The organism is Pelotomaculum propionicicum (assembly GCF_048984525.1).
GTDB lineage: Bacteria > Bacillota > Desulfotomaculia > Desulfotomaculales > Pelotomaculaceae > Syntrophopropionicum > Syntrophopropionicum propionicicum_A.
Map to the genome: position 1 here is coordinate 115,343 of NZ_JBMGJC010000006.1, position 57,671 is coordinate 173,013.

The window sequence follows — 57,671 nt, forward strand, 5'->3', positions numbered from 1 at the left end:
GTGGTCGCAATCGGGTTCGGGCAGGTCTGTCCCAAACCGCACAGGGCGCTGCTCTTGATGACACGGCACAGGCGCTCTAAGGTGTCGATGTCTTCCATCTCGCCTTTGCCGTCGCAGATCTTCTGCAGTATTTCAAGCATCCGCTTGGTGCCTTCACGGCACGGTGTACACTTGCCGCAGGACTCAAGCTGGGTGAAGTTTAAGAAGAACTTGGCCACGTCGACCATACAGGTGGTCTCGTCCATAACGACCAGGCCGCCGGAACCCATGATCGCGCCGAGCGCTCCCAGTGAGTCATAGTCGATCGGGGTGTCCAGGTGCGCCGTCGGGATGCAGCCGCCGGACGGGCCGCCGCTCTGTACGGCTTTGAATGGCCTGTTGTCCTGGATGCCGCCGCCGATGGAGAAGATGATCTCCCGCAGGGTGATGCCCATCGGCACTTCCATCAGGCCGGTGTTGTTCACTTTGCCGGTCAGGCAGAAAACTTTGCTGCCTTTGCTCTTCTCGGTGCCCATGGCCGCGTACCAGTCGCCGCCGTTGCGGATGATGAACGGCACGTTGGCATAGGTCTCAACGTTGTTCAGTACGGTGGGCTTGCCAAACAGTCCCTTGTGGGCCGGGAACGGAGGCCGTACCCTGGGCATGCCGCGCAGTCCTTCAATCGAGTTCAACAACGCTGTTTCTTCGCCGCAGACGAACGCGCCCGCGCCGGCTTTAATTTTAATCCGGAAGTTGAAACCGGAGTCTAAAATGTTGTCTCCTAAAAGGCCGTGCTCTTCAGCCTGGGCAATCGCCATGTTCAACCGTTTGATTGCCAGCGGATATTCCGCCCGGCAGTAAATGTACCCTTCGTCGGCTCCGATGGCGTAGCCGCCGATCATCATGCCTTCAAGCACTGAGTGCGGGTCGCCCTCTAATACCGACCTGTCCATAAACGCGCCCGGGTCGCCTTCGTCGGCGTTGCAGACCGCGTATTTCTTGTCGCCCTGCGCGCCATAAACAAACGACCACTTGGTGCCGGTGGGGAAGCCGCCGCCGCCACGCCCTCTAAGGCCTGACTTCTTGACTTCTTCTATTACCCCCAGACGGTCCATGCCGAGGGCTTTCTCAATGCCTTCGTATCCGCCGGTGGCGATGTAGTCAACTATGCTCTCGGGGTTTGTCCGGCCAAGCCTTGAGGTTACTGAACGCACCTGCTTCTCGTAGTATGAAGATTTGTCCATTATATCGATACCCTCGTACGGAGTGGCGCTGCCGGGAATCTGGAATGCCGCCCACTCGTATACCGGGGTCTTGTTTACTATATGGCTTTCTAAAAGCTTTTCCACTTTGTCGGCAAATATGTCGCCATACAAGACGCTGGGCGCACCGGCCAGGGCTATCTCCACCATCGGCTCGCGGTAGCACATGCCGATACAGCTCGAAAAGTCGATGTCCACGTCCAGTCCGCGTGCCGCTACTTGCTCTTTTATGGCTTGCATTACTTTGTCGCCGCCAGCCGCGATCCCGCAGGTGCCGAGTCCGACGACTATACGGGGCCTGGCGATTTTCTCCTGGTACTGCTGCTGGTATTTCGCACGTATTTCATTAAGGTTTTTCATGTTCTTTTACACCTCCCCTACTCGTAAGTTTCGAATATGCCGGCTACTTGTTTCGGCTGCAGACGGCCGTGCGTGTCGTCGTTGATCATCATGCACGGCGACAGGCCGCAGGCGCCGATGCAGGCGACTGTCTCAAGGGTAAACTTAAGGTCCTCGGTGGTTCCGCCCTGCCCTACTCCCAGGGCTTCCTGGGCAGCTTCGAATATCTTGGAGCCGCCACGTACGTGACAGGCTGTGCCAAGACAGACACGGATGATATTCCGGCCGCGGGGCTTCAGGTGAAACTGTGCGTAAAAGGTGCATACCCCAAATACTTTGCTGTAAGGCATGCGAAGTTCTTTGGCGATCTGCTGAAGTACGTCTTTGGGCAGGTAGCCGTAAATGTTCTGGGCTTCCTGCAGTACCGGGATTAATCCTCCTTTGTAATCACGGTACTGGTCAAAAAGCTTTTGCATTGCAGCTTCCTTGGTTTGGTCAGCTTGTTCGCCACATGTACAGGATGCCAATTGCTATTCCCCCTCTCTATTTTTCCAATGATAAGCATAAAGAAAAACTGCCTGTCGCACCCCCTCTTTATTAATGTTTCTGATGCTGTGTAATACATTGAACTAAAAAATAAAGCCGACAGGATAGCGATGTTAATCCGCTAATCTGCCGGCACCACCTTTTTGCGTAGCCGGTTTCTCATATAATTTAATCCTGCCGGGAATTATTCGATCCTTTCCCTTTCATACCGATCGACGAAAACAACCTTCCCGCCCTGTACCTTTATTACAACTTCACCATACTTTAGTCCTTCTAAAGCCTTGGTAATCTTATCAAGCACCTGGTCAGGATCTTTTTTAGTTTGATTGTTGCGAACTATATCGCCAGCCATATCCTTACCTCTGCTTAAAAGCTAAACTTTTAATGCCTATATTTTAGCCATCTTGATTCCCCAGATGTTCTGCTTCTTGGTCGGTCCCACCCGCAGGGAACCAGCGGCCTCTACCTTGTCTCCAGGGTTGATATCCTCACGGGGCGCCCAAAACATGAATACGCCAATCTCACCGGTGCCGTCGCTGATCCGGAAATTGGGCCTGTTCAGCCACTTCATAGACGCTGACTTGATGGTGCCGCGTATGCGCACGGGCTCCCCCGCCCTTATCGATGGCAGGTCCTTGATCTTGAAGTACTTGTAGTCACCGAGGTCAACCTGGTCCGTGTGCCGCCTGTTCATAAAGCTTAAAGCCAGGGGCACGCCTAAAAGTACCAGGAGCATCGGCAGGGTCTTTAGTAAAAATTGTGTGTCCCGCCCCAGCGCGTATGTGAATGCTACGAAAAATACGCCTAATCCTAAACAGATGTATGCAGGTATGGACATCCGCACCGCGAGGATACCTCCTTAGAGTTTTGCAGTTTTAATGTTATTTTCTGTGCTCCTCGGGAAACTCGTTCCGGTAGCAGAAGTAATATACCACGCCGATAAAGATCATGCCGCCGATGATGTTGCCTATGGTCACCGGGATCAGGTTCCAGATCCAGATGTCTCCCCAGGTCAGACCGGCGTTCTTGGTCAGCGCCGCGTTCCAGGGCTTGCCGTCCACTACCTTGGTTACCAGGGCCGGGAAGCTCTGGGTTACAAACATACCTGCGGGCAGGAAGTACATGTTAGCCACGCAGTGCTCAAATCCGGTCGATACGAAAGCCATGATCGGGAACCAGATGCCGAAGAACTTGCCGATGAAGTCTTTGGATGTGATCGCCAGAAGGATAGCTACGTTAACCAGGAAGTTACAACCGATGCCGTTTGCCAGCGCCGCCCACCAGCCTACAGCGCCTACTGCCTTGTACGGCAGTGTCTTAGCCACCGCTATGCCTACCGCGTTCAACGCAAAGGCGTTCGGGTCGGGACCTGCAAAGTTGCCCTGTGAAAATGGTCCGATCAGCATCAGGTAAGCCCATGCTATGGAACCTATAAAGTTGCCAATGTATACAAAAGTCCAGTTCCTGAATACGCTGCCCCAGCCGGTCTTGCCCATCATTGCCGCCAGGGGCCCTAACATCGCGTCACCGGTGAACAGTTCCATACCTGTCAGCACGGTCGCAATCAGGCCTACCGGGAACACGGCGCCTGTGAAAAACTTGCCCAGGCCGGCGCCGAGGAATTTAGCTACTTCTGTGCCGCAGACTGTCGCCAGCGCTGCGCCTACCGCAATGTATACTCCAGACATGAAACCACGCAGTAAAAGTTGTCCAATCGGCAAACCCATTTTGTATTTGCCGGCGTTTCCGGCTAAACACACTGTCATTACTGGAGGATTAGCCATATTTTTTAAACCCCCTCTAACTTGTACATAATTAATATTGCTCTAAAATATTTTTTAAAACCTGGTATTAGCCCATCAAACCACCTGGGAAAAGTCTGGAATTTATCACCTCCCCACAAATACCCCCCAAAATATTTCAGGCCCTCAGTACCACCTCCTAACCAGGACAGGAAATCAACCAATATTTAGCCATCTATCAAGACTAAAATATTTTTTATTTTCACTTATGCAGAACAATACGCTGCAAGCAGCTCTGTTATTTTAGTCCTGCTGGTACGGCGCCCGTGTTGACTCTAAACGGTAAATCTCTAATATCCGGGGCATTTGTGCGGCAAATGCATCAGGATGTGTGAAGAAACATAACCCATACTGCGTGAAGAATTTAGATAGCCAAAACAGAACACCGTAATAGCAGGCACAATGAAATCAAATTAAAAACGGGCATCTTTTGCGAAAAACAAAGAGCCCGTTAGAAAAAACCAGCGCCAACTCTCCTTTTCGCAATGGAAGGCGCTGCGGTTTCCCGCGGCACCCTGACGTCCGTGCAACCATACATTTAAGTTTAGGTTTACATGGCTCGGAGAAGATATATTTTTTTATCCATCACCAATAACAAAATGAAAAGGGCAGCAAGTCGCAACGACTTTGCCCACCCCAGCAAGTCAAACTCCTTGCGGCCTGGCAATCATATCCGTGGTTAGCCGGCTTTAGACCCATGGCTTTGCGTCACCGGCTTTCGCACAGTTTTGCCTAACACGATGTCCCAATATTAAGCTTTATAAATAGTAACGTTCCAAAAAAACAAATCCGGGCAGGCTGTGAAATAAAGCCGGCCCGGTATTATTAACCGGATCCAACTCCCCTTTTCACAATGGAAGGCGATCCAGTTTCCCGGCACACCCTATGGCCAGACACCATGGCTTTACAGCTTTAGGTATACTGGCTCGGAAAGTATTATGACAAAATTTATTATATTTTGTAATCCTATTAATATCTCATTTCTCTTAATGCCAAAGAACTCCTGCAATGATTTAATTTAATTATTTTATATATACCATAAGTTTAATTTTCTTAATAACCATCTAACTAATGAACTAAAGACTAACATATTGCATGTTATATTTATTTATGTTTATTCACATTACCAATCTATGAGTTTTTTTTGAAATAAAATTTATAAATGTTATGTTATATAATGTTTTGTACTGACAGCCTTCAAAAGTTGAAATACTTGATTCTATAAAAAATATATTTAAAAATTATAAAATATTTTTTCCTAGCAGGAATTTTACCTCTTCAGTGGAATTAAGCAATCCATATATGTTTGTCATATTTCTCCGATCCGTTGAGCCTAAAGCTGTCAGCCATGGTTAACGGGCATTGGGTGTTCCGGGAAACTGGTGCGCCTTCCATTGCGAAAAGGAGAGTTGAGTCCGCATGTACTGCCGGCCAGCTTTGCTTTGCGCAATGTCTGCCCGGCTTTTTGTTTTGCAATATTAAAGCCGAATGTTGAATGCAGGGCTGGACCTTGCCGCGTTGCCGAGTACCGAGCGGTACAGTCAAAAGCTGTGTCCTGCTACTGAAGAGATGAAAACCTTAAATATTTATCTCCGATCCGTTGAGCCTAAAGCTGTCAGCCATGGTTAACGGGCATTGGGTGTCCCGGGAAACTGGTGCGCCTTCCATTGCGAAAAGGAGAGTTGGGTCCGCGTATACTGCCGGCCAGCTTTGCTTTGCGCAATGTCTGTCCGGCTTTTGTTTTGCGAAATTAAAGCCGGATGGTGATGCAGGGCTGGACGTTGCCGCTTCCGGATACCAGAGCGGTACAGTAAAAAAGCTCTGTCCTGCTACTGAAGAGATGGAAACCTTAAATATTTATCTCCGATCCGTTAAGCCTAAAGCTGCAGCCATGGTTAACGGGCATTGGGTGTCCCGGGAAACTGGTGCGCCTTCCATTGCGAAAAGGAGAGTTGGGTCCGCGTATACTGCCGGCCAGCTTTGCTTTGCGCAATGTCTGCCCGGCGTTTTTAATTATGTTTTTGGTCTATATAATTAAACGATTCAAAAGCCAGGCAGCATTTATGTCCTGAAAGGAGAGGAGGTACGCCTGGGAATATAGATACGTTTTAAATCTCATAGAAAGTGAGCGTTTAGGATGACAAACAATACTGTTCAGCAAATGCTTATTGATTTCAACAAGGAGTTTACAAAGATTGTTCTTCCGGGTGATGCAGTTACTGTTGTCAGGCCGCAGGCTGGGTTATTTAAGTCGTTAAGGGAAAATGATGTGCCTATAATAAAGGTCTGCCCACCGCAGGCAAATGCTGATATGTTTTTTGATGTTTTAAAAGACGTTGCAGGCATCGTTGTAAAGCATAGACCGGATTTGGAGGGTGATATCAACAAAATTTTAAGCGCTTTACCGGCTGCCGCTGAGGCAAGAGAACTTTTTGTTATGCAGGCCTTCACACCTGGTACAAACCTGCTGGAATCTTTCCATGAGGAATTATCCCCTGAATGCTTAGGCTTTATCTTAAACCATGTGGTCAAACCGTTTATGAAGCAGTACGCGCGTAAGGTCTCTGCTTTTTTTGACCCTGAACAATGGCTAAAAGGCATCTGCCCGGTTTGCGGCGGCAAACCCACCCTGGCACTGCATGAAAAGGAAGGAGGGAAAAGATATCTGTACTGCGGTATGTGTGAGGTAAGATGGAGAATCCAACGCCTGGGCTGCCCTTACTGCTCCAGTAAAGAATCACGGTTCTTCAAAGTGGAAGGAATGGAGCAATACCGCGTTTATTATTGCGACAACTGTCACGGCTATATAAAAACTCTCAATGAGGCCATGTTATTTGACAGCAGCAATTTGAATTTATTCTGGGAAGACATCAATACTGTCCACCTGGACCTATTGGCTATTCAGGAAGGCTATGTTAATCAAACGTAATGATCCCAGAATCAAAAATTTTTATTTATAAGGTGAATTAAAGCCTAGAAATAACACCTTAAATCCAAACAGAAACCGGAGGTGTAACGATGTCAAAGAGTGTCCTGGTGGACATTACCAGGTGTATCGGCTGCCGCAGCTGCATGGTTTCGTGCAAGTCATGGAACAACCTGCCGGCCAAGCCGAGCGTGTTCTCCAACAACTGGGACAGCCCGGGGAAGTTAAGCGCCGATACATGGACCAACGTAAGCTCCTATGTGCTCGAAGAAGGCGACCAGCTCAAGTGGAGCTTCGTGAAAAGACAATGCATGCACTGCAATGAGCCAGCCTGTGAATCAGCTTGCTTTACCCACTCATTTGTCAAGACAAAAGAGGGGGCAGTTATTTACAAGCCTACCGATTTGAATAAGGATTACTGCGTCGGCTGCCGCTACTGCATGATTGCCTGCCCGTTTGGCGTACCCGGCTTCCAGTGGGATAAGGCTTTTCCGTACGTGCAAAAGTGCCGTTTTTGTTACGACCGCATGAAGGAAGAGGGGCTTGAGCCGGCTTGTGTAACGGCATGCCTCACAGGAGCTTTAACATACGGGGAAAGGGATAAAATGCTCGCACTGGCACAGGACAGGATGAGCAAAGACCCCAGGTACATTAAACATGTCTACGGAGAAAAAGAATACGGCGGTACTTCCTGGCTGTATATCTCTAACGTCCCATTCGATAAAATCGGCTTCAGGACCGAAGCTTTCGGCAAACCTGTCACCCAGAGATCGATACCTTCCCTGACCTGGGACGTGCTCAAATGGACTCCCTACCTGTTCTTCGGCTGGGGCGCCATCCTGACTATAATGCGCGCCTATACCAAGCGCCGCGCCGAACATCATGACGAGTCGGAAATGTTTGAGCCCGTTGACAACAAATAATTATTTTGATAACTGGAGGTGAGATATAAATGCAATTTGGACGCTTTACTTTCAGATTGACTGGTTTTAGAAAGCTGCTGATACTGTTCGTGCTGATCGCGGTTGGAGCCGCCCTCTGGCGCTTTGCATTCGGCCTGGGATCGGTGACGAACCTGAGCGACGAGTGGCCCTGGGGGCTGTGGATCGGTTTTGACCTGCTCTGCGGCATCGCCCTGGCCGGCGGCGGCTTCAGCACGGCGCTGATCGTGCACGTGCTGCATAAGGACAAATACCTGCCGATCGCCCGCGCTGCTTTGTTAACTTCGTTAATCGGTTATATCATATCAATGGTCAGCCTTTTCCTGGATATCGGCCGTTGGTTTAACTTCTGGCGTCCCTTCTTCTTCTGGGGTTTCCACTCCGTGCTGTTTGAAGTATTCTGGTGCATTTCACTGTACACGACAGTACAGGTACTGGAGTTCGGTGAGATCTTCTTTGAAAAAATCAACTTCCCGGGGCTGCAGAAAATTATTAAAGCCATGCTGCCATTCCTGCTGATCCTGGGCATAGTACTGCCCTCGCTGCACCAGTCCTCCCTCGGCTCCCTGTACATTGTTGCCGTTGACAGGCTGTACCCGCTGTGGTGGTCACAGATCATCCCGTTCTTCTTTGTCTGGTCAGCCTTCTTCCTCGGGCCGGCCATGGTCACCGTCGAAGGGACCCTGGCAGCCAGGGCTTACGGGCGGGAACCGGAACGTCCGGTATTTGCAAGCATGACCAAGATTACTCTGGTTATGTTAATCATCTACCTTATTGTAAAGATAGCAGACCTGGTATACAGAGGCGTGCTTTCAATGGCCTTTAACGGTTCCTTTGAAAGTAACATGTTCCTGATCGAGATGATCGTGTTTATTATCCTGCCGATCATCATGTACGCCATGCCGTCTGTCCGCAACAAGCTGGGCGGTGTTCTGACCGCTTCAATCCTGGTGGTTGTAGGTGTAATATTCAACCGGATGAACGTGGTGTTTACCGGGATGGCCAAGGCCACGGGCGGCAGCTACTTCCCCAGCATCTGGGAGTGGGCTCTCACCATCGGCATGTGGAGCGGTCTGGTATTAGTATACTGCTTCGTTGTCGAGAACTTCCCGATCCTGCCCAAGGAAGAGCACGCGCACGGCAGCGGTCACTCTGTCGGAGCGGGAGCTGGCTTCCACGCATAATAACAAACGATGCATTAAATTAATTGAGTAATATTCATTCGGCAGTTTCGGTCGAGACGAAATAAAATAATAGATTCAGGAACTTTGCAGAAAAGAGCTGGAATGCCTGAAAACTACTTGTTGGTTTATCTAAGGTAAAGGAGGTTACTATTATGAAAAAAGGTATTAGCCGCCGTGATTTCATAAAGTATTTAGGATTAGGCACAGCCGGAACGGCTTTGCTTGAAGGAGCCAGCGCAACACCTGCTTTAGCTAAGGAAAATTTGCCTAGTTTTGAGTTGGGTTCTTTCAAGTTAAATAAAACCAAAGAAACTGCTTCCGGCTGTCCTTATTGTGGATGTGGCTGCAGTACTATTGTTTATTCAGATGAAAACGGTAAGGTGGTTTTTATTGAAGGGGATCCTGACAGTCCTATTAATGAAGGGACTTTATGTCCTAAAGGGACAGCTCTCCCGGATGTCTATAACATTGTAGATAAAAATCGCAAGCGTGTGCCCAACCCGGGGCGGTTAACGAAGGTCCTTTACCGTGCCCCCGGCGGCGCCAAGTGGGAAGAAAAAACCTGGGACTGGGCTATACCTGAAATCGCCAAGCGGGTAAAAAAGACCCGGGACGAACACTTTGAAGCAAAAGACGCTAATGGCGTTACGGTTAACCGCTGTTTGGCCATTTGCCAGATGGGCAGCGCTAATATTAATAACGAAGAAGACTATTTAGTTAATAAGCTTATGCGGGGATCCCTGGGTGTGGTTGATCTTGACCATTGCGCCCGTCTCTGACACGCCCCAACCGTAGCCGGTCTGGCTAATACTTTTGGTCGGGGAGTAATGACTAATAGTTTTACTGATTATAAGAATTCGGACATATTTTTAATTATCGGCGCCAACCCGGCCGAAGCTCACCCCATGGCCATGCGCCACATCGGCAAGGCCATGGCAAATGGAGCCAAAATGATTGTCGTTGACCCGAGGTTTACTAAAACAGCGGCCAAGGCAGATATTTACGTTCCCTTGCGTCCGGGGACAGATATTGCTTTTCTTTACGGTCTGATAAATTACGCCATTGAAAATGATCTTTACCAACATGAGTATGTGCATAACTATACCAACGCTTCTTACTTAATCAGTCCAGATTATAATTTTGCGGATGGTGTTTTTTCCGGTTTAGAGGAAAAAGACGGCAAACTATCCTATAACACTGCCAGCTGGGCTTACCAAAAAGACGGAGATAATATTAAAAAGGACCCCACTCTGCAGGATCCCCAGTGCGTCTGGCAAATCATGAAAAAGCATGTTTCCCGGTACGACATAAAAGCGGTCAGTAATGTCACGGGAACCCCGGCAGATACTTTACAGAAAGCTTACGCTTTGTATTGCGAGTCGGGAAAACCTGATAAAGCAGGTAATTTAATTTACGTACTGGGAATCACCCAGCACAGTTACGGAACTCAAAACACACGGGCAACCGCCATGGTGCAGCTCTTGCTGGGCAATGTGGGCATGCCCGGCGGCGGCGTTAATCCCCAACGGGGGCAATCAAATGTCCAGGGCGCCTGTGACATGGGCATGCTGTGGAACAATATTACGGGCTATCTTGGTGTCCCCGTGGCGTCAAAACATACCACGTACAAGGACTACCTGGCGGTGGAAACGCCCAAGGCGGGATACTGGTCCAACAAACCCAATTTCCTGGCCAGCCTGCTCAAGGCCTGGTACGGGGAAAAAGCCACCGCAGCAAATGACTTTTGCTATGACTGGCTGCCTAAATCAGACGGAAAAGACCACTCCCACATGGCTTCCTACGCCGCCCTGGCGGAAGGACATATTAAAGGCGTCTTTTGCTGGGCTGAAAATCCTTCCGTAGCCGGGCCGGATGCTTCCCACGAGGTCAAGGCCCTGGAAAACGCGGACTGGATGGTCTGTGTTGATGTATTTGAAAACGAAACAGCCGCTTTCTGGAAACGCCCGGGAGTAAACCCGGCGGATATAAAAACGGAGGTTTTCCTGCTGCCGGCTGCTCACAGATACGAAGCAGAAGGCACGAGAACAAACAGTTCACGCCATATTCAATGGGGCTGGAAGGCTGTTGAGCCGCCCGGAGGGGCAAAAAGCAGCCTCTGGATTGCCGACCGGATCTTTAAAGCTGTCCGCCAGGAATACCAGAGCGGCGGCAAATTCACCGATCCTGTTTTAAACATGGTTTGGAATTATGATCAGCCGGGACAGGACGAGCCGGATATAGAAAAAGTAGCGGTTGAAATTAACGGTTATAATGTGGCGGACGGCCGGGTTTTAGGTACTTTTGGCGACCTTAAAGATGATGGTTCTACTGCCTGCGGTGTATGGGTCTACGCTGGTTATTATTACGTTGACCCCAATGAGCAGAACCCGTCGTTAAAGGTGCCCGCTGCCAAAAGGCACGGCACGGAGGATAAAAGCGGGCTTGCCGTATATCCGAAATGGACCTTTGCCTGGCCTTTGAACCGGCGCATTGTTTATAACCGTTGTTCGTCTGACCCGGCCGGCCGGCCCTGGAATCCCCAAAAAGCCTATATATACTGGGACGGAACAAAGTGGATTACCAACGATGTTCCAGATTTCGGCGTTACGGACGCGGCCACAAAAGCGCCGAACCCACCGGAAAAGACAGCCAATGCTCCTTTTATTATGAATCCTGAAGGGCAGGCGCGCTTTTTCAATCCTTCCGGCTTGAAAGAAGGTCCTATGCCGGAACACTATGAACCGGTGGAAAGCCCGGTAAAAAATTTAATAAGTAAGCAGCAAAATAACCCTATGGCTATGAGATGGAAAGGCGAGTTTTCCATATTGGCCGAAACCGGCAGCAAAGATTTCCCTTACGTGGCTACTACCGTCCATTACGTTGAACATTATCAAACCGGGGTAAGGACCAGAAACTGCCCCATGCTGGTAGAATTGATGCCGGAACAATTTGCCACCATATCGCCGACTTTAGCCGGTAAGTTGGGAATCAAACCTGGAGATGAGATAATTGTAAGCAGTGCCCGGGCGGAAATAAAAATGAAAGCCAATGTTTTACCGATTGTTAAACCCTTAATTGTAAACGGCAGTCCCCTGGAAATTGTCTCCTTGCCGTGGAGCTGGGGCTTCATGGGATTATCCAAGGGAGACATTGGGAACGATTTAACACCTTTTATCGGTGATGCTAACGTCGCTGTTCCGGAATACAAAGCTTTTTTAGTTAACATCAGAAAAGCATAACTATCAGCTTAAGACTAACGGGCTTAAAAGGTGTCCTGGTCTATTTTTCCTAAATAAACCTTAGTAATTAATCATGTTTTATGTATCCTTGTAGTAACAACCTGACATTTGCAGGGAAGGGAAAAGAAAAACAGCGTAACCACTTGAAACATATTGGTTGGCGCTGTTTTTTGTTTGTCATATTTTCATTGTGGAAATCTGTTACGGTTGAACGGAAAGGAAATATTGTCTTATGCCCATCCTGAAAACTAAAACTATACTTTATTTCAGGAACTTACTGACTGCATCGTTTAGTCTTGCGATTATTTCAGTATCGTCCTCCTCATACGCGTGGATAAGACAATGGTTGATATGATCATTAAGAATAATCTTTCCCGTGTTGTTTAAAGCAGAGCGGACAGCGGAAAGCTGGATCAGGATCTCACTGCAGTCTACATCATCTTCAACCATCGTTTTGATACCGTTGAGATGTCCTATTATTCTAGCCAGCCGGTTGATGACTTTTTTTTTGTTAGGGTGATCATGAGAATGAGAATGATCCATATGGGTCTGTCCTCCTTTAAATACTTTTCAGATCGTTCCGCGATATATTGCTGCACACGGGACAGTTCTGAAGGCCCAGCGGAGCTTCCAGTCCGCTTTGTTCCATCAACGGCAAATCGGTGAGAATATCTGCGGTAGGCCCGTCGGATAATACCCTGCCGTCTTTCATTATTATGGTCCTCTCACAAAGCTCGAACACCAGGTCTAAATCGTGTGTCGCGATAATTTTTGTATGCGAAAACCCCTTAAGAAGATTAATCAGCCTTCGTCTGGACTTGGGATCCAGCGCTGTGGAAGGCTCATCCATCACCAAAATGTCTGGAGCCATGGAAAGGACAGTCGCTATTGCAGCGGCGCGCTTTTCGCCGCCAGAAAGCTTGTACGGCGCACGGTCCCTCAAATGTTCAATGCCGACTGTCTCCATCGCCTTTACCACACTCCGCTCCACCTCGCGCTCGTCCAGCTTGTAGTTGCGCGGGCCGAAAGCCACATCGTCATAAACAGTAGACATAAACAGCTGGTCATCAGAATTCTGGAAAAGCATACCCATTTTCTGCCTGATTAGCGGCAGGGTTTTCTTAACCACCGGCACCTCTCCCACAATTACTTCACCTTTACACGGAAAAATGGCGCCCACAAGAAGCATCAGCAGTGTCGTCTTACCCGCGCCGTTGGCACCCACGATCCCCACAGACTCCCCGTGATGGATACGGAAAGAGACGTCCTTTAATGCTTCACGCCCGTCTGGATAAATGTATTGTAAGTTCCTTACTTCCGTTATATGATGGCTCATTTCCCCACTCCTGTCACCAGAGATCCGAATAATACCGGGATATTGTAAAAACGAGCGGCTAAAAAAAATGACACCCACCCGCATAGGTACAGCATATCTTTAACTGCCATTCCTTTATCATGGCCGGTGTTGTACTCTCCCTGAAAACCTCTTAGTACCATTGCCTGATACACGTTCTGGGCCCTTTCAAAGGTCCTGATCAGCAAATTGCCGGCAAGCGACCCCCACACCCGGGGCTGTACACCATTATGGAGAGGAGCGCGCAGACTATAGGCCCGCATGATCCTGGCAACCTCCTCCAACAGTACTGAAATATAACGGTAAGTCAGCAGGAGCTGCAGCACAAATATACGGGGCACGTGGAGCATCCGCAGCGCGGCCGCAATCCTGTCCATGCCCGTTGTAGCGATAAGAGTGAGCGCGGCCAGGACTGCCAGGACGAATTTGATTATAATTGTAAAAAATGATATCCAGCCCCCAGAGAGCCGGAAATCGTTTAAAATAAAAACGGTGCTGTGGTCAAACAAGGGGTTGAAAGCCCCGATACACACCGCAAGCGGCGCCACCAGCAGCATTCTCTTTAGTATGGGTAAAAGAGGTATCTCAGCGAGCGCTATTACCACTACCGGATAAAAGATTACCGGAAGCAGCCCGGCAGCGTCATATTTCCCGAAAGAAACCACCACAATCAAGTATATCATTGTGGTGAGGAGCTTAGCCAGAGGATGGATACTGTGTATCATTGTCTTTAGCTCCGCGAGCTCATCGAGTAAGCGGATGCTGTATAGTGACTGCATCATGTTAGCCATATAATTTTATAACCACAGGCCTCACTTTATAATAATTAGACAGCGCCTGCTTTTCCCCTTCTTTTTATGATGCTGATGCCCATGCCAGTTATTGCCGCCAGGACCAGCGTCAGCAAGCCGCCAACTACGCCTGACACACTTGTTCCTGTGTTGACAGCGAGCCCGGCCTCTTCCCCGTCACCCTGCAGGGCGCCTGGTTCTTCCTCGCCTTCAGCAGCCTTAAAACCGTAATCCGGCAAAAATGCTATCCTCTCCTGCACATCAGCTAGAGTTTCATGAATCACGCCGGTGGCTTCCAGTTCCTCTACCCCGGCAGTTTTAAACATGGACCATTCCAGCCCGTCGGGCTGAGATGACGCGAACCAGGATAATACACCACCGGTAAACAATGCGGCAACTATAAGGCCTGATAAAACTTTTTTCATCGAAACAGTGCCTAAAGCCTCGTCCAGGGAGGCTTTCTCCAGAATTTCAGGACGCGCCCTCCATACAAATCCGGCGACAGCGGCAGTAACGAGACCTTCCACCACACCTATGGCCAGGTGAATAGGCTGCACCAGCAATACAAATGTACGGAAAGGCAATTCGGTTACCCCGGAAAACAACGTTTCAAGAACTACAGCAAAAGCTCCCATCTGCAGTCCTATAACTGCGGCCAGCAAAGCCGCGATAAACATGCGGGCGGGAGTAAAAACTTTGTTTACTATCGGTTTGTATATAAGAGGGTATGCTATAAAGCATGTAAAAAATCCAAGGTTGAATATATTGCATCCCAGGGCCAGCAGGCCGCCGTCGGCAAAAAAGAGAGCCTGTATCGTCAGAATGGACGCCATCGTGAGGAATCCCGCGTATGGCCCTAAAATAATAGCCAGCAGCAACCCTCCTCCCAAATGGCCGCTGGAACCGGTAGCCGGAATGGCAAAGTTAATCATTTGGGCGGCAAAAACAAACGCTCCCATGACCCCCATTAAGGGTATTTTCCTGTCGTCCATATCATTCTTAATTTTTTTAATTGAGTAAGCCGCGACCCCGGCAGTTGCAACCCACATGGTCCCTCCCACAACGGGAGATATAAGTGCGTCCGCCATATGCAAAAAAATCAACCCCCCATAACAAATATTTTTAGAATAATAAAAGTTCCTGTCATAATTAAGTATAAATTTCAAACAAACCTTGTACAATCCGCCATGGGGGGATATAAATTAAGATAAATTAAGTGAATTTATTCCTGGAGAAAAAAAGCTTTGCCCTGTTACGGGCAAAGCCACATTTATATATCTCCACAAGGGAGGCACAGCATATTAATTTAAACCTCTTATACTGATTTCTAACTTACCTTCTCTACCTTAACCGCGCAGACCTTGTATTCGGGTATCTTGGAAATAGGGTCGCGCGCCGCGTTGGTTACCTTGTTGATCGGAACATCCGGATACTGGAAGGAGGTAAATACCAGGCCCGGGGTTACCCTTTCGGATATCTGGGCCGCTACTTCCACATTACCTCTCCGTGAGGTTACCCTTACTTTATCACCATCGCTGATACCAAGTTTTTTAGCGTCTTCGGAGTTGATCTCCAGGTACTCTGTCGGATAGAACACATCCAGGGCACCCGTGCGCTGAGTCATGGTTCCAGTATGATAGTGATATCTCCTGCGGCCTGTGCTCAGGACCATCGGATATTCGGCATCGGGCAGCTCATTAGGCGGAATATGCTCGACCGGGTTGAACTTGCCGAGGCCGCGTACGAACTTATTAGCATGCAGGAACTTGGTGCCCGGGTGATCCGGTGTGGGGCACGGCCACTGCAGGCTGCAGACATCCAACCTGTCAAAGGAGATGCCGCCATAAGACGGTGTAACCCTGGCGATTTCGTTCATGATGTTTTCAGGTGAATCATAGCTCATCGGGTAGCCCATGGCTGTAGCAATGAGACAGATGATTTCCCAGTCAGGCTTGCTGTTGCCGATCGGCTCAATAGCCTTACGTACCCGCTGGACCCGGCGCTCGGTATTGCTGAAAGTGCCGTCTTTCTCGGCAAAACTTCCAGCAGGCAGCACCACGTCAGCCAGCTCGGCTGTTTCGGTCAGGAAGATGTCCTGTACAACCAGGAAGTCCAGGCTCTCCAGCTCATGTATAACCTGGTTGGCATCGGGGTCAGACAGTACCGGGTTCTCACCAAGGATATACATGGCCTTGACAGACTTGCCGGCTGCTTCTACCATCTCACCCACGGTCAGTCCAGGCTTGTCAGGCATTTTATCCACATTCCAGAACTTGGCAAACTTTTCACGGTTTGCTTCAACCGCTACAGGCTGGTAAGCGGGGAAGACTACAGGCAGCGCACCCATATCGCAGGCGCCCTGAACGTTGTTCTGGCCGCGCAGCGGGTTGACGCCGCTGGACTCTTTACCGATATGCCCGGTGAGCATAGCCAGGTTGGTTGTGGAAAAGACGTTATGTGTTCCACAGGTGTGCTGGGTGATGCCCATGGTATACAGGATCGTTGAGTTTTTAGCCTTGGCGTAGCCGCGAGCAACTTCGCGGATAACGTCCGCAGGCACTCCAGTAATTTCAGAAACATAATCAGGCGTATACTTGACCACAGTCTGCTTGAACGCGTCAAAATCTTCAGTGCGAGCCTCCACAAACTCTTTGTTGTAGAGTCCCTCTGAGATAATAACATTGGCCAGACCGTTAAACAGGGCAATATCAGTGCCCGGTTTTAACTGCAGGTGATACTGGGCCAGCTTGGCTGAATCAGTAAGACGCGGGTCTGCCACTGCCAGAGTGGCTCCCTTGGCGACAGCCTGCTTGATCTTGATGCCAATAATCGGGTGCGCGTCAAACGTGTTGGTACCAGCTGCCAGAATGAAATCCGCTTCAGCGATTTCCCCAATAGAGTTGGTCATCGCTCCGCTCCCAAACGCTGCCCCCAGACCGGCGACAGTAGGAGCGTGTCAGAGACGGGCGCAGTGGTCGATGTTATTGGTACCGATCACCGCGCGGGCCAGTTTGTTCATCAGGTAGTTTTCTTCGTTGGTAACACGGGCGGAAGAAAGCAGTGCTAATGCATCCGGCCCGTACGCATCTTTCGTTGCACCTAACTTCTCTGCCACCAGAGCGATGGCTTCATCCCAGGTGGCCTCTACAAATTTCCCGTCCTTTTTGATCAGCGGGTTAGTCAGGCGGTCGGGATGGTGAATAAAGCCGTAGCCAAAGCGTCCCTTCACGCACAGGGCGCGTCCGTTCACATCTCCATCAGTGGAAGTTACACCGATAACCTTGCCGTCCTTTACGTTTAGGTCAAAGGCGCATCCCACACCGCAGTATGGACAGGTGGTTGTAACCTTTTCAACTTCCCAGCGGCGACCTTTGCCAATCATAGCCTTTTCACTGAGAGCGCCCACTGGACACACCGACACGCAGTTGCCGCAGAATACGCAGTTCGATATATCCGTATCAGCGTAATGGGCGCCCATGGCCGGCGTAACAATAGAGTTGAAACCTCTGTAAGCAAAGTTTATTACGTTGTTGCCCTGGATCTCTTCACACATCCTGATGCATTTGCCGCACAAAATGCATTTGTTCATATCCCTTTGGATGAACGGGTTGTCATCTTCGATGGGATAATTGTGTTTTTCGCCTTTAAAGGCGTCCTGTTTAACACCGTAATAATAAGCGTAGTCCTGCAGGCGGCATTCGCCGTTCTTATTGCAGGTCAGGCAATCTTCCGGGTGGTTGGCCAGCAGAAGCTCTAGGTTTGTTTTCCGCGCTTCAATTACAGCCGGTGAGGCAGTGTTTACAACCATGCCTTCTGTAGCTTCTGTGACACATGATGCCGGGAGATTGCGAGCTCCGGGGATTTCCACCACACATATACGGCAGGCCCCTGGTTTGCTCAGCTCAGGGTCGTGGCAGAAGGTGGGAATAAAGATACCCGCCTGTTCAGCAGCTTCCAGCACCGTAGTCCCCTTGGGCACGGTAATCTGGTTGCCGTCTATGGTAAGCGTAACATTTGCCACCATTATAACCTCCCTTCAAAGAACTAAGCTCCTTTCCTGGTGGGAGGCATAGTCGTTTCTGACTATACCCTGTCGGCCAGCTATCATACCGGGCAGGTTTAGATAGGTTGGCTCGGAGCATTTTGTTTATAAATTGTCTACTTTTTCAGCTCATCCAACTTCTTCAGCACATCATCCATACCCAGGGCCTCCGGCCAGGAAACCTCGACGAACTGCTCGTCCTTCTTGAGCATTGGCTTAACCGGGTCATCAGAGTACAGAAGTTCAAGGCCCAGCCTGCCTTTCAGGCAAAGCGGCCTTCCCGTGCCCGGCTCTTTAGCTGTCACGCCAAGCACCTTATCACCCTTATAGTTCAAGTCAAACTGGCATCCTGCCTCACAGAAGGTGCAGGTAACCTGCTCTTTCCTGAGTTCATAGGTGCGGGCTTTGCCGGCCAGGTTCTGGTATGTCAGTGCCCCGACAGGACAAACCACAACACAACGCGCGCAGGAAACACAGGCTGATTCGGCCAGGTTGGTATCCATTGCCGGCGCTACCTTGGTGTTGAAACCGCGGTAAGCAAAGTTAATCACCTGGCGGTCCTCCACCTGCTCGCAGGTGCGGACACATCTCCCGCAAAGGACGCATTTGTTAAGGTCTCTTCTTATATAGGGGTTGGAATCATCAATGGGATAATTATGTTTTTCACCCTTAAAGCTGGATGTGCGTACTTCATAGCGATACGCGTAGTCCTGCAGGCGGCAGTCACCGTTTTTGTCACAGGTCAGACAGTCAGTCGGGTGGTTGGCAAGAATTAAATCAATGATAGTTTTCCTTGCTTCCACCACGTCAGGTGATTCAGTTTCGACAACCATGCCGTTGGCAGCCTCGGCAACACAGGATGCTACCAGAGCGCGGGCCCCCTTTATGTTAACCACGCAAATCCGGCAGCCGCCGTAACCCGGGTTGTTGGGATCATGGCAGAGAGTGGGGACAAAAAAGCCAGCTCCCCTGGCGGCATCAAGAACAGATGTGCCCGCCGGGACAGTTACCTCTTTACCATTGATGGTAAGAGTTACATTAGCCAAAACTTATCCCCTCCTTTACGCCTTGACGATGGCGTCGAATTTACATTTTTGGATACAGCCGCCGCACTTGATGCAGAGTTCAGTATCAATCTTATGCGGTTCTTTCTTCTCGCCGGAAATCGCTCCCGCCGGGCAGGCCCTGAGGCAGGCGCCGCAGCCGGTGCACTTGTCGGCAAGGATCGTGTATTGCAGCAGCGCGTTGCAGACTCCCGCCGGACAGCGCTTGTCTTTAATGTGCGCAATGTACTCGTCCTTGAAGTAGCGCAGGGTGGTCGCGATCGGGTTCGGGCAGGTCTGTCCTAAACCGCACAGGGCGCTGCTCTTGATTACCCGGCACAGGCGGTCCAGGGTGTCGATGTCTTCCATCTCGCCCTTACCGTCGCAGATCTTCTGCAGTATTTCAAGCATCCGCTTGGTGCCTTCACGGCACGGTGTGCACTTGCCGCAGGACTCAAGCTGGGTGAAGTTTAAGAAGAACTTGGCCACGTCGACCATGCAGGTGGTATCGTCCATAACGACCAGGCCGCCGGATCCCATGATGGCGCCGAGCTTTCCGAGTGAGTCATAGTCGATCGGGGTGTCCAGGTGCGCCGTCGGTATGCAGCCGCCGGACGGGCCGCCGCTCTGCACGGCCTTGAATGGCCGGCCATCCTGGATGCCGCCGCCGATGGAGAAGATGATGTCCCGCAGGGTGATGCCCATCGGCACTTCCATCAGGCCTGTGTTGTTCACTTTGCCGGTCAGGCAGAAAACTTTGCTGCCTTTGCTGTTATCGGTGCCCATGTTTGCGTACCAGTCGCTGCCGTAGCGGATGATGAACGGCACGTTGGCATAGGTCTCAACGTTGTTTAATACGGTGGGCTTACCAAAAAGGCCTTTGATGGCCGGGAACGGAGGCCGTACCCTGGGCATGCCGCGCAGTCCTTCGATGGAGTTCAACAGCGCTGTTTCTTCGCCGCAGACGAACGCGCCCGCGCCGGCTTTAATCTTAATCCGGAAGTTGAATCCAGAGTCTAAAATGTTGTCGCCTAGTAGTCCGTGCTCTTCGGCCTGGGCTATAGCCAGGTTCAGGCGCTTGATTGCCAGCGGGTATTCCGCCCGGCAGTAAATGTACCCTTCGTCGGCTCCGATGGCGTAGCCGCCTATCATCATGCCTTCTAAAACTCCATGGGGGTCGCCTTCTAATACTGACCTGTCCATGAATGCGCCCGGGTCGCCTTCGTCAGCGTTGCAGACCGCGTATTTCTTTTCGCCGGGGGCTACGAAGGACCACTTCACGCCGGTGGGGAAGCCGCCGCCGCCACGCCCTCTAAGGCCTGACTTCTTGACTTCTTCTATGACTGCCTTGCTGTCGACTTTAAGGGCTTTTTCAATGCCTTCGTATCCGCCGGTGGCGATGTAGTCAACTATGCTCTCGGGGTTTGTCCGCCCGAGCCTTGAGGTTACTGAACGCACCTGCTTTTCATAGTATGAAGCCTTGTCCATTATATCGATACCCTCGTACGGTGTGGCGCTGCCGGGAATCTGGAATGCCGCCCACTCGTATACCGGGGTCTTGTTTACTATGTGGCTCTCTAAAAGCTTTTCCACTTTGTCTGCAAAGATGTCGCCGTATAAGACGCTGGGCGCGCCGGCCAGGGCTATCTCCACCATCGGCTCGCGATAGCACATGCCGATACAGCTGGTGAAATCGATGTCGACGTCTAAGCCGCGTGCCGCTACCTGCTCTTTCAATGCAGCCATTACTTTGTCACCGCCGGCCGCGATGCCGCAGGTGCCGAGTCCAACTACGATACGGGTCTTGCTAATTTTCTCTTGGTACTGCTGCTTATATTTTGCGCGTATTTGATCAAGGTTTTTCATATCTGTCCACCTCCTCTACTTGTAATTTTCGAATATGCCCGCTACTTGTTTCGGTACCAGACGGCCGTGCGTGTCGTCGTTGATCATCATACACGGCGACAGGCCGCAGGCGCCGATGCAGGCGACTGTCTCAAGGGTAAACTTAAGGTCCTCGGTGGTTCCGCCTTGCCCTACTCCCAGGGCTTCCTGGGCAGCTTCGAATATCTTGGAGCCGCCACGTACGTGACAGGCTGTGCCAAGACAGACACGGATGATGTTCCGGCCGCGGGGCTTCAGGTGAAACTGTGCGTAAAAGGTGCATACCCCAAATACTTTGCTGAACGGTATGCGCAGTTCTTTGGAAATCTGCTGAAGTACATCTTTCGGCAGGTAGCCGTAAATGTTCTGGGCTTCCTGCAGTACCGGGATTAATCCTCCTTTGTAATCACGGTACTGGTCAAAAAGCTTTTGCATTGCAGCTTCCTTACTCAGTTCGGCCAATTACTGTTCCCCCTCTCTTTGTTCCTCTGCTCGTTTTACTTGCTATCAGGCATTTTAGCCATCTTGATTCCCCAGATGTTCTGCTTCTTGGTCGGTCCCACCCGCAGGGAACCAGCGGCCTCTACCTTGTCTCCAGGGTTGATATCCTCACGGGGCGCCCAAAACATGAATACGCCAATCTCACCGGTGCCGTCGCTGATCCGGAAATTGGGCCTGTTCAGCCACTTCATAGACGCTGACTTGATGGTGCCGCGTATGCGCACGGGCTCCCCCGCCCTTATCGATGGCAGGTCCTTGATCTTGAAGTACTTGTAGTCACCGAGGTCAACCTGGTCCGTGTGCCGCCTGTTCATAAAGCTTAAAGCCAGGGGCACGCCTAAAAGTACCAGGAGCATCGGCAGGGTCTTTAGTAAAAATTGTGTGTCCCGCCCCAGCGCGTATGTGAATGCTACGAAAAATACGCCTAATCCTAAACAGATGTATGCAGGTATGGACATCCGCACCGCGAGGATACCTCCTTAGAGTTTTGCAGTTTTAATGTTATTTTCTGTGCTCCTCGGGAAACTCGTTCCGGTAGCAGAAGTAATATACCACGCCGATAAAGATCATGCCGCCGATGATGTTGCCTATGGTCACCGGGATCAGGTTCCAGATCCAGATGTCTCCCCAGGTCAGACCGGCGTTCTTGGTCAGCGCCGCGTTCCAGGGCTTGCCGTCCACTACCTTGGTTACCAGGGCCGGGAAGCTCTGGGTTACAAACATACCTGCGGGCAGGAAGTACATGTTAGCCACGCAGTGCTCAAATCCGGTCGATACGAAAGCCATGATCGGGAACCAGATGCCGAAGAACTTGCCGATGAAGTCTTTGGATGTGATCGCCAGAAGGATAGCTACGTTAACCAGGAAGTTACAACCGATGCCGTTTGCCAGCGCCGCCCACCAGCCTACAGCGCCTACTGCCTTGTACGGCAGTGTCTTAGCCACCGCTATGCCTACCGCGTTCAACGCAAAGGCGTTCGGGTCGGGACCTGCAAAGTTGCCCTGTGAAAATGGTCCGATCAGCATCAGGTAAGCCCATGCTATGGAACCTATAAAGTTGCCAATGTATACAAAAGTCCAGTTCCTGAATACGCTGCCCCAGCCGGTCTTGCCCATCATTGCCGCCAGGGGCCCTAACATCGCGTCACCGGTGAACAGTTCCATACCTGTCAGCACGGTCGCAATCAGGCCTACCGGGAACACGGCGCCTGTGAAAAACTTGCCCAGGCCGGCGCCGAGGAATTTAGCTACTTCTGTGCCGCAGACTGTCGCCAGCGCTGCGCCTACCGCAATGTATACTCCAGACATGAAACCACGCAGTAAAAGTTGTCCAATCGGCAAACCCATTTTGTATTTGCCGGCGTTTCCGGCTAAACACACTGTCATTACTGGAGGATTAGCCATATTTTTTAAACCCCCTCTAACTTGTACATAATTTTAAAATTGCCTTAAGTCTCTAATCAGCTAACCTAAACCAACTACCATCTTACCTTGGACAACCCACCTCCTTATTATCGCAAATCTCAAAAATGGCTTTAACCACCCCCTGATTTAAGTCATGTATATTACCTGTATACAGGTTAATATATGCCAAATCTCCCTAAGTCCCCAGGGTAGGGGTCGCATAAATGTAAATTTATGGAATACTGATTTATTATCATAAGTAATTAATCAATTTACCAAAAATAATCATTTAAACAGAACAAAAAAAGGACAAAGTCAACTCCTTTGGAGCTACTCTGCCCTCCTTTTCGCAATGGAAGGCGCTGCGGTTTCCCGCGGCACCCTGACGTCCGTGCAACCATACATTTAAGTTTAGGTTTACATGGCTCGGAGAACTTAAGCCTTTATTTTTTTTTCAAACAGTGACCAAATCGAAAACTACAAAAGTGAGAAAGCCGCATTGACTTACCCGCTCTGGAAAGCCAATGTCCTTGCGGCCTGTCTCGCGGTTTATTTAGAATAGTAATTATATTCTAACATTCGATAGCAACTGAATATATCCTTCAAAAAAGAAAAAATATTTTACGAAAAGAAATAAGACTTATTAATAATTATAATAAATGAGAAATGGATAAATATATCATATTTCCCTACGCTATCAGCTTAAAAAACAACTAATCCAATAAATATTAAATTAGTTTGATAATATGTTTAAACCTAATTTTTTAAACATCCTATTTAATAAGTTCTTTCTTTAGTTTCAGATAATTTTCTGTAAAGTGCACTGAATTCTGCGCCTCCCGGTGGTCAAATCCATAAGCCCTTCTGCTCACTGCCAGGACCGGCGGCGCCTGTATCCGTTTAGCGACGCCCATGCCGAGATAGAGCTTCCACCATCTTTCCAGGTCCTCAGTAAATTCAACGGGCCCCGGAAAGAGCTGTTTCACCAGGCCTGCCCGGCAGCCGATTTTTCCTTCCAAACAGCCCTCGGAGTACCAGGTGAGTATTTCTTCGGGAGTTGACCGGTTCCATTGCTCCATAAACGCCCGGAAAAGATAATCGTGGTAGGGATAGACCAGCGGATCTCCCTTCCCCTGGTCGACATCCTGGTCGGAGGAAAGCTCGGCGCTGGGGACAAGGTCTATAATTTCCCGGGGAATTACCTCCCGGCAGTATATATGTTCATTTAAATATTCAGCCAGCTCATAAACCTGGTGTTTCCAAAGATCTGCCAGCGCCGCCAGGAAACCGGCCAGATCGCCGTACAGCGTTGCATAACCGACTGTCATTTCGCTCTTGTTGCCGTTGCAGGTAAACCCGCCGCCGAAGGCCGCCGCCGTACCGGCGAGGATCCTGGCTGAGCGGTCCCGGGCCTGGATATTCTCCTTTGCAAATGAAGAAACGGGCAGATTGAACTGGCTGCCGTCCCTGAGGTTTTGAACCGGAGTTTCGCTGATCTGCCTGACAGTATACTCAAACACTTCTTGTATAGGCATAATCGTATAGAGGCATCCCAGGTTATGGGCCAGCCTGGTCGACAGGTCCTTTGTAGTTTGGGAGTTATAAACACTGGGCATGTTTACCAGCAGGACCCGTTCCGGGTCAAGGATTTTATTGTACAGGCAGGCGCTTACCGCCGAATCAATCCCCCCAGAAACACCTATGACAACTTTATTAATGCCGGTCGCGTTCAGGAATTTATCGATCCCGTAATGAAGGGCTTTATATATGCTGTCAATATCGCTGTCGTCCGGCACCTTAACTGGCGGCTGGTCCATACTGCCGCCGCACAGGTCCATATCGACGATCTTCATTTCGTCACAAAACGGCACGCTGTAGTGAATAATGTTACCTGACCGGTTATAAACTGTGCTGCAGCCGTCAAAGGTATAGACTGTTTTACCGTTATTCTGGATGCCGACATTGTTGACATAGATCAGGGGTACCCCCGTTTCCGAAGACTGCCTGGAGAAAACCCTGTTCCGCTTGTTATTCTTGCCCCTTGTATATGGCGAGGTGGAAATATTTACGAACAGGTCGACCGGGCCTTTCCTGTTAATCAAGGAAATCGGCTTAACCGCGTACTCCTCGCTCCAGCCGTCCTCGCACAGGATGCAGCCTAATTTCAACCTTTCCCCTGCTATCTCTATATTAACCGGGCTCAGCAGTTCCTCCACCCCGATCCCCATTTCGCCCGCCAATTTACGCAGGCTGTAAAAATGGCGCGTGTCTTCAAATTCACGGTAATTCGGGTTCAGTGTCTTAATCCTGAAAGGGTACGGGAAGTTATCTCCCCCGCACAGCCTGCCGTTTTGAGCTATAAAGAAAGCATTGAATTTGCGCACCCTGCCGTCATCGCCGGTTTTATCCCAGTCCACTCCGACATTGCCGAAAAGCACACATATTCCTTCAGAAGCTTCCACTATCCTGCGGCCGAGGTTCTCGCAATCCCTCAGAAAAGCCCGCTGCTCCCATATATCTCCAAGCAAATAACCCGGGACCGCCATTTCCGGGAATATTACCATCTGTGCGTTTTTTGAGCGCGCTTCACCGATCATGTCCAGCATCTTCCTGCTGTTTAAATCGGGCCTGCCGGGTATGACCTCCATTTGGCCAATAGCTATTCTATGCAAAGGACGCCTCACCTCGATTGTATGATACTCTATTAAACATTAAAATTATACACCATCAATACTTTTTATGGTAGTTCATTCACCTGATTACCACACGGTAACGGCGCAGCCATACATCAACCTGGATCAGGAAGGCGAGAAACTGGGGCCCCTTCATCAGCTGGCCGAACCAGGGGCGGTCAAATGCCGCTCCGCCTGATTCCGCCAGGGCGCGGACAGCGCCGGTATTTATCAGCGGGAGCAGGGGCGAACCGGGGTCGGCGAGTATACTCAGGACCCGGTCGCATACAGCCGTCAGGTATTCCGGGTTGTGCGTCTTGGGGTAGGGGCTTTTTTTTCTGTTCAGAACATCTGCGGGAAGCAGCCCGGCCAGGGCCCGGCGCAGAATGCCCTTGGCCATATTATCGCAGCTTTTCAGCTCCCAAGGAATATTCCAGACATATTCCACGAGGCGGTGATCACAGAAAGGCACGCGCACTTCAAGTCCGACCGCCATACTCATCCGGTCTTTACGGTCCAGCAGTGTCTGCATAAAGCGGGTGATATTCAGATAAAACAACTCTCGCATCCTTGCTTCTGCCGTTCCTTCACCTTCCAAACGAGGTACTTCCGCAAGCGCCTCGGAGTACCGTTTTGTTATATATTCTTCAGGCTTTAACAGTTCAACCAGATCAGGTGAAAAAAACCGCATCCTTTGGCGCAAGAGCCTGATCCAGGGATAAGTATGCAAACCGCGCGCTTCTTTGCTGTGAAACCAGGGGTAACCCCCAAATATCTCGTCCGCTGATTCGCCTGACAGAGCTACTGTATGGTTTTTCTTAACCTCCCGGCAGAAGAGATAAAGGGAGGAGTCCACGTCGGCCATACCGGGCAGATCATTTGCCAGAGTTGCCTGTTCCAGTGCTTGCGCCATTTCAACGTTGTCGATTTCGATGACATGGTGAAGCGTTCCGAGGAAATCAGAAACACGTCCCGCCCACTGCGCGTCAGAGCTGGGCTGGAAATAATCCGGCTTGAAGTGGCGCTCATTTCCGGCATAATCTACCGAGTATGTATGAATAACACCCGGCCCTTTACCCTGGAAGGCCCTGGCGGCGATAGCCGTGATGGCGCTGGAATCAAGTCCGCCGGACAGAAAAGCGCACACAGGGACATCCGAAACAAGCTGGCGCTCCACAGTATCCGTGAGCAGTTCCCTAACCCTGGCGGCGGTCTCATCCAAACCGTGCGTATGAGGACGGTTTGCCAGGGCCCAGTACCGGCGCAGGCCGGCGCCGTTTCGATCATATAACAGACAGCAGCCCGGCCTCAGCTCGCAAACGTCACGGTAAACACCATGGCCGGGCGTGCGTGACGGGCCCATAACGAAAATTTCCGCCAGCCCTTCTGCGCCAACTTCCGGCATTACCGCCGGGTGGGCTAAAATTGCTTTTAGTTCAGAGCCAAATATAAGTGAGCTGCCCCGCTGCAAGTAAAAAAGAGGCTTTACGCCCAGCCGGTCGCGGGCTAGAAAAAGGCTCTGGGCAGCCTCACTCCATACTGCGAAGGCAAAAATCCCGTTTAAACGCTCAACACATGCGGGGCCCCACTCCATGTAAGCCATCAGCAGGACTTCGGTATCAGAATTGCCGGTGAGGAAAATGCAGCCGCGCGCTTCCAGTTCCCGTCTGAGTTCCAGCGTATTGTACAATTCACCGTTGTAAGTTATGGTGTACACCCTTTCTCCCCGGCGGCGGGTCATGGGCTGGCCGCCTCCCTCGGGGTCGACCACGACCAGGCGGCGGTGCCCGATGGCGGCGTGCTGCGACAGCCAGGTGCCCGAAGCGTCAGGGCCGCGGCGTGACAGTGTCTTCACCATGAGCTCCAGGGTATGGCCCCGGCGGGCCAGGTCATCTTTCCAGTCTACCCAGCCTGTTATTCCGCACATAAATATCAACCTCCTAAAATTTAATTTGGTTAAATAAAAAAAATATCCCGAAAGAAGCTTGCACTTCCTTCGGGACCTCGTCGTCCCTCAAATATATTCACCATATATTTTTATGCTTAAATTCAAAAAAGAGGGCATGGACACCCTCAAAAAGGAGATTCAGCGTTTCAAAAAAATTTTTTACTGCTGCAGCGTGCTGCCGGCAGGACTTGTACCAGGCTGGATTCCCGTTATTGAATACGCTGTTTCATCTCCCAAGCCGGCTTTATCCCCCGTATAAAGCGGTATGCTGTACGCTTTGCGCAGGATATCCTCCAGCTCGGTGATCAAAGGCAGCCGCGGGTTAGTCGTAGTGGTTTGATCTTCAAACGCCTTTTCCGCCAGCTCCGGGACCTTTGACATAAATTTTTTCCGGTCAATACCCAGTTCGGCAAACGTGGACGGTATCCCAAGGGACCGGCTCAATTCAGACACCGCTTCGATCAGGCTGAGCACACCCTCTTCCTTCGATGCGGCGGGCAGGCCCAGGTGGGCGGCAATCTGCCGGTATTTTTCCGGCGCGATGTAGTGTTCATACTTTGGGAAAGAAACAAACTTGCTGGGCAATCCGGCGTTGTACCCAATCACGTAAGGCAGCAGCACAGCATTGGCCCGCCCGTGAGTAATGCCGAACTCTCCCCCCACCTTGTGAGCCAGAGCGTGGTTGATACCCAGAAAGGCGTTGGTAAAGGCCATCCCGGCTATGGTGGAAGCATTGTGCATCTTCTCCCGCGCCATTATGTCCTTTTCACGCCAGGAAAGGGGCAGATATTTAAAGACCATTTCAATTGCCTTTAAACAAAGGGCGTCTGTGTAGTCAGAGGCCATCACCGATACATAGGCCTCTATGCCGTGCGCCAGCACGTCCATGCCTGTATCAGCCACCAGACCGCGGGGGAGTGTCTCAACAAAATCCGGGTCGATAATGGCCACGTCCGGCGTCAGTTCGTAGTCCGCCAGTGGATACTTAATATCCTTCCCCCTGTCGGTTATTACCGTGAAGGCTGTTACCTCGGAACCGCTCCCGCTGGTGGTGGGCACGGCCACCAGCCTGGCCCGGCGACCCAATTTGGGAAATTTATAAGTGCGCTTGCGAATATCGAGAAACTTAAGCCTCAAAAACTCAAATTCCACCTCGGGGTGTTCATAAAAAAGCCACATCCCCTTGGCCGCGTCTATGACCGAACCGCCGCCCAGGGCAATAATGGTATCAGGCTGAAAAGAGTTCATTAATTTGAGCCCTTTTGTGACCAGGGCAAGTGACGGGTCGGGTTCAATTTCACCGAACACTTCTATTGCCGGCCTGTTCTCCCTCCTGGCCAGGTGGTATTTGATCTTGTCCAGGTACCCCAGTTCAACCATTGATTTGTCAGTTACAACCAGGACCTTCCCTATTCCCGGCATCTTGGCAAGGTACTGGATGGAACCCCGTTCAAAGTAGATCCTTTCCGGCACCCTGAACCACTGCATATTAACCTGCCTTCTGGCAACCCTTTTGATATTAAGCAGGTTAATGGCGCTGACATTAGCTGTGGTGGAGTTTCTCCCGTATGAACCGCAGCCCAGGGTGAGGGAAGGTGTGTTGGTATTGTAAATATCACCGATGGCGCCATGGGTGGAAGGGGCGTTTACAATAATCCGCCCGGCCATGACCCTGCGGGCAAACTCGTCTACCAGCTTCTCATCAGCCGTATGGATCACCGCCGAGTGGCCCATCCCCCCGTACTCCACCATTTGTTCGCAAAGTTTGATCCCTTCCCGGGAGTTGTCTGCCAGATAATAGGCTAAAATCGGGCTCAGCTTTTCCCTCGAAAGAGGGTAGTCCGGACCCACTCCGTCCTGCCGGGCTATAAGTATTTTGGTGCCGTCCGGTACCAAAAAGCCGGCCATTTGGGCGATCACACCGGCCGGTTTGCCCACCACCTCCGGGTTCAGGGAACAGGTCTTCCCACAGGATGCGAACCGCTCCAACATTTCCGCTTCAATTTTATTCAGGAAATAGCAGCCGTTTTCAACCAAAAGGGATTCTATGTCTCCGGCCACATCCCTGTCCACAATTAAGCCCTGCTCTGAGGCACAGATCATACCGTTGTCGAAGGTCTTGCTGAGGATCAGGTCCGTAACCGCCCTTTGCAGGTTTGCTGACTTCTCAATGTAACAGGGGACGTTGCCCGGCCCCACGCCCAGGGCGGGTTTCCCGCTGCTGTAGGCTGACTGGACCATGCCCGCTCCTCCCGTGGCCAGGATTAGAGAGACTCCCGGGTGGGACATCAACATTTTTGTAGCTTCTATTGAAGTGTGTTCAATCCAGCTAATGCAGCTTTCCGGCGCCCCCGCCGCTACCGCCGCGTGCAGCATCGTTTTCGCCGCTGCCGCGCTGCACCGCTGAGCCCCCGGGTGAAAACTAAAGATAATAGGGTTTCTCGTTTTTATTGAGATCAGGGACTTGAACATGGTGGTTGAAGTGGGGTTGGTCACCGGCGCAATCCCTGCTATTACCCCGACTGGTTCCGCCACTTCTTCGTATTCAGCTTCCTCGTCAACTTTTATAATCCCTACGGTCTTGCTGTACTTGATACTGTGGTAGACATACTCCGTAGCAAAAATATTCTTCACAATTTTATCTTCGTAAACTCCCCGGCCTGTTTCTTCTACAGCCATCCTGGCCAGTTCCATATGCCGGTCGAGCCCGGCCAGGGCCATAGCCTTGACGATCCTGTCCACATCTTCCTGACCAAGTTCCATAAATGCATGCAGCGCGTCCTGAGCCTTTGCCGCCAGATCATCGATTATCTTCCTGCTGTCATTCCGGGAGTCCTTCCCCATATCTTGTTCCGGCAATACCTCATCTCCTTTAAAAAGTCTACTTGTCTAGGAAGTATCTCCGTCAAAACTGTTAATATTCCACTGTCAAATTGCCTGTCCGGCAAATCCATCCCTGAGGTCTCCTAAACGACAAAAAACCAGGTCGGCGACCTGGTTTTAGACTACTTCAAAGAAGTTGATATTTTTATTAGTTCTTCTGCCGGCAGATCTCCGGACACTGAAAATGCCCAATCACCCTGACGCCACCTCAGTGTTGTGACATCTCCGGAAACATTGCCGCCCGGTTCCGGCCTGTTTTCCTGTATGAATCCCGGCATTCCGTTAATATCAACGGCGGAACCCTGCGATATCGCATCTTCATATTCAAAGTCAGCGGCGTCGAACCGGCTCTGGCTGACAGTAAAGTAATATTTGCCGGCCCGGTAGTTCTGAGATACCTCACCCTTAAACCAGGATACATCTGAAAGTACAGCTCCCTGGGGAAGGTAGGCCGGTTTAACCGGGATAAAGCCCACATCCCTGACCGCCTCTTCCATGGTCCCGCTGTTTGAAACAGCCATACTCTCACCCATGCCCGGAGGGGCACTTGTAACCAAAGCTCTTCTTTGAACACCCGCAGGATAGGATTTACTCAGTGCTTCAGGGGCAGTGGCAGCAGCGGGCGCCGGCGGTTGGCCGCTCAAAATCCCCGCCATACTGTCAGGCTGATTCTCCACCGGAACCTTTACCGCATTTCCCGCATCCCGGTCCAATTGTTCATCTGTATTACTCATCAGGTCCGATTCAGCCTGCAAAACCTGTACACCTTTTAAAGGGTCCGCCTGTCCGCCCACAGCCGCGCCGTTATTATCCTCCGCCCGCACCCCGGCACTTTCCGTGTTCTCGGTCATGGCTACCTTTTGTTGATCGGCCAGGTTAAAGAAATTATTATAGGTTAGGAACCCGGCCGCCAGTACCACAAAAAGCAGGGCTGCGGCAGCCGCCGGGGTTTTCAGCATCACTGACAGGCGTGACAGGAGTGTGTTCTTCCTGTTAGCGGCAGACAAGTTCATTTCTATCCGATCGCTGAGACCATTGGGGACTACAATATCGGCTACCATTTCACAAATAACCTGCCTCAGGGTGTGATCAGCCTTCTCCAGGTTCTGGTACTCGCTCCGGCAGGATTTACATTCCTCCAGGTGCCTCTTTACTATCTGCTCTTCACTTTTGGATAATGTTTTATCCAGGTAATCATTCATCATTTGTAATGTTTTAATGCAGCTCATACTCCCCGGCCTTTCCATTCGATCTGCTCATAGCTTTTCTCCTAAAGAGGGTTTGCCGTCAGGTTCTTTCTAATCATGTTACGAGCAGAGTTTAACCTTGATTTGACTGTACCGACAGGCACACCCAGCATATCCGCCACTTTCTGCACCCCAAAATCCATTCCGTAATACAGGGTAAGGACCAGGCGGTGCTCCGGCCTCAGACCCTGAATAACTTCTCTTAAATCAAGCCTGCTTTCTATACCATTGATATCGTCACTGACATTCCTTAAGTTTAAGGACATCTTGTTCAAAGCGTCGATCTCCCGGTTGCGTTTTCGCAGCCTGTCATAACACCTGTTGACAACGATCCTGTATAGCCAGGTCTTAAACGATGACTCCATCCTGAATGATTTTATCTTTCGGTAACAGGTTAAAAAAGACTCCTGAACCACGTCTTCCACCTCATTGCGGTCGCGCAGAACCATGAACGCGGTACGGTACGCGTCCGGCGAATATTTTCGGACCAGTTGGGCAAATGCTTCATTGTCGCCCGATTGGGACAACAATACAAGGTTTTGATCAGACAAAATTACTCACCCGGTGTTTCAATATCTTAAAGAAGGCCTTCATTGACTTAGACGGCAGTTATCCCCCGGCGGTTCAAGTGTATCAACTTAGCTATTGACACGGCGATCGCCAAAATGACATAATGAAATTGGCAATATATTCCTGGGGGGAGTGTCGGGAACACAGCGCGGTCCGGAACCCGCTACACGGTTCGATTCCGTGTCTTCCCAAAATAAAGGAAGCCCTGGCTTAAGGCTGGGGCTCTCCGTATTTTTCAGCAGGTAAAGGACCTGGTTCTGAAAATGCCTTCAATATTATTTAATTATATCTTAAAAAGCTCCAATAAAAAACATAATCCGCAGCGGGATATCCCGGGCGGATTTTTTATGTAAACATTTACAAGGGAACGCAAAAAACCCTTCAGTGTCAAAGCAGGCCGAAAGCCCATATTTTGTATTATATGCAACTTGTAAGGTAAAAAAAATAAATCCAAATATAACCTCTTCTATTTGGGAAAAGGGGGTATGGCCAATCCGTCTGATCGGCTTTAAAGGTCTTTGAATGGGACTTCCCCGTTCAATCACAGTGAAAAGGGGGAGTTTTTTTGAAATGGCGGCTGTTTTTTTCAGCTCTGGGAATGGTTTTTTTATCTGAAATGGGCGACAAAACCCAGATCACAACCATGCTTTTGGCCGGCACAAAGCCGCTTTATGTTTTGTATGTCGCCCTTGGCTCGGCCATGGCTTTAGTAACAACATCATTCATTGAAGTAATGATCGGATCACACATCCTGGCTAAATATGTCAAGCCCACTGTGATTAAAGTTATTTCCGGGGTAGCGTTTTCTCTCATGGGCATTCTTCTGATTACAGGCATAATTGGCAGCGACTTTTGATAATCTAAAGGAGATCTATCAATGTTTGGTATGGAATGGCTTACATGGATTACCACCTTCACTCTGATCATTTTATGTGAACTGGGGGACAAAACCCAGGTGGCGGTGCTGCTGCTGGCCAGCAACAACCCCGCCAGGCGCTGGCTGATCATGGCTGCAAGCGCCATAGCGCTAACGGCTTGCGTCCTGCTGGAGGTTACCGTCGGCGCCTTAATAGCCAGGCATATCAGTCCCGGTATGATCAACAAGGGAACAGGCGTAGTCTTCCTGTTGATCGGAGTGATAACCCTGGCCGGTCAGGCGGGCCAGGTCCGGAAGGAGCGCGTAAAGAAACTTGGCTCCCAGCAGCAGGACTTATCTGTTTTCAAATCCTGCGAAGAGAAGGTCTAAAAGCCTTCTTTTTTTTGCCTGATTAATCAAAAAAACCCCTACTCCAATAATATGAAGTAAAGGTCTCGCTTCCGGGCCGCGCCCGTTATAAGACCGGGCGACGAATCGCCAGCATGTCGATCTTATTGCTTAAGGGATTAAGCAAGCTACTCCCCTTTAGTATTTTTTTTGTTAACTCCATGTTATTCCGGTATCTATTCTCATGTGCATATGATTTTTACCTCCTTAAAATATTTTTTCGTAAATGTATACAATATATCTGAATAATCTAACAATTCTATATTGTCACGCAACAGCGCTCTCTGGTATTATATATATAAAGGTGTTTATATTTTACCTCTTGGAAGGGGGTAAAAATATGTATCCAATGAAAGCAGATGAATATGAATTTTTATACGGGAACAGGCTGGCGACTGTTTTCAGGTTAAACGGGAGCATAAAAATCATCGGTTTCATTAACGGCAATACCTTTGAGTTAAGGGTCATGACTATCGGCAATTATCCCCGCAGAAAAGGCTGGGGAAAAAGGGCCCTTCAATTTTTGAGGCCGAAATTTAGAAAAATATCAGTTACTGAAATTTGTGAAGAGGCACTGCCATTCTGGTTAAAAATGAAAGAATGCGGACTTGTAGATAACCTGTGGACTATAAAAGACGGCAGGACTTTATACTTAATCAAGCGCACCACAAAGCTGGGCAGGGCCGGGTAGCGCGTAAATGCGATGAAAGAAGGACCCTCTCTCAACAATACAAATGCCTGTTCCTTTTGAGGAACAGGCATTTGAGTTGTTGGACATGACTATGCAATATTATTTTGGTCGACACTCTGTGTGCGACTGAAGTCGCACTGCATTCTTTAAATCAGATTGCTGTCTCGCCAGTCTCTCCCGTCCTGATCCGCACGGCGTTATCAATTTTGCTGGTAAAAATTTTACCGTCGCCCACCTCGCCGGTCCTGGCGTTATCTACAACGATTTTAATTATGTCGTCAACTATTTCATCCGGCACAACCATTTCCAGTTTTATTTTAGGAAGCAGGTTGATGCTGTATTCAGTGCCCCGGTAGACTTCCGTTCGTCCTCTTTGCAGCCCGCAGCCTATAACCTGCGTCACCGTCATGCCGTGGATTCCGTACTGATTGACAGCTTCTTTAACATTTTCAAGTTTACCCGGGCGCAGGATACACTCTATCTTAGTCAAGTTATCCACCTCCATTATTAAAATTTCTTTTTACTTACAGATGACAGGACCCTGCCGTCGAACCGCACTTGCTCGTAAATTATAAAGCTGGTTTTACTTCGTTGGTGGTTTTCAGCACATGGGCCTCGATAGCGCCAAACGGTGACGCCATGGCAAAATCGGTATACGCATCCTCCCCGTGCTGGGTAAAATCCAGGCCAGTGTCCTGTTCTTCATCGGTAGCACGCAGCTTTGTGAATACACTTATAACTTTTAAGATAACAAAGGTGCCTATTATGGCCATGGCCCAGCTCGCCCCGATGGCAATAAACTGCTTCCCAAGCAGCGCCGAGCTGCCGTAAAATAGTCCGTCCGCGCCAAGCTCGTTAACTGATGTGGTAGCGAAGAGGCCGGTGGCAATGGCGCCCCAGGTACCGCCGATACCGTGCACGCCAAAGGCGTCAAGCGCGTCGTCGTAGCGGAGCTTAGCCTTAATCACAGCGACCGCGGCGTAGCATACCGCTCCGGCAACCAGGCCTATAACAATGGCTGGCATGGGCTCAACAAAGCCGGAAGCCGGGGTAATGGACACCAGGCCGGCCACCGCGCCGGAGGCTGCGCCAAGGGTGGTGGGCTTCCCATGGTGGATCCACTCTGTTACTACCCAGGATAAAGCCGCCCCGGCTGTTGCCAGGTGGGTTACCATAAAGGCGCTGGCGGCAAGCCCGTTGGCGCCGAGAGCGCTGCCGGCGTTGAACCCGAACCAGCCGAACCACAGCAGGGCCGCACCCAGCACTGTGAACGGAAGGTTGTGAGGGATCATCGGTTCGCTGCCAAGTCCCTTGCGCCTGCCCAGCACCAGGCAGGCCACCAGGCCGGAAACACCGGACAGTATATGCACCACGGTGCCCCCGGCGAAGTCGAGTGCGCCCAGGTTGCGCAGCCACCCGTTTACACCCCACACCCAGTGGGCAACCGGGTCGTAAATGAAAGTAGCCCAGAGGATAATAAACGCGATAAAGGCCGGGAAGCGCATCCTTTCCGCAAAAGCCCCGGAAATCAGAGCTGGTGTGATTACCGCAAACATCATTTGAAAGATCATAAACGCCTGATGGGGAATGGTGGCCGCGTAGTCGGGATTCGGGTCAAAGCCCACCCCTTTTAATCCCAGCCAGTCCAGGCTGCCGGTTATATGGCTGATATCAGGCCCGAAAGAAAGGCTGTAGCCCCACATAGACCACTGGAGACTGATTAATACCATGGCAAAAAAGCTGTACATAATAGTGCTAAGGACGTTCTTTTTGCGGGCCAGACCGCCGTAAAAGAGGGCCAGGCCCGGGATGGTCATGAGCATTACCAGTGCCGCCGAGGCCAGGACCCACGCTGTATCGCCTGTGTCAACCGTCGCCGCGGTTTCCGCAACCGCCCCGGCTGCTTCTTCCGCCCAGGCCAGTGCCGGCACTGTCATCACAAACGCGGCAGCCATTAATAAAGTCCGCATAAGCCGGTTTTTCATTTTCTTCACTCTCCCATTGAATTTTTTGTCTTCACCCGGGAACCTTTAAACGGTTCTTTTTGAAAATGGCGCCTCATTTCGTAAAGACTCGTTTATATGTCTGGTTCCCTTTATAACAGAAAACGCCCTCGCGACAGACATTTGATCTGTCTTGAGAGCGTCACTGCTCATCATTTTATTACCCCGCTGTGCCTTAAAGCAAGAAAACGCTTTTCACGAGAAGAATTCGCGAAAAGCGCCATCGCTTTGTTGATACATTCGTCGTATCGATAAATTTATGCTATATATTTTATCATATCTGATAACATTTGTCAATATAATTTAATATATTTTTACTTCCTTATATTTACCACCGGGTTTGAAGCCTGAAATGCGGGCGCCTGCATACCTGGCACAGCCGCTGTGTGAGCCGCGCTCTCCTCCACGTCGTAAAGAGGTGAGGCAACAAGTCCGGTGTAAGCGGGAATGCCGTGCTCAGTAATATCCAAACCTTCGAATTCTTCCTCGGCGGAAACCCTGATCCCGACAGTCTTTTTCATGGCGCTGAAAATTAAATATGTCGAGGCAAAAGCCAATACGGAGACTGAAAGCACACCTAAAGCCTGTACCGCCAGAAGACTGGCCCCGCCGCCGTATAAGATCCCGCCGTCCTGGGCAAATATCCCGACTGCGATAGTACCCCAGGTCCCGTTTACTCCGTGCACGGCGATAGCGCCAACCGGGTCGTCAGCCTTGATCCGGTCGAAAGCGCCTACCGCCAGAACGCAAAACACTCCTGCCGCCCCCCCGATGCACACGGCGCTGACAGGATGTACGAACGCGCAGCCCGCGGTTATAGCGGCCAACCCGGCCAGCGCCCCGTTCATGGCCATGCTGGGATCAGCCTTGCCGTACCTGAACATGGTAAAAAGTATGCCCGCCGTGCCGCCCGCAGCCGCGGCCAGGTTTGTATTAACAGCGATCCTGGCAATATTCATGTCCAGGCCGGAAAGCGAGCTGCCCGGATTAAACCCAAACCAGCCAAACCACAAAATGAACGTCCCGAGAAATGCCAGGTGCATATTATGGGCCGGGAGAACATTCATTGTCCCGTCCTCATTGTATTTGCCCGATCTTGGCCCGAGGACCATCACAGCGGCCAGTGCGCTCCAGCCGCCTACCGCGTGCACCACCGCGGAACCGGCAAAGTCAAGCATACCCAGTTTGCCGAGCCAGCCGTCCACACCCCAGACCCAGTGGCCGGCAAGGGGGTAAATCAATCCAGCGGCAAGGGCTGTATAAATTATGTAAGGGCGGAATTTCATCCGTTCAGCCACGGCTCCTGAAACAATAGAAGCCATTGCCATGGCGAACGCAGCCTGGAAAATCCAGTAGGCATAGATGGGAATCCTTAACTTGATATGTTCCAGGTTACCCTCGACGAAAAATCCGGTAGTGCCCAAAATTCCTCCCCTGTCAAGCCCGTACATGACAGCAAAGCCGACCGCCCAGTAGCTGAGCATGCCCACCGTGCTGTCAGTGAATACTTTCATGACGATGTTCAAGGAGTTTTTGGCCCTGATAAAACCAGCTTCAAGGAAGGCGAAACCACCTTCCATAAGGAAGACCAGGGCTGCGCAAAGCAGCACCCATACCGTATCGATACCTGACGCCAGATTGCCAATGCCTACTTCCATGCTCCGTTCCTCCTTATCAAAATTTATAAAAAATAAAAAAAGCGCAAACCTGGCACGAGTTCACTAAAAACAACCCGTGCGCAAGAGCGCCCTTGCCCTGCAGGAACCGTTTCCTGCCAGTTTTCAAATTTATTAATATTTCCTATATGGCATCATTGCCGGACTCCCCGGTCCTTATCCGCACCGCGTCTTCTACCGGAAAAACAAAAATTTTGCCGTCCCCTACCTCCCCGGTCCTGGCATTTTGACTGATAATTTCAGCGACAACTTCAACCTGGTGGTCCAGGAGCACTATTTCAATCTTTAATTTGGGCAAAAGGTTTATACTATATTCGTGTCCCCGGTAAACCCCGACCCTGCCCTTTTGCAGTCCGCACCCGACAACCTGTGTAACAGTCATCCCTTTTATCCCGTATTTACCCAGAGCATCCTTAACTTCCTCCAGTTTCTCAGGACGTATTATAGCCTCAACTTTTTTCACCCGCCAAAACAACCCCCTTGTTGTTTTAAAAAATAATACAATTAAGAATATAAAAACCCTGAATATCACTTCACGGGTGACATCAGGGCATCATTGACCTTCGACACATCCTCGTATCTAAACACATTATAACCTCAAAATTCCAACCTGACAAGAAAAACATATCTAAAATCATGAGGCCAGGTTTTATAATTTTCATTTAAAAAATTTCAATCTACATTCTTAGACATTTATCCCGAAGGTAATGGCTCAGACACAATCGAATTAAGCAAACATTATGAAATATGTGCATATAATGGCAAAATATATTTGCTCACGCCATTTGTGGAACTTTATATTTGAATGTCTCTTTTATTTGTGCCTGGTTATGTTCTTTTTTATTTTGGCTTTTTGCAGAATTTGATCTGTTTTAAGAATTTAGCCCAAGGAATATACGGGGGACGCGGTGGCTCACCATGCAGACAATTTCGTAATTTATGGTGCCCAGCATAGCGGCGACTTCGTCGGCCGTAATTTCCTGCTCTCCCTGGCGGCCGATGAGAACAGCCTCATCACCCACCTTGACACCGGGGATTTGGCCTACATCAACCATAAGCTGGTCCATACAGACCCTGCCCACTACAGGCGCCCGCTGTCCGTGCAGCAACGCGTACCCTTTTGATGAAAGCAGCCTGGAATAACCGTCGGCGTAACCCAGGGGCAGAGTGGCGATAACGGTGCTTTTTTCAGTCGTATAGGTGCACCCGTAGCTTACTTTAAAACCGGCGGGGACTTCCTTTACGTATGCTACTTTTGCCTTGAGGCTCATCACCGGGCGCAGTTTTATCACACTGTGATCCACCTCATCTGAAGGATACAGCCCGTATACTATAATGCCCGCCCTGACCAGGTCCAGGTGCGTATCGGGCATTTCCATCAGGGCGGCGCTGTTTGCGGCATGCTTTACAGGGATTTCAAGCCCGTTCCGGCGCAGTTCTTCAATCAGGGCAGTAAATTTAAAGAGCTGTTCCTGTGTGTATCCCTTATCGGCAGAATCGGAGGCGGCAAAGTGGGTAAATATTCCTTCCGCTTCCAGGTGCCGGTTACCGGCCAGTTCAAGAATATCCCTGACCGCGTCCGGCCCCGCAACCCAACCGATCCGCCCCATCCCCGTATCGATTTTGAAATGTATCCTGGCCCGCGTCCCTTCTGCAGCGGCCGCCCCTGCCAGGGCCAGGGCCATATCACGGGTATAGACAGCCTGTGACAGGCGTCCCCTGACAACATCACCTGACTGTTCAGGCGGCAGGTATCCCAGGATTAATATCGGAGCCTCGATTCCGGCCTCCCTCAGTGACAAACCTTCATCCACCCTGGCTACTCCAAGCCAGTCAGCTCCGCCGGCTAAAACAGCCCGGCTCGCTTCCGCTGCCCCATGACCGTAAGCATTGGCTTTTACCACTGCCATTACTTTAGCCGGGGCACTGGTTATCCTCCTGATTTCACTTATATTACTGGCCAGAGCATTTAAATCTATTTCCGCCCATACCGGAATAACAGACAAAAAAACGACACCTTCTTTTTAACAAATAACTTCATTAATAATATTCACATCTATAATAGTATTTCATCAATAAAAAACAAAACCCTGTTAAAAACAGGGTTGGGATAGCTAAAATTTAAGACAATGTCCGTTGCAAATATTATCTGTGCTGCGGGTCATGGCGGCTGTCCCAAAGCAAAAAGCAGTATACACTTAAATAGGCGGCCATCGTAACCAGAGAGAATATGAAGTATTTCACTGGTGACCCTCCTTTCGTTTTTGCCCGAATTTCTTAATCGGTGCTGATATACTAAAAATTTCGTCCAGCGAGATTGTCTGCCACGTTATTAAAATTATTCCTTTAATTATATTGTATACAATATTTCATAATACGCAATACTTTATACTGAATTCATTAATAATTTTTTTTAATAAAATTTTAAAATATCTTTATGGGGCAGTTCCCTGCTAATAAAATCGGTATTTTAATTTATAAATTTAGGAAATAATTGACAATCTATCCTTTAAATCGTTAAAAACAAAAGGAACCCTTAAATGAGAGTTCCTCAGAGTGTCGACAAATTAATACTGCAATATTGTTACAAGAGCCCGATTGTATTTGAAACGCCTCTAAATTGTACGTTAAGAACTGAGAGACATTCTTAGCTTAAAACCCCGTCCAGATCGCAGCATTCCATGTTCAGCGATTCACCCACCGCGCGGCAGGTAATATTCCCTTTAAAAACATTAACTCCCCGGGCAAGGGCGCGGTTGCCGAGGATTCCCTTCAAATATCCTTTGTTGGCGAGTTCCAGAGCGTACGGCAGGGTAGCGTTGGTCAGGGTAAAAGTTGATGTGCGGGCTACAGCACCGGGCATATTTGCCACCGCGTAATGAATAACGCCGTATTTCTCGTAAACAGGGTTGCTGTGAGTGGTGATCCGGTCTACAGTCTCTATCGAGCCGCCCTGATCAATCGCCACGTCAATAATTACAGAACCTCGCTTCATCTTTTTGACAAAATCCTCCGTTACCAGCTTTGGCGCCTTCGCGCCCACGATTAATACCGCTCCGATTAAAAGGTCCGCGTAACGGACGGAATGCTCAATATTGTACTGGTTTGAGATCAGGGTTTTAATCCTGTTCCCGTAAATGTCATCCAGATAACTAAGCCTTTCTGTGTTCCGGTCTATTATAGTAACCTGCGCTCCCATGCCCACGGCGATTTTAGCCGCGTTTGCACCCACCGTGCCGGCGCCGATAATAACCACATCCGCAGCGGGAACACCCGGCACACCGCCGAGCAGGATACCCCGGCTGCCGCACGGCTTCTCGAGAAAGTGCGCTCCGATCTGCACAGCCATCCTGCCGGCTATCTCGCTCATCGGCATCAGCAATGGCAGTGTGCCGTTGTCGAGCTGGATAGTCTCATAGGCAATTGCAATAACTTTCTTATCAACTAGTACACGTGTGAGTTCCGGCTCCCCCGCCAGGTGCAGGTATGTGAACAGGACCTGCCCCTCGCGCAGCAGTGAATATTCCTGGGGAAGGGGCTCCTTCACCTTCAATATCATCTCTGCCCCTTCAAATACTTCAGAGTGGGTCGCCAGCATTTCAGCGCCCGCTGTCATAAAGGCATCGTCGCTGATACCGCTGCCCAGCCCGGCGCCGGTTTCGATCATTACCCTGTGACCAGCCCCGGTCAAGGCCTGGACCCCCGCCGGTGTGATAGCGACACGGTCTTCATTTGACTTTACCTCTTTGGGTACCCCAACAATCAATGTTGACCCCTCCTGCTGATAAATTTGTTTATAAAATTTTTCATGATTAAATTTCTATAGTAACCGAGGGGTATATAAATTTTTTTCATGAAAAACTGTTTATAACCATATTTGTGCTTTGGCTACGGCATGGACCCGCCAGTTCCTTCGCTGCAGCCGGCAGGGCGGATATTATATCGCCGGCGATCAACCCCATCATGCCTTTTTCCCGCGCGGCAAGGTCGCCGGCCAGGCCATGGAAATACGCCCCGGCCGCGGCGGCGCGGACTGGTTTGAGCCCCTGCGCGATTAGTGAAGCAATAATTCCCGTCAGTACATCGCCGCTGCCGCCGGTGGCCATCCCCGGGTTTCCGGTAGGATTGATGTAAACAGCGCCGTCGGGCGCCGCCACCACTGTCCGGGAGCCTTTCAGCAGCGTTACCACGTTCCAGGTGGCCGCTGCTTTTACCGCGTTTCCGATCCTGTCTTCCTGAATATCCTTTGTCGGCGACCCCATCAGCCTGGCCATTTCGCCGGGATGCGGCGTTATTACAGCCGGAGCCTGTAATTTCCCAAGTATTCCGGCTTCCCCGGCCAGGGCGTTGAGCGCGTCGGCGTCCAGTACGAGAGGTATCTTTATGGAAGGCGCCAGTTCCCTTACCAATTTTACAACCTCGGGCGCCTGGGAAAGGCCCGGCCCTATGGCCAGCACATCCATGTTTTCAAGAAGCGGCATAATGCGCTGCCGGGCTTCCCTGCTCAGGCTGCCGCTTCCGTTGTCAGGCAGCGGGACAGTCATTACCTCGGTAAGTTTTGCCTCCATGATATCATGAATGGTTTCAGGAACCGCGACTGTGACCAGGCCGGCCCCTGACCTTAAGGCAGCTTCACCGGCCAGGCTGGCTGCCCCGGTCATCCCCCTTGACCCTGCTATTATCAGCACTCTCCCGAAATTACCTTTATGTGCGGGAGAGGGGCGTGGCGGCAGCCACTTTTTTACACATTCAGCTGTAATCAGATATCTTTGGGGAGCTTCCTTCTCCACTAAGACACCGGGCAGAGATATATCCGCTACCGTTATCTCGCCCGCGTGTTCAGCGCCCGGTTCAAGAAACAACCCTAACTTGGGCAGTCCAAATGTCACAGTATGATGCGCCCTGATACAAGGCCCGCTAACCCTGCCCGTAGCGGCCTCGAGCCCTGACGGGATGTCAACAGACACAATCGGCTTGCCGCTGTTGTTCAGCACATCGATGACACGGCCCACCTTCTCCCACATTTTGCCGTGAAAACCTGTCCCATAAATAGCGTCAACGATGAGGTCCGTGTTCATTAAGGCCAGCTTGACAATGTTTATCCCGTCACCCTGGTGGACAGAATAAACCTTCTGGTCCATTTTCCGCCATATATCATAGTTAACGGCCGCATCACCGCTGATTTCACCCGCATTCACGATAGAAAGCACTTTAACCTCGGCGCCCATGTTCAAAAGGTGACGTGCTATAACCAGGCCGTCCCCTCCGTTATTGCCTTTGCCAATAAAAATGGTAATTACCCTGCCCCGGACCCCGTCCAATACCCTCCGGATTAATTCGACTGCCTGGCGGCCCGCGTTTTCCATTAAAACCAGGCCTGATATGCCATAGTCCTCTATAGCCGCCCGGTCCAGCGCCTTCATTTCATCCCCAGTGACAATCCGCAAACTCAGAACACCTCCTCACCCGTCGCAATGGCGAAAGCCACAGCGTTTTCACGACTATGGGACATGCTGATCAGTATCGAGGCGATCCCTTTTTCTTTCGCTATCTCAGCCGCCGCCCCGTGCAGTGTGACCTCCGGGCGTCCGCCGTCCGGCCTCCTCACTTCCACATCTGTAAAGCTGCAGCCGGCCAGGCCTGTGCCCAGTGCTTTCAATACCGCTTCTTTGGCTGCAAAACGAGCTGCATAGCAGGAAAACCGGTCTCTTCTCTCATCGCAAAAACTTCTCTCGCCAGGAGTAAAAACCTTCTCTAAAAACCGGTCACCGATGCGCTCATAAGCTTGCTTTATCCTCGCAATCTCAATAATGTCAGTACCGGCGCCGATTATTCCGTGTTGCGGCATGTTACGCGATATCGCCAACACCCCATTTATTTAAAGATACCTGAAGATGTTCATGGCTCCACTTTTAGGATATTTTGATACTATTATTTTCTCCGGTAAATATAAAAAACCTGCCTGTTAAATGCAAATGTACAGCAGAAATGGAGTTTTCGCCCGCTGCTTAACTGATTTGCATTTAAATTCAGGCAGGACCTGAAAATCCCTGGCTGTTTTTAAAAACCTAATATCCTCCTCAGTTTTTTGGCCTGAGCCCGGCTAACCGGGACTTCGCTTCGTTCTTTATCTTCAACTATCAAGTTATAGGTGCCGTTGAAAAACGGGACAATTTCTTTTACTTTATGAAGGTTTACCAGGTAGCAGCGGTGCGTCCTGAAGAATATCTGCGGGTTCAGCCTTGCTTCCAGCTCTTTCAGGGTGAAACGGGTAAAAAGCTTATCAGACGCGGTTTTTATATAAACATTGTCCTGTTCAGTAAACGCATAGAAAATATCTGAACCGCTGACAAGTATGGTTTTCCCCTGTTTTTCAGCGGGCACACGGTCAATCTTCAGCAAGTTCTCGGTATGCACGGGCCCGTTTTCATTTACCCGCGGTGTGCGGTCTTCCCGGCTCAGTCCGGCAGGCACAGCGTCTCCCGCCACTTCGCGGGTGAGCTTTAACACCTTGTCAATGGCTTTTTTCAGGCGTTTAGGCTCCACCGGTTTTAAAATGTAATCTACAGCGTTAACGTCAAATGCAGATACCGCGAACTCATCAAAGGCTGTGACAAAAATGATATAAGGGCGGTTCGGCAAATCCTGAATGGCCGCGCCCAATTCAAGCCCGCTCATGCCCGGCATGGAAATATCCAAAAAGAGGACCTGGTAGTCAAGAGCTTTGATCAGAGTTAACGCTTCCTGGGCATTAGCTGCCTCGCCGACTATCTCAATATTTTCAAATTCACTTAAAGCATACCTTAGTTCCTGCCTGGCGGGGTATTCATCATCAATAATTAATGCTTTCAATTTCACTGGCGAATCCCCCTTTCTCGTGGCTTTCCTCGTTCAGGGGAATCCTGACGTAAACCTCGGTGCCCTTGTCGGTTTCACTTTCGATCTTCAGCCCGTATTCTTCTCCGTAAAGGCTTTTAAGCCGCTCGTTGACATTGCTTAACCCGACCCCGTTACCAGAGCCGAACCCAGGCAGCAGGACTTTGGGCAGCCTTTCATTGTCTATTCCCACGCCGTTATCCTTGATTACAAAAAGCATTTCCCCGTTAACAAGTTTGGCTGAGATCTGTACCGCCCCAGGGCCCATTTTGGGCTGGATACCGTGTTTCACCGCGTTTTCGACCAGCGGCTGCAGTGTAAGTACCGGCACCTTGTAGTCAAGCAGATCGGGGTCGATATTCCTCTGTATCTTAAGCTTCTCCCGGAAGCGGGCTTTCTCGAGAATAAGGTAAGTATTGACGTATTCTATTTCTTCCCTTAACGTGTTAAAATGCCCGTGCCTCTTTAATGTCTGGCGGAAAAAAGCAGCCAGGCGGATCAAGAGCTTTCTTGAAGTGTCCGGGTCAGTCCGGGTGTAGGTTATAATTGTATTTAAAGTATTAAACAAGAAGTGCGGGTTGATCTGGGCATGCAGGGCATCCAGTTCCGCTTTCGTCACCAACTGGGCCTGCCGGTCCAGTTCCGCCAGTTCCATTTGCAAGCCCAGCAGCTGTGCCACGGCTAAGGCCAGCTTCACCACCGAAGGCTGGAGATCCCCCTGGCAGGTCTGATAAAGCTTGACTGTACCGGCTACCTCGCCCTGGCAGATCAGCGGCGCTATGACAGCAGACTGCAGTGTGCAGTTTTTTTCAGGGCACTGTAGCCCTTTCTTGTCTTTGATTATAATTAATTCTCCTGTTTCCACAGCCTGTTTTGTGGCATAAGTAATAATAGGGCCGCCGGCTTTATGGTGATCGGAACACTCACCTATATATGCCAGCACCTTTTCGCGGTCAGTGATGGCCACTGCCGACACGTCGCTGAGCTTCAGGATGATTTCAGCGGTCTTGTATGCTGTTTCTTCATTTAGGCCGCGTCTGAGGTAGGGAAGTGTTTCGTTGGCAATCTGCAGGGTGGGATCGATAGGGTGATCATCCAGTTTTATTTTTATAACCCTGTGTTTCTGAATATATTCCACGACCAGGTAAGTGGCCAGGGCACTCGCCAGCAGCATCATGAGTACAACCAGCCATATGGCAGGTTTAAACAGCGCGACCAGCACCACCAGAAACAGTTGAATAAGGCCCCAGCGCATAATAATACCGCCGTTGATGCTTGTAAAATCTTTACTCATAACTCTACTCCCCTGTTAAAAACACTTACACAGCAAATAACAATTTCATATTTAATAATACTATTTTAATCTGCAGATCACAATCAGGCGCTGTTGGTAATACCCATGACTTTCTCCAGATAATGGTTTATGCCCTCCGCGTTAAGCCTTATATCAAGTCCCAGGAACTTTATAGCGGGATGTTCCCTGTCATTAAACCCGTATTCCGCAACCTGGCCCATCACCATTTCCCAGAGGGCTTTTTCAATTTCCCTGGCGCCGCCGCCGTCAGCAAGCACCCGCCTGCCAATCGTTTCAAAAATTATTACCTGTTCCTTGAGCCTGGTGAGAATAGAGCTTACGCCCCCCGCCCTGCCGAAATGAGTGAAGTAGATATATTCAAGGTCCAGCCTGCCGGCTCTATCCAGTGTCTCCATCGCCGCGGCCGGGTCAAATTCTGACGGCGGGGTGGAAAGCAGAGTAAAATCAGAGCCTGCCAGTTTGCTCAATGACTGAAAGCGCACGCCCAGGGCGTCGCCGCTGAAGACCCCCCGGCTGGCAGGGTCATGGACGACAAAATGATGTCGGGCGTGCCCCGGAGTATGATAAAAAATCAAGGTCCTGCCCCCGCCCAGATCAAGGGTTTCCCCATCTGCCGGAGTATAGACCCTTTCCCCGGGCACGGGTAATATTTCTCCAAAAAGCCTTTCAAAGCTGTCTCCATAAATCGCTCTGGCTCCGGCCACAAGCCTGGCCGGATCAACCAGGTGCCTGGCGCCCCTTGGGTGTGCCAATACCTTTGCCCGCGGTAATTCCCTGGTCATGGTACCAGCCCCGCCCGCATGGTCCAGGTGGATATGGGTGACTATGATGTAATCGACCTTTTCCGGCGGAATTCCGAGATTTTTCAGGGCTTTCATGATATAAAATGTACCCGGCGCGGGGCCAGTCTCTATCAGCGCCACTTTTTCCGCCGCGATGAGGTAGCAGGAGGTACGCTCAGGCTCCTGGTCGCAGACATCGATCTGATGAATATTGCACCCGAGATCAACGATTAACGGCATGGAGCAGACATCCTTTCATAACCGTCCTGGCCCGCTTATTATACAACGTTATATAAGAATTTATAGGGTTCCTCAAGCTTAGAATATCTGAAAAGTTTGAAGATTGTCAATAAAAATATTGATTTCTTATTTCTCACTCTCTACCATTAAGTACTTAATTGCGGAGGGAAAATTTTTGGGCTGAAATCACAAGTGAATTATTAAAAAACAAGGATTATGTTGTAAAATGTAGAATTTTCATAAAAAGGTTAATAAGGAGCGATAGTTATGATTAAATTTTATAAAAGTCATAAGCTGTGTGCCCAGTTGGTCCTGATGATTGCTTTATTAGCAGTGACATTTACCCTTGGCATTGATCCTGCGCTTGGGGCTTGACCCACCTGTAAAACTCAACCGGTGGTTGAGACAAACCCCGCAACTGACGTCGCGCCTGGTTCCGTTTCTTTGAATGGCAATGTCATTGACAGCGGCGGAAAAATTGACGAATACGGATTTATCTACTGGGGCGCTGGCACTGCTCAACAACAAACGGTTACCGTGGCCCGGGCCACACATACCGGCTTTTTTAACAAAACGATAAACTACCTGGAGCCCGGCACTTACTACTATAAAGCCTACGCCCAAAATACCAAAGGCCTCGCGGAAGGCGAAGTACACAGCTTTACCATCGCCGACAGGGCGATTAACGTGATTTTAGACGGTAAGACCATGGAATTCGAAGTACTGCCGTTCCTGGACCAGGGCCGGACCATGGTCCCGCTCAGGGCAATTTTTGAAGCGCTGGGAGCCGGCGTGCAGTGGGACGGCGAATCAAGAACGGTCACGGCAGTAAAGGACAGCCGGGAAATAAAACTTGTAATTGACGGGGCGGCATATATCAACGGCGCAGTGGTAAACCTGGACGTCCCGGCAAAGATTATAAACGAACGCACAGTGGTCCCGCTCCGGTTCGTGTCCGAGGCGCTGGGATGTACTGTCACATGGGATGAAAACAACAAGACTGTTACCATTACCCGTTAGCCGGCGGGATAAATAAGTTTAAAACTTAAAGCCCGGTGAAAGCCGGGCTTTAGTTTTAATCATATAAAATCAATATAAAGGAATACTTTAAGAATCCATTAAGTACATGCGAGATAATTAAGGAGATTTAACTTGACCAGACAATCAGCTTTTCCAGCAGTTAACCAAAAGCTCTGCAAGAAATGCGGCATCTGTATCAAAATATGTCCCAGGAAAGTGCTGGAACCGGACGCAGGCGGTTTACCTTACGCGGCCTGCCAGGAAAAATGCACTGCCTGTGATCTCTGCGCCTCACACTGCCCGGATTTCGCGATAGAGGTCATGCCGACTCCGGATAACTGCCTCTCCGGCAATGACAACAAGAAATAATCCTTAGAACGTGTTCACCTGGATACTGCCGTTTTCCGTAATCAGCCTGGCGCTGCCATTACCAGTTCCCAGTTTCAGCCGGTCGCTCCCGCTCTGGACCGCACCCGCATTGCTATCAGCGCCCATGCCGGAAATCCTGCCGTGGCTTGTCCTTGCCTCTATTTCAAGATTTGACGTGTTTGGCAGCCTGATGTTCAGCTTTCCCTGCATGCTTTGCAGAAAGTAGTTTTTATCCAGCGGCCTTTCTGACGCCAGTTCTATTGCGCCGTTTTCAGATTCCGCCACAACATCACCCCCGGGGTTCTCTATCCTGATTTCGCCGTTTTCCGTCGCGGCAGAGATGTTGCCCGAGATCCCGGCCGCTGTTATGCGTCCGTTTTCACTTTTCACTTCCAGGCTCCCATCCAAATCCCGCAGGTTGACCTTACCGTTTTCAGTCCGGACGGTGAAGCGTCCCTCCGCATTATCAGCTTCAATACTGCCGTTGGAAGATTGTGCCAGGACAATCAGGCCGGGGGGAATTTCAACTGTGAGGTTGACAACCCCGTTGAAGCCACGGGAAGTGCCTTCGCGTTCGGCTATAATCCTGGTGGTCATGCCTTTCTCTATAATTATTTCTTTACTTTCCGCTTCCGTCCTGGCTTTTTCTTCCGTGGAACCGTAAGAGATTATCTCTGCCGTCGCCCGCAAAATACCGTCTTCGCTTGCCCTTATCCGCAGCGTTCCGTTTTCGTTTTCCAGCTCCAGCCGCGAGCCTTCAGCTGGAGTAAACGGTTCCGCCTGCCAGTGCCTGGTGTAGCTTATGCGTTCTCTGAAGACAGTATCGTCCAGGATACTGTCAATATCGGCTGAATATACGGCACTTGCTGCAGAACCAGCCAAAACCACGGCCCCGATTAACAAAACACTGGGAATATGAAATACTACCTCGCTTTCCTTGTTCCACATCCTTCTGATGAAGTATTCCAAACCAAGGCAGATTAAAAGTAATGGCCATAATTTCCAGATATTCTGCAGTGACGGCAAACCTCCAAAGTTATAAACCAGCATGCCCAGTCCGATACCGACCAGCCCCAGAGCAAGTGTTACGGTGCCTGCTTTGACTTTTTCAGCCATCTATTCTTTCCTCCCCGCGTTGCGATATAGTATATAAATGCCAAGTCCTAAAATCAGGGCAGGTGGAATTATTTTACGCATGTAGTAGTGATAGGCGTAAGACTGCGGCAGCAGGTTGCCGGCCAGGGCAATCGCCCCCAGAAAAATAAAACCGTAGCCCAGCAATACATGCCTCGACTCAAAGGCTTCCATTTCAAAAAGCAGCTTATCCTCCACCTGCTGACCGTCATTGATTTTCTTTAAAAGCTGCAGGGTGTCAAAAACCGTGTAAAAGAATGCCACCGGCAGAACAAAGGCTGTTATCTGTCCAAAATTAAGCGCTGCAGCTATAAAGATGGTACCATAAAAAATCACCATTGCCTGCAGGCCCCGGCGCATCAAACCAAGATAGAGGTAGCCGACACCCGGTATCATGGACAGTAAAAATACCAGCCAGGGCTTTTTATAACTCTGCCCCTTGTCTGAAGTTTGCGCAATCTTTGCCTCCAGGCAGCCGGCGCAATACTGTTCCCCCCCGAGCACAACCAGGCATGTCTCGCATATCGGTTTATGGCAAAACGAGCAGATGGCTGTAGCTTCCTGGTCACTGTGATGGGCGCACTTCATTTTGATTCAACTCCTTTAATATTAGCTGCGGACTTATGTTGCCGGCTGTATCATAGGCCTGGTTTATTACTACTCCAGATGTTTTCAGGCAGACCTGGACCGCGGCGTTCATCTTCTGGGCTGCCAGGTTGAAGTTTTGATAGTCAAAAAAGTTTCCCCCGCTGAAGAATATAACCAGTGTTGCGGCCGCGGCCGCGGCAAGATCCCGGTAAAAAATCAACTTTGAGGGGGCCCTTTCTTTTAACTGAGTCTTTGTAACCGGTGCGGTTTTTTTAATCCTGCCGGTCACCGCCGCGGCAAAGTCCGGCGGAGCGGTTTCACCCGGCAGCCTGGAGAGCATTAAATCCAGTTCGGCCAAAGCGAACAAATCCGCCCGGCAGGAAGGACAGACAGCCAGGTGTTCCTCGAATTGAGCCTGGTTAAATAAGTAATATTCTTTGGCCAGGTAGTTTGCCAGGTTGGCTCTCACGGCTTTGCAATTCACCAGACTCACCTCCGATAAGCTTTTTCTTTAGAATCAATTTGGCCCGGTAAAGCCTGGTGGCCACCGTCTTAACCGGCTGATTGAGGACCTCCGCGATTTCTTTGTATCTCAGTTGCTGGTAGTGATGAAGAATAATAACAATCCGGTAGTGCCGGGGAAGGCTGATAAGCGCCTCCCGGACTCTCCGGCTTTCCTCCCTCCTGATGGCCAACTCCTCAGGGCTGTCCCGGCTGTCCCCAAACTGTACGTTCTCCTCAATAGTTGCTGCAGTTTTCTCTTTCTCAGCCTTCCTTTTTCGCAAGAAGTCCAGGCACTTGTTGGAGGCCACACGGTACACCCAGGTGCTGAATATGGATTCGCCCCTGAAACCGGGGAGCGCAATGTAAATCTGCATAAATATTTCCTGGGCGATATCCAGTGCGTCTTCCCTGTTATTCACCATTTTGGACGCAAGGTTAAAAACTTTGTGCTGGTAGCGCTGGACCAGGGCCTCGTATGCTGTTAGATCACCTTTTTGGGCCATTGCCACCAGCAGCTCGTCCTTTTCCATGCGCACACCCTCTTCCCGCCGCTCCTGTAATTTTAGACGTGCCTAAGGGTAATTATACTTCACCCTAAAGTAAAAATTCTTTATAAAATATTAGGCGCCTAAGAGGCGCCCATGAGTTAAAACAAACTGATCCTGCAAAGTCCATGGTGTTTAAACCTGCTGCTCCATTGCGACGTAAGAACTGTAGGTGCGGCTTCAGCCGCACATTGGTCGGCTTAAGCCAACCCGGACACACCTTTCTCACAGGCATTCCTGCATTATGAGGAATGTCCCCGATTGGAATGGCGGGTTAAAACCCGCCCTACAATGGAATACCTTCGATACCCGCGACACACGTCACACGTCCCGCGAACCAAATTTCAAGCAGGTTCTCAACGCCATGGAAACTTTTTCTGCAACCTGAGACGTCTTTAGGGCGCTCATTAGTTAGAAGTTAAATACTGCTAATTTCCTCCCAGGCAGTTTCAAACTCTTTCAGTACCGGGGCGCTGAAGAGGACGAAACGCACCTCTTCAAAAACCGGATTACTGCTGACAAAGTCCCTCACCTCGCGGAGTGCTATCCTGGCCGCCCGGTCCACGGGAAAACTGTATATGCCGGTGCTGACGGAGGGAAAGGAAACTGACCGGATGCCCTTTTCCCTGGCCAGGGTGAGGCTGCTCCGGTACGCGCTGCGCAGCAGTTCGTCCTCACCTCTTTTACCGCCAGACCACACCGGGCCGACCGTATGTATTACATAGCGGGCCTTCAGGCGGCCGCCGCTGGTTATAACCGCCCTGCCGGTCGGCAGGGTCCCCTGCCTGGCCCGGATCTCCTTGCACTCGGCCAAAATTTGAGGCCCGCCGGCGCGGTGGATGGCGCCGTCCACACCGCCGCCGCCCAGCAGTCCCGAATTGGCGGCGTTCACTATCGCCTCGGTCTCCTGCCGGGTGATATCCCCCATTATTAATTTAATAAGCGTTTTTCCGATAAAAGCTTCCATAAAAGCAAAACCTCCTTTATGTTTACTTTTAATTTAACGCGGCATTTCCTTTTTTGAATAACCGTAATAACCTATTTTCTTGGATATCAACCTGTATTCACCGGTGCAGTAACCATAGGGTTCAATCAATTCGAAATCGGGCCGCCCCTTTTCGTCCAGCACGTCCTTATTAAAATGGACCGCCAGGACCTCCCCGACAAACACATCATGGCTGCCCAGTGAAATTACCTGCTTTACCCTGCACTCGACATTGACCGGGCATTCCGCGATTAAAGGAGCTTTTACATACTGCGCAGGCACGGGGGTCAGGCCTGTCTCTTTAAACTTATCCACTTCCTTCCCGGACACGGTGCCGCAGTAGTCAACCACAGCGACCTGAGACGCCGAGGGAATGTTGATCACATATTCTCCGGACTCCTTGATCAAATTGTAAGAATGCCTGCCCACTGGACGCACGCTTATATAAACGACCGGAGGTTCCGAGTTCATGATCCCTGTCCAGGCTATGGTTATTATATCGGGATCGCCTCCCTCCAGGCGGGACGTCACAAGCACGGTCGGGACGGGGAAAAGGACGGTTGAAGGGCCTTTAGTAATTTTATTATTCATGACACAACCCCTTTGTTTTATCTTTTTTTTAAATCATTATATACTAAAATTTATTAAAACCAGAAATTCTATACGATATAATAAGTAAAATATGGAGGTTAAAAAAAATGGGTAAGCTTATCGTTTCCACTAAAAAAGCCCCCGCAGCCATTGGGCCTTACTCCCAGGCTGTAAGGCTGGGGAATTTAGTCTTTACCTCGGGCCAGATCCCGGCAGACCCGGCCAGCGGTGAAATAGTGCCTGGCGGCGTTGAAGCGCAGGCGCGGCAGGTGTTAAAAAACCTGGGAGAGGTCTTAAGCGCGTCTGGCGCCTCGCTGGATAATGTCCTGAAAACGACGCTTTTTATCAAAAACATGGATGATTTTGCGCTGATTAACACGATCTACGCTGAATTTTTCAATAACGAGCCGCCGGCCCGTTCCTGCGTGGAGGTTGCCAGGCTGCCCAAAGATGTGTTGATCGAAATGGAAGCTGTGGCGTATATCCCGTAAACGGCAAACATCCTATCAAACAATTTCATTTTCCCCGTTTTCACCAAGCAGTACAACCGCTTCTGACGCGGGCAGTCCCTCCACAGTCTTTAATTTTCTCTCTATCGTACGGGATTTTCTAGCTGCGCTGTCTATTGTATTGCTGGCCTCCTGCAGCTTTTTATGGGTTTTTTCAAGTATCTCGCTGAATTTGCCGAACTCGGTTTTTACAGCTCCAAGCAGCGCCCAGACCTCGCTCGACCGTTTCTCAATGGCCAGGGTCTGGAAGCCGACCTGCAGGCTGTTCAGCAGGGCTGAAAGGGTGGTGGGCCCGGTCACGATCACCCGGCAGTCTCTAAGCAGCGCGTCACAGAGTCCAGGCCTGCGGATTATTTCGGCAAACAGCCCCTCCGTAGGCAGAAACATGACGCCGAAATCAGTCGTGTGCGGCGGGTCTATATATTTTTCCTTTATATTTCTCGCTTCCGCTTTAATCCTTGTCTCCAGCTGTTTTGACGCCTGGTCGGCCAGAGCCGGATTGGCCTGTTCCTGTGCTTCGATCAGCCTCTGGTAGTCTTCCTGCGGGAATTTTGCGTCTATCGGCAGCCAGACAATTTTCTTGCCGGGATCCCTGCCCGGCAGCCGGACGGCAAACTCTACCCGCTCGCCGCTGCCTTTTTTGGTGGCCACGTTTTTGTCGTACTGCTCGTTAGTTAGTATCTGTTCGAGCAGGCCAGCCAGGGAGATCTCACCCCAGACGCCCCTGGTCTTGACATTAGTCAAAACTTTTTTCAAATCGCCCACCCCGGCAGCCAGGGACCGCATTTCACCCAGTCCTTTATGTACAAGTTCGAGACGTTCGCTGACCAGCATGAATGATTCCCCCAAGCGCTTTTCCAGTGTTTCGTGCAGTTTCTCGTCAACAGTGGCTCTCATCTGCTCCAGCTTGTCATTGTTGTCCTTCTGCAGGCGGATCAATTTTTCCTCGACCGTGTTCCTCATCTGTTCCAGCTTCTGCTCGTTGCTGCGGGTCAAAACATTTATCTGGCTGGAAAAGGTGTCCAGCTGGTTTTTCTGCAGCGTGGCGTTCTCGGTCAAACGCGCCAGCAGAGAGTCGCCGAGCATCTTCAGGGAAGCGTTTACTTCGTCCCTTAGCCGCCTGGCGTTATTGCCGTCTTCTTCCCTGCTCCTGACGATCTCATCCCTGACCATTCTTTCAGTTTTTTCCACGTTTTTTTCCAGCGAGGCAAAATCAGATGAAAACCCTGAAGAGCCGCCCCGCCGGCCCTGGAAGAACAAAACGACTAAAAGCACAATAATTATAATTTCCAGGGCTGCCTGGATCAAAAAACTGATATCCATAAAACTGCACCGCTTCCTTTAGTCTGAATCTTTTTTATATGTTCAAGTTTATAGAAGAAAAATCCTTTAAATTTGGCGCCGGGTACCTATTCCAGTTAATCTATCCAGTTGGGTAAACACAATGACAGGATTTAAGGTTTAAGATCTGCATAATTTTTTATGAAATATAGTAAAAAACGAAAGCCCCCAGAAGGGGCTCGGGTTGTGGGAAGTTAGTAGTCTTATTGAAATGTTTCAATATTATCAATAATAGACTTCCAGTCACAGTATTTTTCTATATTTTCCAGCGCCACATTGATACTTTCTTTGTCAGTAGGTTGGATGTGCCTGCTAACCTGGGCTAATTTCTCGATTGTAGTATAGGTGTCAAAATGAACCAGTATAATGGGCACTCTTTTTTCTTCAGCCCGTGCTATAACTTTTACATCAGGATAAAGCCCGCCGGTTAAAATTAAAACAGAAGTACTTGTTTCAAGTGCTGCCAGGGCAAGGTCAGCCCTATCGCCACCAAGAATCACTGCTTTATTTGCGGCACGACGCAGATAGGTCAGGGCACTTGCCATAGTCATAGCGCCAACAATTAAATCTTCAACCAGCAGGTTCAATCTCTCGTGAGCGGCTAAAATCTCCCCGCCGAGTACATCATAATACTCGCCAACTGTTGGTGCAGCGATTTCAGGCCGGGTTGGGAAGACGCCCAATGTTTTATAACCTAGCTGCTCAAGTATAGGTCGGTAGATACCGTCGGTTTTGGCACATAACGGTCTCGGAACATTGCTAAAGATAGTGCCTGTAACGGAAATGCCTTCGAGAGCCAGGTGCCTATTCAGAAAGATAGCATTGTCCAAGCTATAATCGTTTTCTGCTTTTAGTGTCAACAATACTGAAGATCCCATTTTTTTAGCCAGGGTTATACTGTCTATGCCACAACTGCTCAGGATATCGACCGATAGTGCCCCATCAATAAGCATAATTTCATTACCTTTGGATACCTGGTCATAAGCTTCCATAATAATCGAAAAGGCATCATTTAAATTTCCTTTTGCACTTAGGTAAAAGGAGCTTGTAGCAATAGGTGCTATCTTTTCCAGGGGCACATTCAGACCAAGGACTTCCTTCATAAGGATGGCGTCGAGTTCTACCTTGCCGGCTATCTTCCGGCCGTTTGCCACTGGCTTAAAATAACCGACCTTATAACCTTCCTGCTGGAGCTTTTGGGCCAGTCCAAGAGCTACAACTGTTTTTCCACTGCCTGGAGTACCCATAATATATAGACTTTTCATTTCATCACCTCATGATATAGTTATTTTAATATCGAGGGCAGAAAGACCCTCATCATACGCAAACACTGGATTGATATCCATCTCGGTAATTTCCGGGAAATCGGTAACCAGCTTCGCCGCCCGCTTAATCACGTCCACCACTGCCGAAATGTCCCTGGGAGCCTCACCCCGGTAGCCTTTTAACAGGGTATATGCCTTCGTCTCTGCCAGCAATTCTTCAATTTTCTTTTCATCAGTTAAGTTGCTTGCCAGACGGAATGATACATCTTTTAAAAGATTGACGTAGATCCCGCCCAGCCCGAAAGCAATTAGGGGGCCGAACTGTACGTCCCTGGTCATTCCAATAATTAATTCCGTTCCATTGGGCATCATTTTTTGAACTTCGATGCCATGGATAATGACCTTTGGCAGGCAATAGCTAACTCTTTCCATAATTTCCATGAATGACTTTTTTACTTCCTCAGATGAATTAATTCCAACTTTTACCCCACCTACATCCGATTTGTGTATAATTTTCGGAGAAGCCACCTTTAACACCACGGGATACCCCATCTTATCAGCAACTTCTGCGGCTTCCTCGGCGGTAGAGGTCATTACAATAGGCGCGGTGGGAATACCATAAGCTTTTGCCACTTCAGCCGATTCACTGCCAAGCAAAGTCAGGCGATGATCCTTTAACACATCATAGAAGACTGCCTTAACTGTTCTTTTGTCTACCTCAAATGTATCACGGGCCTCTTGGATCTTTAATGAACTACGGTATTTACTGTAAATATTTAGTCCTCTGATACTGTCAATGGCTGGTTCAGGGAATGTATAGCAGGGAATCCCCGCTTCAGAAAGGAGGTTTGCACCCCTGGCCAGCAATTGCCCTCCTGTATAAGCGGCAAAAATTGGTTTGCCAGGATGAGTATCCCTTGCATTAACAACTATTTTGGATATTTCCAAGGGTTGGGTTACCGCTGTGGGACACATTAGTACCAGTATACTGTCGACGTTGGGGTCGTCAAGCAGTTTATTCAGGGCAAATTCATAACGTTCAGGTTTTGCGTCTCCAAGGACATCTACCGGGTTATAGATTCCGGCTTCCTTTGGCAGGTTGCTGCGTAGTTCTTCAATGGTGCTCTTATCAAAGCGGGCCATGGTAAGACCCTTTAATTCTATATTATCCGTGGCGATGATGCCCGGGCCACCTGAATTAGTGACAATACCTATTCTGTCTCCGGCAGGGATCTCAGATTTTGAAAAAGCTATGGCAAGGTCAAAAAGTTCTGTCATTGTCCGGGCCCTTATAATACCGCACTGCTCAAATGCCGTATCGTAGGCCAGGTCACTGCCTGCCAGAGCGCCGGTATGGGATGAAGCCGCCTTGGCGCCTGCCTCACTTACACCCGACTTCAGAATAATTATTGGTTT

The 57,671-nt window shown here is 50.0% G+C and carries 50 protein-coding genes and 8 riboswitches (2 of these 58 running past the window's edge); of the genes, 10 read left to right on the top strand and 40 right to left on the bottom strand.

What is annotated here, in order from left to right; all coding sequences use genetic code 11:
- The 5 genes from nuoF (ACOBQJ_RS08285) to ACOBQJ_RS08305 all read right to left on the bottom strand — a co-directional run.
- On the bottom strand, positions 1-1,601 hold the 5' portion of the coding sequence (nuoF, locus tag ACOBQJ_RS08285; protein ID WP_421071278.1) for an NADH-quinone oxidoreductase subunit NuoF. Its footprint begins 253 nt before the window's first position; 1,601 of the gene's 1,854 nt are visible here — the first part of the coding sequence; its start codon is at positions 1,599-1,601; its stop codon lies beyond the left edge, outside the window.
- 17 nt (positions 1,602-1,618) lie between these two features.
- On the bottom strand, positions 1,619-2,107 hold the full coding sequence (nuoE, locus tag ACOBQJ_RS08290; protein WP_421071279.1) for an NADH-quinone oxidoreductase subunit NuoE: 489 nt from the start codon (positions 2,105-2,107) through the stop codon (positions 1,619-1,621).
- 203 nt (positions 2,108-2,310) lie between these two features.
- The gene (locus ACOBQJ_RS08295) at positions 2,311-2,478 is read right to left on the bottom strand and encodes a YezD family protein (protein WP_421071280.1); all 168 of its coding nucleotides are present in this window, start codon (positions 2,476-2,478) and stop codon (positions 2,311-2,313) included.
- 36 nt (positions 2,479-2,514) lie between these two features.
- The gene (locus tag ACOBQJ_RS08300; RefSeq protein WP_421071281.1) at positions 2,515-2,970 is read right to left on the bottom strand and encodes a hypothetical protein; all 456 of its coding nucleotides are present in this window, start codon (positions 2,968-2,970) and stop codon (positions 2,515-2,517) included.
- 37 nt (positions 2,971-3,007) lie between these two features.
- Complete coding sequence (locus ACOBQJ_RS08305) at positions 3,008-3,910, bottom strand: formate/nitrite transporter family protein (protein WP_421071282.1); 903 nt, start codon at positions 3,908-3,910, stop codon at positions 3,008-3,010.
- 475 nt (positions 3,911-4,385) lie between these two features.
- Positions 4,386-4,505, bottom strand: a riboswitch (molybdenum cofactor riboswitch).
- A gap of 74 nt (positions 4,506-4,579) precedes the next feature.
- Positions 4,580-4,671, bottom strand: a riboswitch (cyclic di-GMP riboswitch).
- Between the two features lie 82 nt (positions 4,672-4,753).
- Positions 4,754-4,872, bottom strand: a riboswitch (molybdenum cofactor riboswitch).
- A 361-nt stretch (positions 4,873-5,233) separates the two neighbouring features.
- Positions 5,234-5,351: riboswitch (molybdenum cofactor riboswitch) on the top strand.
- A gap of 155 nt (positions 5,352-5,506) precedes the next feature.
- Positions 5,507-5,624, top strand: a riboswitch (molybdenum cofactor riboswitch).
- Between the two features lie 153 nt (positions 5,625-5,777).
- A riboswitch (molybdenum cofactor riboswitch) is annotated at positions 5,778-5,894 on the top strand.
- A gap of 171 nt (positions 5,895-6,065) precedes the next feature.
- On the opposite strand from ACOBQJ_RS08305, the gene ACOBQJ_RS08310 reads away from it, so the two are divergent.
- The 4 genes from ACOBQJ_RS08310 to fdnG all read left to right on the top strand — a co-directional run bounded on the left by ACOBQJ_RS08310 (position 6,066) and on the right by fdnG (position 12,218).
- Complete coding sequence (locus ACOBQJ_RS08310; RefSeq protein WP_421071283.1) at positions 6,066-6,857, top strand: formate dehydrogenase accessory protein FdhE; 792 nt, start codon at positions 6,066-6,068, stop codon at positions 6,855-6,857.
- A gap of 89 nt (positions 6,858-6,946) precedes the next feature.
- Positions 6,947-7,777: a 4Fe-4S dicluster domain-containing protein gene (locus ACOBQJ_RS08315; protein ID WP_421071284.1), complete on the top strand. Its 831-nt coding sequence runs from the start codon at positions 6,947-6,949 to the stop codon at positions 7,775-7,777.
- 29 nt (positions 7,778-7,806) lie between these two features.
- The gene (gene nrfD, locus ACOBQJ_RS08320; protein WP_421071285.1) at positions 7,807-8,979 is read left to right on the top strand and encodes an NrfD/PsrC family molybdoenzyme membrane anchor subunit; all 1,173 of its coding nucleotides are present in this window, start codon (positions 7,807-7,809) and stop codon (positions 8,977-8,979) included.
- A gap of 152 nt (positions 8,980-9,131) precedes the next feature.
- Positions 9,132-12,218 (top strand): formate dehydrogenase-N subunit alpha, encoded by a 3,087-nt coding sequence (gene fdnG / locus ACOBQJ_RS08325; RefSeq protein ID WP_421071286.1) that lies wholly within the window; start codon positions 9,132-9,134, stop codon positions 12,216-12,218.
- Between the two features lie 261 nt (positions 12,219-12,479).
- Here the strand turns inward: fdnG and ACOBQJ_RS08330 are convergent, their stop codons facing one another.
- The 15 genes from ACOBQJ_RS08330 to ACOBQJ_RS08400 form a co-directional block, all read right to left on the bottom strand.
- Complete coding sequence (locus ACOBQJ_RS08330; RefSeq protein ID WP_421071287.1) at positions 12,480-12,761, bottom strand: metal-sensing transcriptional repressor; 282 nt, start codon at positions 12,759-12,761, stop codon at positions 12,480-12,482.
- A gap of 16 nt (positions 12,762-12,777) precedes the next feature.
- A complete protein-coding gene (locus ACOBQJ_RS08335; RefSeq protein WP_421071288.1) occupies positions 12,778-13,554 on the bottom strand; it encodes an energy-coupling factor ABC transporter ATP-binding protein in 777 nt (258 codons plus the stop codon).
- Entirely contained in the window at positions 13,551-14,363 is an 813-nt protein-coding gene (gene cbiQ, locus ACOBQJ_RS08340) for a cobalt ECF transporter T component CbiQ (RefSeq protein WP_421071289.1), read from the bottom strand. Before cbiQ ends, ACOBQJ_RS08335 begins: the two co-directional genes overlap by 4 nt.
- Positions 14,364-14,398: 35 nt before the next feature.
- A complete protein-coding gene (locus ACOBQJ_RS08345) occupies positions 14,399-15,457 on the bottom strand; it encodes an energy-coupling factor ABC transporter permease (RefSeq protein WP_421071290.1) in 1,059 nt (352 codons plus the stop codon).
- Between the two features lie 233 nt (positions 15,458-15,690).
- Entirely contained in the window at positions 15,691-18,387 is a 2,697-nt protein-coding gene (gene fdhF, locus ACOBQJ_RS08350; protein ID WP_421071291.1) for a formate dehydrogenase subunit alpha, read from the bottom strand.
- A 9-nt stretch (positions 18,388-18,396) separates the two neighbouring features.
- Positions 18,397-18,514: riboswitch (molybdenum cofactor riboswitch) on the bottom strand.
- Between the two features lie 7 nt (positions 18,515-18,521).
- Positions 18,522-19,451: a 2Fe-2S iron-sulfur cluster-binding protein gene (locus tag ACOBQJ_RS08355; RefSeq protein ID WP_421071292.1), complete on the bottom strand. Its 930-nt coding sequence runs from the start codon at positions 19,449-19,451 to the stop codon at positions 18,522-18,524.
- Positions 19,452-19,466: 15 nt separating this feature from the next.
- Positions 19,467-21,314, bottom strand: a complete 1,848-nt coding sequence (gene nuoF / locus ACOBQJ_RS08360; RefSeq protein ID WP_421071293.1) for an NADH-quinone oxidoreductase subunit NuoF — start codon at positions 21,312-21,314, stop codon at positions 19,467-19,469.
- A 15-nt stretch (positions 21,315-21,329) separates the two neighbouring features.
- Positions 21,330-21,767: an NADH-quinone oxidoreductase subunit NuoE gene (gene nuoE, locus ACOBQJ_RS08365; RefSeq protein ID WP_421071391.1), complete on the bottom strand. Its 438-nt coding sequence runs from the start codon at positions 21,765-21,767 to the stop codon at positions 21,330-21,332.
- A gap of 62 nt (positions 21,768-21,829) precedes the next feature.
- Positions 21,830-22,297, bottom strand: a complete 468-nt coding sequence (locus tag ACOBQJ_RS08370; RefSeq protein WP_421071294.1) for a hypothetical protein — start codon at positions 22,295-22,297, stop codon at positions 21,830-21,832.
- Between the two features lie 37 nt (positions 22,298-22,334).
- Positions 22,335-23,237 carry a formate/nitrite transporter family protein gene (locus tag ACOBQJ_RS08375; protein ID WP_421071282.1) on the bottom strand — a complete coding sequence of 301 codons (903 nt, stop codon included), beginning with the start codon at positions 23,235-23,237 and terminating at the stop codon, positions 22,335-22,337.
- Positions 23,238-23,561: 324 nt separating this feature from the next.
- A riboswitch (molybdenum cofactor riboswitch) is annotated at positions 23,562-23,681 on the bottom strand.
- A gap of 329 nt (positions 23,682-24,010) precedes the next feature.
- A complete protein-coding gene (gene nadE, locus ACOBQJ_RS08380) occupies positions 24,011-25,909 on the bottom strand; it encodes an NAD(+) synthase (RefSeq protein ID WP_421071295.1) in 1,899 nt (632 codons plus the stop codon).
- A 79-nt stretch (positions 25,910-25,988) separates the two neighbouring features.
- Positions 25,989-27,836, bottom strand: coding sequence for an asparagine synthase (glutamine-hydrolyzing) (gene asnB, locus ACOBQJ_RS08385; RefSeq protein WP_421071296.1), 1,848 nt, complete (start codon positions 27,834-27,836; stop codon positions 25,989-25,991).
- 180 nt (positions 27,837-28,016) lie between these two features.
- Positions 28,017-30,701, bottom strand: coding sequence for a bifunctional acetaldehyde-CoA/alcohol dehydrogenase (gene adhE / locus ACOBQJ_RS08390; protein ID WP_421071392.1), 2,685 nt, complete (start codon positions 30,699-30,701; stop codon positions 28,017-28,019).
- A gap of 161 nt (positions 30,702-30,862) precedes the next feature.
- Positions 30,863-31,987 carry a zf-HC2 domain-containing protein gene (locus tag ACOBQJ_RS08395; protein WP_421071297.1) on the bottom strand — a complete coding sequence of 375 codons (1,125 nt, stop codon included), beginning with the start codon at positions 31,985-31,987 and terminating at the stop codon, positions 30,863-30,865.
- 23 nt (positions 31,988-32,010) lie between these two features.
- The gene (locus ACOBQJ_RS08400) at positions 32,011-32,538 is read right to left on the bottom strand and encodes an RNA polymerase sigma factor (RefSeq protein ID WP_421071298.1); all 528 of its coding nucleotides are present in this window, start codon (positions 32,536-32,538) and stop codon (positions 32,011-32,013) included.
- Between the two features lie 584 nt (positions 32,539-33,122).
- On the opposite strand from ACOBQJ_RS08400, the gene ACOBQJ_RS08405 reads away from it, so the two are divergent.
- From ACOBQJ_RS08405 to ACOBQJ_RS08415, 3 genes are all read left to right on the top strand, one after another.
- Positions 33,123-33,413 carry a TMEM165/GDT1 family protein gene (locus ACOBQJ_RS08405; RefSeq protein WP_421071299.1) on the top strand — a complete coding sequence of 97 codons (291 nt, stop codon included), beginning with the start codon at positions 33,123-33,125 and terminating at the stop codon, positions 33,411-33,413.
- Between the two features lie 21 nt (positions 33,414-33,434).
- Positions 33,435-33,803: a TMEM165/GDT1 family protein gene (locus ACOBQJ_RS08410; RefSeq protein ID WP_421071300.1), complete on the top strand. Its 369-nt coding sequence runs from the start codon at positions 33,435-33,437 to the stop codon at positions 33,801-33,803.
- Positions 33,804-34,161: 358 nt separating this feature from the next.
- Positions 34,162-34,512 carry a hypothetical protein gene (locus ACOBQJ_RS08415; protein WP_421071301.1) on the top strand — a complete coding sequence of 117 codons (351 nt, stop codon included), beginning with the start codon at positions 34,162-34,164 and terminating at the stop codon, positions 34,510-34,512.
- 151 nt (positions 34,513-34,663) lie between these two features.
- On the opposite strand, the gene ACOBQJ_RS08420 is transcribed toward ACOBQJ_RS08415, so the two are convergent.
- The 11 genes from ACOBQJ_RS08420 to ACOBQJ_RS08470 form a co-directional block, all read right to left on the bottom strand.
- Entirely contained in the window at positions 34,664-35,002 is a 339-nt protein-coding gene (locus ACOBQJ_RS08420; protein ID WP_421071302.1) for a P-II family nitrogen regulator, read from the bottom strand.
- Between the two features lie 79 nt (positions 35,003-35,081).
- The gene (locus ACOBQJ_RS08425) at positions 35,082-36,497 is read right to left on the bottom strand and encodes an ammonium transporter (RefSeq protein WP_421071303.1); all 1,416 of its coding nucleotides are present in this window, start codon (positions 36,495-36,497) and stop codon (positions 35,082-35,084) included.
- 332 nt (positions 36,498-36,829) lie between these two features.
- Entirely contained in the window at positions 36,830-38,173 is a 1,344-nt protein-coding gene (locus tag ACOBQJ_RS08430; RefSeq protein WP_421071304.1) for an ammonium transporter, read from the bottom strand.
- 142 nt (positions 38,174-38,315) lie between these two features.
- The gene (locus ACOBQJ_RS08435) at positions 38,316-38,654 is read right to left on the bottom strand and encodes a P-II family nitrogen regulator (RefSeq protein ID WP_421071305.1); all 339 of its coding nucleotides are present in this window, start codon (positions 38,652-38,654) and stop codon (positions 38,316-38,318) included.
- A gap of 409 nt (positions 38,655-39,063) precedes the next feature.
- Positions 39,064-40,197, bottom strand: a complete 1,134-nt coding sequence (gene alr, locus ACOBQJ_RS08440; RefSeq protein WP_421071306.1) for an alanine racemase — start codon at positions 40,195-40,197, stop codon at positions 39,064-39,066.
- Between the two features lie 641 nt (positions 40,198-40,838).
- Positions 40,839-41,957, bottom strand: a complete 1,119-nt coding sequence (ald, locus tag ACOBQJ_RS08445) for an alanine dehydrogenase (protein ID WP_421071307.1) — start codon at positions 41,955-41,957, stop codon at positions 40,839-40,841.
- Positions 41,958-42,042: 85 nt separating this feature from the next.
- Positions 42,043-43,638, bottom strand: coding sequence for an NAD(P)H-hydrate dehydratase (locus tag ACOBQJ_RS08450; protein WP_421071308.1), 1,596 nt, complete (start codon positions 43,636-43,638; stop codon positions 42,043-42,045).
- A 2-nt stretch (positions 43,639-43,640) separates the two neighbouring features.
- Positions 43,641-44,039, bottom strand: coding sequence for a holo-ACP synthase (gene acpS / locus ACOBQJ_RS08455; RefSeq protein WP_421071309.1), 399 nt, complete (start codon positions 44,037-44,039; stop codon positions 43,641-43,643).
- 212 nt (positions 44,040-44,251) lie between these two features.
- Positions 44,252-45,049 carry a LytR/AlgR family response regulator transcription factor gene (locus ACOBQJ_RS08460; RefSeq protein WP_421071310.1) on the bottom strand — a complete coding sequence of 266 codons (798 nt, stop codon included), beginning with the start codon at positions 45,047-45,049 and terminating at the stop codon, positions 44,252-44,254.
- Complete coding sequence (locus ACOBQJ_RS08465; protein WP_421071311.1) at positions 45,024-46,361, bottom strand: histidine kinase; 1,338 nt, start codon at positions 46,359-46,361, stop codon at positions 45,024-45,026. The genes ACOBQJ_RS08460 and ACOBQJ_RS08465 overlap by 26 nt, the downstream gene beginning before the upstream one ends.
- A gap of 83 nt (positions 46,362-46,444) precedes the next feature.
- Complete coding sequence (locus ACOBQJ_RS08470) at positions 46,445-47,404, bottom strand: MBL fold metallo-hydrolase (protein ID WP_421071312.1); 960 nt, start codon at positions 47,402-47,404, stop codon at positions 46,445-46,447.
- Positions 47,405-47,800: 396 nt separating this feature from the next.
- On the opposite strand from ACOBQJ_RS08470, the gene ACOBQJ_RS08475 reads away from it, so the two are divergent.
- The gene (locus ACOBQJ_RS08475; RefSeq protein ID WP_421071313.1) at positions 47,801-48,424 is read left to right on the top strand and encodes a copper amine oxidase N-terminal domain-containing protein; all 624 of its coding nucleotides are present in this window, start codon (positions 47,801-47,803) and stop codon (positions 48,422-48,424) included.
- Positions 48,425-48,556: 132 nt separating this feature from the next.
- Positions 48,557-48,793 (top strand): 4Fe-4S dicluster domain-containing protein, encoded by a 237-nt coding sequence (locus tag ACOBQJ_RS08480; RefSeq protein WP_421071314.1) that lies wholly within the window; start codon positions 48,557-48,559, stop codon positions 48,791-48,793.
- A gap of 3 nt (positions 48,794-48,796) precedes the next feature.
- Here ACOBQJ_RS08480 and ACOBQJ_RS08485 read toward each other — a convergent pair whose 3' ends face one another.
- The 6 genes from ACOBQJ_RS08485 to ACOBQJ_RS08510 all read right to left on the bottom strand — a co-directional run bounded on the left by ACOBQJ_RS08485 (position 48,797) and on the right by ACOBQJ_RS08510 (position 53,140).
- Positions 48,797-49,909 carry a DUF4097 family beta strand repeat-containing protein gene (locus tag ACOBQJ_RS08485; protein WP_421071315.1) on the bottom strand — a complete coding sequence of 371 codons (1,113 nt, stop codon included), beginning with the start codon at positions 49,907-49,909 and terminating at the stop codon, positions 48,797-48,799.
- Complete coding sequence (locus tag ACOBQJ_RS08490) at positions 49,910-50,515, bottom strand: hypothetical protein (protein WP_421071316.1); 606 nt, start codon at positions 50,513-50,515, stop codon at positions 49,910-49,912.
- Positions 50,493-50,999, bottom strand: coding sequence for an anti-sigma factor family protein (locus tag ACOBQJ_RS08495; protein ID WP_421071317.1), 507 nt, complete (start codon positions 50,997-50,999; stop codon positions 50,493-50,495). The genes ACOBQJ_RS08490 and ACOBQJ_RS08495 overlap by 23 nt, the downstream gene beginning before the upstream one ends.
- Positions 50,935-51,549, bottom strand: a complete 615-nt coding sequence (locus ACOBQJ_RS08500; protein WP_421071318.1) for an RNA polymerase sigma factor — start codon at positions 51,547-51,549, stop codon at positions 50,935-50,937. Before ACOBQJ_RS08500 ends, ACOBQJ_RS08495 begins: the two co-directional genes overlap by 65 nt.
- Positions 51,550-51,982: 433 nt before the next feature.
- Positions 51,983-52,531 (bottom strand): O-acetyl-ADP-ribose deacetylase, encoded by a 549-nt coding sequence (locus ACOBQJ_RS08505; protein WP_421071319.1) that lies wholly within the window; start codon positions 52,529-52,531, stop codon positions 51,983-51,985.
- A 33-nt stretch (positions 52,532-52,564) separates the two neighbouring features.
- Entirely contained in the window at positions 52,565-53,140 is a 576-nt protein-coding gene (locus ACOBQJ_RS08510; RefSeq protein WP_421071320.1) for a flavin reductase family protein, read from the bottom strand.
- A 107-nt stretch (positions 53,141-53,247) separates the two neighbouring features.
- Between ACOBQJ_RS08510 and ACOBQJ_RS08515 the strand changes: the two genes are divergently transcribed.
- A complete protein-coding gene (locus ACOBQJ_RS08515) occupies positions 53,248-53,631 on the top strand; it encodes a RidA family protein (RefSeq protein WP_421071321.1) in 384 nt (127 codons plus the stop codon).
- A gap of 15 nt (positions 53,632-53,646) precedes the next feature.
- On the opposite strand, the gene ACOBQJ_RS08520 is transcribed toward ACOBQJ_RS08515, so the two are convergent.
- The 3 genes from ACOBQJ_RS08520 to acs all read right to left on the bottom strand — a co-directional run.
- On the bottom strand, positions 53,647-54,972 hold the full coding sequence (locus ACOBQJ_RS08520; RefSeq protein WP_421071322.1) for a DNA recombination protein RmuC: 1,326 nt from the start codon (positions 54,970-54,972) through the stop codon (positions 53,647-53,649).
- 221 nt (positions 54,973-55,193) lie between these two features.
- Positions 55,194-56,255 carry a phosphotransacetylase family protein gene (locus ACOBQJ_RS08525; RefSeq protein WP_421071323.1) on the bottom strand — a complete coding sequence of 354 codons (1,062 nt, stop codon included), beginning with the start codon at positions 56,253-56,255 and terminating at the stop codon, positions 55,194-55,196.
- Positions 56,256-56,264: 9 nt separating this feature from the next.
- Positions 56,265-57,671, bottom strand: the 3' portion of a protein-coding gene (gene acs / locus ACOBQJ_RS08530) for an acetate--CoA ligase alpha subunit (protein ID WP_421071324.1). The gene runs 699 nt beyond the window's last position; the window shows 1,407 of its 2,106 coding nt (coding positions 700-2,106); its start codon lies off the right edge, out of view — the gene reads right to left on this strand; the stop codon is at positions 56,265-56,267.

Coding starts and splice junctions, on each gene's coding strand:
- ACOBQJ_RS08295 (WP_421071280.1), bottom strand. CDS start 2,478: ATGGCTGGCGATATAGTTCGCAACAATCAAACTAAAAAAGATCCTGAC.
- ACOBQJ_RS08305 (WP_421071282.1), bottom strand. CDS start 3,910: ATGGCTAATCCTCCAGTAATGACAGTGTGTTTAGCCGGAAACGCCGGC.
- ACOBQJ_RS08310 (WP_421071283.1), top strand. CDS start 6,066: ATGACAAACAATACTGTTCAGCAAATGCTTATTGATTTCAACAAGGAG.
- ACOBQJ_RS08315 (WP_421071284.1), top strand. CDS start 6,947: ATGTCAAAGAGTGTCCTGGTGGACATTACCAGGTGTATCGGCTGCCGC.
- nrfD (WP_421071285.1), top strand. CDS start 7,807: ATGCAATTTGGACGCTTTACTTTCAGATTGACTGGTTTTAGAAAGCTG.
- ACOBQJ_RS08330 (WP_421071287.1), bottom strand. CDS start 12,761: ATGGATCATTCTCATTCTCATGATCACCCTAACAAAAAAAAAGTCATC.
- ACOBQJ_RS08335 (WP_421071288.1), bottom strand. CDS start 13,554: ATGAGCCATCATATAACGGAAGTAAGGAACTTACAATACATTTATCCA.
- cbiQ (WP_421071289.1), bottom strand. CDS start 14,363: ATGGCTAACATGATGCAGTCACTATACAGCATCCGCTTACTCGATGAG.
- nuoF (WP_421071293.1), bottom strand. CDS start 21,314: ATGAAAAACCTTGATCAAATACGCGCAAAATATAAGCAGCAGTACCAA.
- nuoE (WP_421071391.1), bottom strand. CDS start 21,767: ATGCAAAAGCTTTTTGACCAGTACCGTGATTACAAAGGAGGATTAATC.
- ACOBQJ_RS08375 (WP_421071282.1), bottom strand. CDS start 23,237: ATGGCTAATCCTCCAGTAATGACAGTGTGTTTAGCCGGAAACGCCGGC.
- asnB (WP_421071296.1), bottom strand. CDS start 27,836: ATGTGCGGAATAACAGGCTGGGTAGACTGGAAAGATGACCTGGCCCGC.
- adhE (WP_421071392.1), bottom strand. CDS start 30,701: ATGGGGAAGGACTCCCGGAATGACAGCAGGAAGATAATCGATGATCTG.
- ACOBQJ_RS08395 (WP_421071297.1), bottom strand. CDS start 31,987: ATGGAAAGGCCGGGGAGTATGAGCTGCATTAAAACATTACAAATGATG.
- ACOBQJ_RS08410 (WP_421071300.1), top strand. CDS start 33,435: ATGTTTGGTATGGAATGGCTTACATGGATTACCACCTTCACTCTGATC.
- ACOBQJ_RS08415 (WP_421071301.1), top strand. CDS start 34,162: ATGTATCCAATGAAAGCAGATGAATATGAATTTTTATACGGGAACAGG.
- ACOBQJ_RS08425 (WP_421071303.1), bottom strand. CDS start 36,497: ATGAAAAACCGGCTTATGCGGACTTTATTAATGGCTGCCGCGTTTGTG.
- ACOBQJ_RS08430 (WP_421071304.1), bottom strand. CDS start 38,173: ATGGAAGTAGGCATTGGCAATCTGGCGTCAGGTATCGATACGGTATGG.
- acpS (WP_421071309.1), bottom strand. CDS start 44,039: ATGCCGCAACACGGAATAATCGGCGCCGGTACTGACATTATTGAGATT.
- ACOBQJ_RS08465 (WP_421071311.1), bottom strand. CDS start 46,361: ATGAGTAAAGATTTTACAAGCATCAACGGCGGTATTATTATGCGCTGG.
- ACOBQJ_RS08470 (WP_421071312.1), bottom strand. CDS start 47,404: ATGCCGTTAATCGTTGATCTCGGGTGCAATATTCATCAGATCGATGTC.
- ACOBQJ_RS08485 (WP_421071315.1), bottom strand. CDS start 49,909: ATGGCTGAAAAAGTCAAAGCAGGCACCGTAACACTTGCTCTGGGGCTG.
- ACOBQJ_RS08490 (WP_421071316.1), bottom strand. CDS start 50,515: ATGAAGTGCGCCCATCACAGTGACCAGGAAGCTACAGCCATCTGCTCG.
- ACOBQJ_RS08500 (WP_421071318.1), bottom strand. CDS start 51,549: ATGGAAAAGGACGAGCTGCTGGTGGCAATGGCCCAAAAAGGTGATCTA.
- ACOBQJ_RS08505 (WP_421071319.1), bottom strand. CDS start 52,531: ATGGAAGCTTTTATCGGAAAAACGCTTATTAAATTAATAATGGGGGAT.
- ACOBQJ_RS08510 (WP_421071320.1), bottom strand. CDS start 53,140: ATGAATAATAAAATTACTAAAGGCCCTTCAACCGTCCTTTTCCCCGTC.
- ACOBQJ_RS08515 (WP_421071321.1), top strand. CDS start 53,248: ATGGGTAAGCTTATCGTTTCCACTAAAAAAGCCCCCGCAGCCATTGGG.
- ACOBQJ_RS08520 (WP_421071322.1), bottom strand. CDS start 54,972: ATGGATATCAGTTTTTTGATCCAGGCAGCCCTGGAAATTATAATTATT.
- ACOBQJ_RS08525 (WP_421071323.1), bottom strand. CDS start 56,255: ATGAAAAGTCTATATATTATGGGTACTCCAGGCAGTGGAAAAACAGTT.